This window comes from Caulobacter sp. GW822-FHT07D08, assembly GCF_058798735.1.
Genome location: NZ_JBXAKU010000002.1, coordinates 225,543 through 281,807, shown reverse-complemented (window position 1 = coordinate 281,807; position 56,265 = coordinate 225,543). Strand labels below are relative to the sequence as shown.

The following is a 56,265-nucleotide window of genomic DNA, read 5'->3' as shown; positions in this document are numbered from 1 at the left end:
GGCGCCAAGTTCGGCGACGAGCTGGCCCGCTATTTCGGCGGGGCGGACGTGTTCTGCTTCCCGTCGCTGACCGACACCTTCGGCCTGGTGATCCTGGAGGCCATGGCCGCCGGCGTGCCGGTGGCGGCGTTCTCGGCCCCGGGTCCGGTCGACATCATCCCCGGCTCCAATGCCGGCGTGCTGGCGCCTGGCCAGACCGACGGCCTCAAGGAAGCCTGCCTGGCCTGCCTGGACCTGGACCGCGCCGTGGTCCGCAAGTTCGCCGAGAAGTTCTCGTGGCGCTCGTGCGCCGAGGAATTCTTCCGCAACCTGCAGCCCTATCCGGAGCCGGAAAAGACCCGCTTCTGGCGGCGGCTGCGGCGCCTGGCCCGGCTGCGCAAGAAGACGGCCGCCTAGAGCAGCCGTCCCTGCAGCCACAGGATGGCCGGATAGGTCGCCAGCCACGTCCAGAAGAACCGGTTGAGACCGAACAGGCAGGCATTGGCCAGGTGGAAGGTCGCCGCGACCGCCAGGCCGGCGATCAGGGCCGGCTTCCACAGCAGGGTCAGCGGGAAGGCCAGCTCGAAGCCCATCACCGCCCAGGACATCACCAGCAGCAGTTGGGGCCGCTGCGCCCACCGGCGCAGGCCTTGCGAGACCGGATAGGCCGAGAACTGGAAGACGTCGCGCAACGCGCGGCCCGAGCGCCAGTCGGGATTGACGATCTTGACCCCGCCCGAGATGAAGTAGCTGAGCATCAGCTGCGCGCCGAGATAGCCGAACGACAGCTCCTTGAGGGCCGGCGTGGGCAGCAGGCGGGTGAGGACCAGGCACCACAGCGCCAGCAGGCCCATGCGGTCGTTGCCGCCGTTATAGGGCCCCTGGAAGCGGTGAAGGATCAGCAGCGACAGCCCCGCCAGCCCGACCAACGGCCAGGGCGCGGCGATCCCGCCGGCCACCAGGACGCAGAGCAGGATCCGGACCGCGAACAGCGGCCGCTCGCCGGGCAGGCCGCGCAGGTGCTCGAGGCTCTGCTGGATCAGGGCCAGCGCCAGCAGGATCTCGGTCAGGCGGACGGCGGTCTCCTGGCTCATCGGATCTCGATGTCCTTGAGCAGCCGAGGCGCGGGCTGGACCATGACCTCCTCGGTCAGCGCCTCGCCGTCGCGGCTGACGAAGACCAGCCGAAAGCACAGCCACGGCCGCGCGGGGTCCTGGGGCTCGGCGACGAGATCGGCGGCGATGCGCTTGAACAGTTCGGCCTCGCTATGGGCCGGCGTACGGTCCTCGGCGAGGCGCTCGGCGCAGCTCATCACGAACAGGGTCTGGTTCCAGCGCGGGTTCCAGACCAGGCGCTTCAGCAGGGTGGCGATGGAGACATGCTCGGGCCTGGGCCGGAATTCCCGCCATGTGCAGCTGGTGTCGCCGGGCGAGGCCAGCAGAGCGTACTCGACGCGCGGAGCCGGCGCGATCACGTCGAAGAAGTTCCACGACGGGATCAGGGCGGGAAGCAGCAGCTTGAGGGGATCAGGCAGGGTCGGGATCGTCGGGCTCCTAGCCCGCGGGGCGCGGCTGTGCCGCGCGGATCTTCTGGAGCAGGTCCTTCAACTGTTCCTCCGACAGGGCGCCCCGGATCAGATAGCCGTTTATCACCAGGCCCGGCGTGCCTTGAAGCGTCAGCAGGGCGGCCTCGCGTTCATTGCGCGCCAGGATGGCGTCGATATCGCGGCCGTGGGCCTTCAGGTCATTCGCGAGCCTGGTCCAGTCGACGCCGGCCTGCTTGGCGACGGTGTCGACCATGCCCTTGTCGCTCAGCCGGGTGGGCGAGAGCATGAAAGCCCGATGCACCGCGTCGTACCGGCCTTGATAGGTCGCCGCCAGCGCCACGCGCGCCGCGTGCTCGGACACGTCGCCGAAGATCGGCCAATCCTTGTGGACCACGGCCAGGCGCCGGTCCGCCTTCAGGGCGTTGGCCAGCACCGGCTCCATGCGCTTGCAGTAGCCGCAGTTGTAGTCGGCATACATCACGACGATGACGTCCGGATCGGCCGCCCCGGCGCGCGGCGCGCCCGGCTCGCGCAGAAGGTCCTTGAACCCGTACTCGGCGGCGCCGGCCGGCGCGGAAAAGGCGAAAGCGACGAGAGCGGCGGCCAAGGCGATGGCGTGACGGAAAAGCATGCGATCCTCCGGGAACGGCCGATCAGCCGTCCTGCCCGCCCTTCTTCGGCTTGCACGGCTTGAGGATGACCTTGTCGATCCGCGAGCCGTCCATGTCGACGATCTCCAGGTCGAAGGCGCCGAGTGCGACGTGCTCGCCCTCGACCGGCAGGCGGCCCAGGCGGTCCAGGATCAGGCCGGCCACGGTATGGTAGCCGCCCTCGGCCTCGAAGTTCTCGCCCAGGTGATCGTTCAGCTCCTGGATGTCGAGGCGGGCGTCGATCAGCCAGCTGCCGTCCTCGCGACGGACGAAGCGCTTCTCGTCGTCCTCGTGGTCCTCGGGGAAGTCGCCGGCGATCATTTCCAGCAGGTCCAGGGGCGTGATCGCGCCCTGCAGCGAGCCGAACTCGTCGACGACCAGGGCCATATGCAGGCTGGTCTGCTTGAAGACCGCCAGGGCCTTGAGCAGCGACATGGTCTCCGGGATGGCGATCGGCTGCTGGACGTGGGCCTTGAGGTCGAGGGGTTCGTTCGACAGGCAGGCGTCCAGCAGGTCCTTCTTCAGCACCACGCCGACCCCGCCGTCGAGATCGTCGTCGGTGGCCACCAGGATGCGCGAGTGGGCGCTGGCGCGGATCTCGGTCAGCACCTGCTCGGGGCTGTCGGCCAGCGACACCCAGAACAGGTCGCGGCGCGGGGTCATGGCCACGCGGACGGGGCGGTCGCCCAGGCGCAGCACCTCATTGATCATCGCCCGCTCCTCGGGCTCGATCAGGCCGGCGTCGGCGCCCTCGGCCAGGACGGCTTCCATCTCCTCGGTGGTGACGCCGTTGTTGCGCTCGTCGCGCACGCCCATCAGCTTCAGCACGGCGGCCGTCGACACGGTCAGCAGGGTCACGAACGGGCGCAGCACCATGGCCACGATGGCCAGGAACGGCGACATGCGGCGGGCGATCACGTCCGGGAACATCAGGGCCAGGCGCTTGGGCACCAGTTCGCCCAGGATCACCGACACATAGGTCAGGCCGATGACCACGATCGTGGTGGCGATGCCTTCGGAATATTTGGCGATCGGCGGGAAACCCTCAAGCCAGTGGTCCAGCGCGCTGGCGATGGTGGCCTGGCCGTAGGCGCCGGCGAAGATGCCGATCAAGGTGATGCCGACCTGGACGGCCGACAGGAACCGCGTGGGGTGCTCGGCCATCTCCAGGGCCAGCTTGGCCCCTCTGTCGCCCCGTTCGGCGAAGCCTTGCAGGCGCGCCTTGCGGGCCGAGACGACGGCCAGTTCGGACATGGAAAAGACCCCGTTCAACAGAACGAGGAGGAAGACGACGGCGAGCGCGACGAGGATCATGGCCCTGCAGGGTCAAGGACGCGGGCCCGGACGGCGACCGCGGCGCGGGCATGGGGAGGCCCGGCGCGGTCCACTATACAAAGAAAAACGCCGTGGCCCATAGAGCCGCGGCGCTGGTCACGTCTTGAAACCTCGCGGCGCCCGCTTAACAGGCCGGACTCCAGCGTTCGACTGGCGCGGCCCCGGACTTCTCGATCGGAATGAAAGACGCCGTGCTACAGCAGCCGCGTACGGATCACTTGCGACAGCAGGTCGATGATCGACACCGCCACGACGATGACCAGCACGATGCAGCCGGTCTGGTCGAACTGGAAGGCGTTGATCGAGTCGAACAGGATCTGGCCGATGCCGCCCGCGCCGATGATGCCCAGCACGGTGGCCGCGCGGGCGCTCGATTCGAAGCGGTAGAGCGCATAGCTGGTCCACAGCGGCGCCACCTGAGGGATCACGCCCCAGACGATCTCCTGCAGCTTCACCGCGCCCGTGGCGCGCACGCCCTCGACCGGGGCCTTGTCGATCGACTCGACGGCCTCGGCGAACAGCTTGGCCAGCACGCCGCCGGTGTTGAACATGATCGACATCACGCCGGCGAACGGTCCCAGGCCCACGGCGGTGATGAAGATCAGGGCCACGACCAGGTCGGGGATCGAGCGGATCAGGTCCAGCAGGCGACGAACCGGCTGCTGGATCCAGACCGGGGCGATGTTGCGCGCGCCCAGGAGGCCCAGCGGGATGGCCGCGACGATCGCCAGGGCCGTGCCCCACAGCGCCATCTGGATGGTCTGCCACATCTTGCCGATGAACAGGCCCCACTCCATCGACATGAAGAGCTTGGGATCGGTGAACGGCTTGAAGAACAACTTGGCGAAGGCGCTGGTCCGCTCGGTGTCGGTGAACAGCTGCGGGAACTTGTCGATCTCGGCCGGCCTGAAGCTGACGATCAGAAGCAGGATCACCCCGCCCCATAGCAGGGTGTCGAAGGCCAGGGCCGAGGCCGAGCGCTTGGGCGGCGCCGGGATGCCCCCATCACTTTTGACGGCGTCGCTCATCGAGGACCTCAGTTGGCCGGCGTCGCGGCGACGCCCGCCTTGCCCTCGGCCGCGACGCGTTCGGCCTTGACGCCCTCCAGCGTCTTCTGGGCCGCGGCGATCTTGGCCTGGTCGCCCGACTCGCGGGCCAGGCCCAGCTGCTCGGTGGCTTCCATTTCGCGCACCACCAGCAGGTGGGTGTCGTCAGCCGGCTTGAACCCGCCGATCGACAGCTTCTTCAGATAGCCGCGCTGCTGCTGGGCCGCCGGCGTGTCGCCCTGGGCGTAGGTCAGGAAGAACTGGCGCAGCTTTTCCTTCACGACCGGGTCGAGATCCTTGCGCCAGACGATCGGGTCTTCCGGCAGGGTCGGCGATTCCCAGATCACGCGGATCCGGTCGGTGACGCCCTCGCCGCGCGCCTTGGACAGATTGATGGCGGTCGAGTTGTTGGTCGCCGCGTCCAGCTTGCCGTTGGCCACCGCGAACAGGTTGGCCTGGTGGTTGGCGCTGAGCACGGTCTTGAAGCACTCCTCGGGCTTCTTGTTGGCCGGAATGAACACATAGGTCATCGGCGCCAGGGTGCCCGAGGTCGACTTCTTGTCGCCGATGCCGAAGTTCAGCGACTTGTCGCACTTCAGCAGGTCCTGGATCGTCTGGATCTTGCTGGCGGCCGGGACGATGATCACCGACTTGTAGCCGTCGGTGCCCGATGGATCGAACGTGCGGGCGAAGACCTCGCCGTTCGAGCGGCGCACGGCTTCCAGGCCCGACTGGTTCGAGAACCAGCCCACATCCGTCTGCTTGGCGCCCATGGCCACGATCAGCGACGAGTAGTTGGACGAGAAGAACGGCTTCACCTTGAGGCCGGTCTGCTTCTCCATGTCGGCCAGGATCGGCTTCCAGTAGCCTTCCATGTTCTGGGCGGACTCGGTCGACAGGATCGAGAAGGTGATCGTGTCCTTGGCGGCCGGAGTGTCGGACTTCTGGCCGCACGAGGCCAGGGCCAGGGCCGAGAAACCGGCGGCGATCACGAGAGCCGAGCGGCGGCTGATCATTGGGGAGCTCCTTCCCAGAATACGTCCTCGAATTCCGGGCCGTAGATATCGATGAGTTTTTCACGCTTCAGGCCGGAGGCCGGGCCGTCATAGACCTTCTGGCCGGCCTTCAGGGCCACGACCCGGTCGCAGTAGCGCAGGGCGTAGTCCACCTGGTGCAGGGTGACGACAACGGTCAGGCCGTCGCTTTGATTGAGATCACGCAGGATCTCCATGACCTTGCGCGCCGAGACGGGATCCAGCGAGGCGACCGGCTCGTCGGCGAGAATGATCTTGGCCTTCTGGACCAGCGCCCGGGCGATCGCGCCGCGCTGCTGCTGGCCGCCGGACAGGGTGTTGGCGCGCTGACCGGCGTAGTCGGCCACGCCGACGCGGGCCAGGGCCGCCATGGCCGCCTCGCGCGTCTCCTTCGGCCACTGGCCGAACAGGCCCCGAATGAACGGGATCCGGCCCAGCGAGCCCAGCGCAACGTTGCTGAACAGCGACAGGCGGCCGACCAGGTTGAACTGCTGGGCGATGAAGCCGATGCGGATGCGCGCCTTGCGCACCTCGCCCGACACGCGGCCCTTGGCCTGCACGGGACCGCCGAAAGCCTCGATCTGGCCCCCCTCTTCGCCTTCTCTAGGGGCATCGATGGTCTGAAGGCCGTCGATGGAGCGAAGGAGCGTGGATTTCCCCGAGCCCGAAGGCCCGATAAGCGCGATCATCTCGCCCCGATTGACGTCGAGGGAGACGGCGTCCAGCGCGCGGCGAGACCCGAAGGTCTTGGAGGCGGCGCGGATCGAGAGAACAGGGTCCGACGTCATGGTCGGGGCGAATCCTTAACGTGGTTTCGGTGCTTGGGAAATGCGTTCTCCGGTTTGGGGCAGGTAAGCAATGGATTTGTGACGGCCCGTGGATCAATCCGTCCCGAAACGGGGCCGCAAAAGGGACTTTACATCCCCGACCATTGCCCCTATTTCGCTCGCTCCGGCGGACCCGAAGTCCTCATAAGCGCTGCTAACGCCGGCCTGGGTTTAACTTCTGCAGGGGTCTACGTGAATTGCACACGTACCATACTCCCCTGGACCTGGTCCGTGAGCGGTCACCGGAACGTCCTGTCGCACTCGTGCGACCGAACGCGGTGTCGGTAGCGGCGCGCTGGTTCCAGTCCGAATTTAAAGGCGACGTCTTTTACGCGGTGAAGGCCAATCCTTCGCCGTGGGTGATCCGCGAGCTGGCTCAGTCCGGCGTGCGGTCGTTTGACGTCGCATCGCTGAACGAGATCGAACTCGTGGCCAACGAGGCCCCGGGCTCGCGCATGGCCTTCATGCATCCGGTCAAGAGCCGGGTGGCCATCTCGGCCGCCTATTTCGACCATGGCGTGAAGACCTTCTCGTTCGACACCCACGAAGAGCTGGCCAAGATCCTGGACGCCACCGGCCAGGCCAAGGACCTCAACCTGATCGTCCGCATGGGCGTGCAGGCCGAGGGCGCGGCCTACAGCCTGTCGGGCAAGTTCGGCGTCGAGCCGCACAACGCCCCGGGCCTGCTGCTGGCCGCGCGCCGCGCCACCCAGGACCTGATGGGCCTCAGCTTCCACGTCGGCAGCCAGTGCATGCGGCCCACCGCCTATCAGGCGTCGATGGCCCAGGCCTCGCGCGCCCTGGTCCGCGCCGGCGTGCTGGCCGATGTCGTCGATGTCGGCGGCGGCTTCCCGTCGATCTATCCAGGCATGGTCCCGCCAGATCTCTCCGAGTACCTGGCGGCCATCGACCGCGGCTTCGCCGAGATGATGGTTCACGAGAGCACCAAGCTCTGGTGCGAGCCGGGCCGCGCCCTGGTGGCCGAGGCCTCGTCGCTGCTGGTCAAGGTCGAGCTGAAGAAGGGCGACGCGCTGTATCTGAACGATGGGTCGTATGGCTCGCTGTTCGACGCCGCGCATATGAAGTGGCCCTTCCCGGTCAAGCTGTACCGCAAGAACGGCCCAAGTGGCGGCGAAGTGGTGGAAGAGGGCCTCAAGCCCTTCCGCTTCTACGGCCCGACCTGCGACAGCGTCGACTACATGCCCGGCCCGTTCTACCTGCCGGAAAGCGTCGACGAGGGCGACTATATCGAGATCGGCATGCTGGGCGCCTATGGCGTGGCCATGTCGACCCGCTTCAACGGCTTCGGCGAGACCGAGACCGCGGAGGTTCAGGACGCGCCGATGGCCTCGATGTACGGCCTGGCCAAGCGCTCGATCCCGGCGGTCCGCCAGGAGAACGAAGAGCGCAAGATCGTCCGCTTCTCGCGCCCCAAAGGCGCGGCGGGCAAGCGCAAGCGCCGTCGCTGATCTGACGTCTAAGACGGCTATCTAGTCCTTGTAATTCCCGTCTCCCCGGCGAAAGCCGGGGCCGAGGTGAAACCCAGAGCCGCTCTGGATGAATCTGGGTCCCGGCTTTCACCGGGAAAACGGGATTTGGGAGTCTGGCCATATCGGCCTAGAACCCCACCCGCCGCCGGACGTTCTTCGTCGCTGCGGCCATCCCATCGCCCCCACCGGTCGCTCCGTCCCGGTGGACGGCCAATTCCAACGACGGGCGTCCAAAGTCAGGGAAACCGAAGCGATGAACGCTCCCGTTCCGAACAATACCAAGGCCGAACTGCTGCAGAACGTCGTCGAGCACATCGACATCACGTCGTTCGACGCCCGTCCGATCATCGACTCCATGCGCAAGATGTCGTTCTCGAGCCGCGACACCGCGCGCGCCGCCGACATCTTCAACATGGCCCTGGAAGACAAGGGCTGCTCGCCCTGGCTGATCCTGGCCGGTTCGACCTCGGCCGGCGGCTGCATGCACGTCTACCGCGACATGGTGAAGAACGGCATGATCGACGCCGTGGTCGCCACCGGCGCCTCGATCGTCGACATGGACTTCTTCGAGGCCCTGGGCTTCAAGCACTATCAGGCCGCCGGCCCGGTCGACGACAACGTGCTGCGCGACAACTATATCGACCGCATCTACGACACCTATATCGACGAAGAAGAGCTGCAGAACTGCGATCACACGATCCTGGAGATCTGCAACCGCCTGGAGCCGCGCGCCTATTCCTCGCGCGAGTTCATCTGGGAGATGGGCAAGTGGCTGAGCGAAGGCAACGCCAAGAAGCCCGGCTCGCTGATCCAGACCGCCTATGAAGAAGGCGTGCCGATCTTCTGCCCGGCCTTCGTCGACAGCTCGGCGGGCTTTGGCCTGGTCAAGCACCAGAAGGAAAAGATCGCCGCCAAGCAGCCCTATCTGATGATCGACGCGGTCGCGGACTTCCGCGAACTGACCGACATCAAGATCGCGGCCGGCACCACGGGCCTGTTCATGGTCGGCGGCGGCGTGCCCAAGAACTTCGCCCAGGACACCGTCGTCTGCGCCGAGATCCTCGGCGTCGAGGCCGACATGCACAAGTACGCCATCCAGATCACGGTCGCCGACGTCCGCGACGGCGCCTGCTCGTCGTCGACGCTGAAGGAAGCCGCTTCGTGGGGCAAGGTGAACACCACCTACGAACAGATGGTCTTCGCCGAAGCCACCACGGTGGTGCCGCTGATCGCCAGCGACGCCTATCACCGCGAAGCCTGGAAGGGCCGCGAGAAGCCGCGCTGGAACAAGCTGTTCGGCAAGTAAGCTTGATCCGACTCCAGTGAAAATGCAGGGTCCCCGGAATCGCTCCGGGGGCCCTTTTTCATATGCGCGTTCTGGTCCTTGCCGCCGCCTTGCTCGTTACCGGCTGCGCCACGCTCGGCGGCGACACCGCCCCGGCGGGCCGCTACCTGGCCAAGGCCCAGTTCGACGCGCGCGACCACCTGGCCCCGCCACCCGCCAAGGGCTCGCCGGCGGCGGAAAGAGACCGCCAGATCTTCCTGGCCACCCGCAAGCTGGAAGGCACGCCGCGCTGGACGATCGCAAAGGCCGACAATGTCGAGGAACGGGTCCTGGAAGGCTATGCCTGCGCGCTGGGCTACACCCCGACCCGTGAGAGCAATCCCAAGCTGGCCGCCATGCTGCTGCGGATGAGCCACGACGTCCGCAAAGCGGTGTCGGGACCCAAGCTCAAGTATCGGCGGCCCCGTCCCTACCTGTCCGAGAACGGTCCGATCTGCGTGAAGCGCAGCCTGGGCCTGGCGATCGCCCCCGACTATCCGTCCGGCCACGCGACCTGGGGCTGGACCGTCGGCCTGCTGCTGGCCGAGGCCGCGCCCGACCGCTCGCAGGCGATCCTGGCCCGCGCCAAGGCCTTCGGCGAAAGCCGCATCGTCTGCGGCGTCCACAACGCCAGTTCGGTCGAGGCCGGGCAGGCGAACGCCGAGACCCTGTTCGCCGCGCTCTGGAGCTCGGAGGCGTTCAAGGCCGACCTCGCGGGGGTGCGGGCGGAACTGGACGCCGCCCGCGCCAAGGGCTCGCCGCCCGAACCCGCGCGCTGCACGGCCGAGGCCAACCTGCTGAGCGCGCCGCTGTACTGAGGCGCGTCACGCCGTCACGGTTGCGCGCACGCGCGCGGCCCTCTACCTGTTGGCCATGGCTCACGGCTCTCCTTGCGGACACGATCACCATAATCACGGCGTCGCCGGCGCGAGCCTCGCGGCCGAGCTCGAGGCGGCCGAGGCCCGTTGCGTGGCCGCGGAGCAGCGCCTGACCCCGCCCCGTCGCCGGGTGCTAGAACTGCTTCTGCAAGCCGGCCAGCCGGTGAAGGCCTATGACCTGATCTCGACCTTCGGGGGCGATGGCCCACCGGCCAAGCCGCCGACCGTCTACCGCGCCCTCGACTTCCTGGAGAAGCAGGGCTTCGCCCACCGGATCGAGAGCCTCAACGCCTATGTCGCCTGCCGCAAGGAGGCCGACGGCCACGCCGCCGCCTTCCTGATCTGCGACTGCTGCGGCGCGACCCGCGAGATCGAGCCCCAGGCCAGCGCCGAGATCATCGCCGCCGGGGTCACGGCCGGCTACGCCCTGACCGCCGTGACCATCGAGGCCCACGGCCTCTGCGCGGACTGCCGGAACTAGCTACGCCCAGCCCGGTTGTCTCTTGGAACCGCCAGGAGATCGTCATGGCCGACCAACCCAACACCGACGGCCGCGAGGCCAACGAAGCCGAACCGCTGGGCGACTTCACCGCGCTCGGCGGCAAGAAGGCGGTCCAGAAGACCGGCGAGGAATCGCGAAAGCGCGCCGGACCCGATGGCGGCGACGCCAAGGAAGTCGGCGACACCTTCAAGAACTCGGGCAAGCGCTGAGCTAGCCAAGCTTCGTCGAACACCGCTAGGCTCGAACGGCTGTTCAACACCGTGCGAGAGACGCCATGACGACCGTTGAGACCCTCCCCGGCGTCGAGATCTGGCGGGGAGGCGTCAACACCTGGGACTGCGACGAGATGGGGCACATGAACGTGCGCCACTACGTGGTCCGCGCCCAGGAGGGCCTGATCGGCCTGGCCGCCGAGTTGGGCATGCCCCAGGCCTTCTCGCCGCACGCCAACGCCACGCTGCTGGTCAAGGAGCACCACATCCGCTTCCTGCGCGAAGCCCACGCCGGCGCGCCGCTGACCATGCTGGGCGGGGTGATCGAGATGGGCGAGACCGAGGCCAGGCTCCTCCAGTTGCTGATCCACCCGGCCTCGGGCGAGCTGGCCGCGACCTTCCAGACCACCGTGGTCCACGCCACCCCGCGCGAAGGCCAGCCCTTCCCCTGGCCCAGGATCGCCCATCAGCGCGCCGAGGCGCTGAAGGTCACGATCCCCGAGAAGGCCCGCGCGCGCAGCATCGACCTGTCGCCGTTCGCCCCGACCGCCAGCCTGGAGCGCGCCGACGCCCTGAGCCTCACCCGGATCGGCCTGGGCGGCCTGCTGCCATCCGATTGCGACGTGTACGGAAGGATACGCGCCGAGCAGTTCATCGGCCGGGTCTCCGACGGCATCGGCGCGTTCATCCACCCGTTCCGCGACGTCGTGGTCGACCACGCCGAGCCCAAGCCCACGCGCTATGGGGGCGCGGTCCTGGAGTACCGGATCGCCTACCTGGCCTGGCCCCGGCCCGGCGACCGCGTCGAGATCCGCTCGGGCCTGATCGGCACGGACGCGCGCACCATGCGCATGGCCCACTGGATGCTGGACCCGGCGACGGGACAGCCCTGGGGCACGTCCGAAGCGGTGGCGATCACCTTCGACCTGGAGGCGCGCAAGGTGGTCCCAGTGACGGACGCGGCGCGGGCGGCGTTGAGCAAGCATGAGGTGGAGGGGTTGGCGCTGTAGGGTGGCCCGCCCTCGTCCTTCGACAAGCTCAGGATGAGGGCTAGTTCAGCGTCGCATTAGAAACCTCATCCTGAGCCTGTCGAAGGACGAGGTTTCGGCCCCTATCCCGTCGCCATGTCGAACAGCGCGTCCCGCACCACGTCCGGGCGCTCCATCGGCAGGAAGTGGCTGGTCCCCGCCACGACCTCGATCTTCACGTTCCGGCCCCGCCGCGCGAAGCCGTCGCCGGCCATGCAGGTCGAGTGCTTCTCGGCCTTGAGGATTCGCACCGGAACCTTGACCCGCCGCACCGCCCGCCACGGGTCATGGGCCTGGGCCGCGTAGTTCGAGGCTTCCCACGCCGGGGCGCAGGCCAGTTCGACCTTGCCGTCCTGGCGCTGGACGAAGCCGCCGGCGACGTAGTCGGCTAGCATGGTCTCCGGCCAGGTCTTGAAGGCCCCTCGGCCCTTGTAGCCGGCGAACACCTGCTCGCGGTCGTCGAACACCGCGCGGCGGCGCAGGGCCGACTGGACCAGCGGCATGTGCTTCCAGAGACGGCCCGAGGTCCAGGGCGCCTTGGCGTAGAGGGTGGCCAGCCACGGCATGATCACCGGGTCCAGCAGGACGAGGCCCTTGACCCGCTCCGGACGCTCGGCGGCGGCCAGCAGGCTGACCGTGCCGCCCATCGAGTGGCCGGCCAGCACCACCGGCGGGCCGTCCAGAACATCGAGCAGTCCGGTCAGGTCGTCCCGCAGGTCGCGCCAGGAGCGGCGGCCCTCGGGATTGGCGGGCAGCGTGGTGTCGCCGTGACCGCGCTGGTCGATGGCCAGGATCCGCAGGCCCGCGCCCAGCGGCGACAGCAGCACGCGATAGGTCTGGGCGTTGAAGCCGTTGGCGTGGACGAACACCACGTCGATCGGCCGGTCCTGTGGACCGAACTCCAGGGCCGCGATCTCGCCGCCGGGTACGGCCACGGAGCGCTTGCGAGGTTCGCGAAAGACGGCCGCGTCCATCGGCGTGGCTCCCTTGGAGTTACGAGCGTTAAGGTAGGCTGGCGGAGACCCCGCGTCCATGGAGCCTTGCGATATGAATAAACTCGCCACCATCGGCTACGAAACCGACACGCAGGGCGGCATGATCGCGCGGCTGAAGGCGGCCGATGTCGAGCTGGTCGTCGACGTCCGCGCCGTGGCCAGCTCGCGCAAGGCGGGCTTCTCCAAGACCCTACTGGGGAACAGCCTCAGGGACCAGGGCGTCGACTACCTTCACCTGAGGCCGCTGGGCACGCCGAAGCCCGGCCGGGAAGCGGCCCGGGCCGGACGCGTCGACGAGATGCGCCGGATCTTCAACGCCCACCTGGAGGAACCGGAGGCCGTGCTGGCCCTGGCCCAGGCGACCGAACTGGCGAAGACGAAACGGATCGCCCTGCTCTGCTACGAGGACGATCCGAACTGCTGCCACCGGCGGATCGTGGCGGAGCGCATTCGTCAGACGCTGAAATGCGAGGTCATCGACCTCTGAACTTCCCCAAAACTTGTCATCCCGGCCGCAGCGAAGCGGAGAGCCGGGACCCAGGGGGAGCCGCGACGCGCTTGGCCCCTGGGTCCCGGACAGCCTCTGCGAGGCTTCCGGGATGACAAGGATCTGGAGCGTTTCAGTCAGTGGCTACGCCTGGGTCACCTGCCACTCGCCGCGCGCGTCCTTGCAGGCGCTGTAGCGCTGGCTGGACGCGCGCTGACCGCCGCCCGACACCGAGGCGTCGATCACGCGGCAGCTGGCGACCTGCTGGCCGTACGGACGCACCAGCGATGCGGCGGCATAGCCGACGCCGTAGCCGCCGCGGCCGACCAGCACCCAGCCGCCCGTCGGGACCACGCCCAGGGCGTCGAAGCTCTCGCCCGCCGCGATCTTGCCGACCACCTTGGCCTTGGTCGACGGGCCCGCGCGCAGGTTGGCCGTGGAACTGGCGACATAGGCGCCGCCGGCGGCTTCAAAGCTGGGCAGGCTCTGGACGCCGGCCGAATAGCGCAGGTCGCGGCCGTCGATCGGCGGACCGTAGCTGGACGAGACCACCGCGATGCGGCCCGAATTGCCGGTGCGGCTGTTGGACCAGGTCTGGGCGACGCCGGTCTCCAGCGCCTTCTTGGTCGCCTGCTCGGCCAGGGCCGCGTCGGTCGACTGCATGCGGCAGCCGATATAGCCGCCCGCGGCCGCGCCGGCGGCGGCGCCGACCAGCGTGCCCAGGGTCTTGTTCTTGCCGCCGATCTTGTTGCCCAGCAGGGCGCCGGCCGCCGCGCCGATCAGGGCGCCGCCTTCCTGCTTGCCGCCCGAGCCCTCGCAGGCGAACAGGCCGCTGAGGCCGCGCGACTGGGCCAGAACCGGGACGGGGGCCGCCACCAGGCTGGACGCCGTGGCGGCGATGGCCAGGGTGGTGAACATTTTGCGGGTCGTCATGGCGAGATCCTCTTCCGTCAGGTCAGTGTTGTCGTCGTCTCCCGCCCGGTCGATAGTGTGATCAACGACACGAAACGTTTCTTCGGGAGAGAGCCAGGCATGAGTGGCCACGATCATGACGAGTATAGCTGTTTCAAGGTCGAGATCGAGGCCGGCGTCGCGCACATCCAGTTGAAGCGCCCCGAAGCCATGAACACCATGACACGGCCCTTCTGGAACGAGCTTCCCGCGATTGTAAAAGATATTGATGACAACGCGCGCGCCCGCTGCATCGTCATCTCCTCGACCGGCAAGCACTTCAGCGCCGGCATGGACCTTTCGGTGTTCACCGACGACGAGGGCGTCACCGCCGCGCGCGATGGCGACCGCTGGGTGGCCGCCGAGAGCTTCCGCCGCTTCGTGCACGTGCTGCAGGACAGTTTCAGCTGCCTGGACAGGGCCCGGATGCCGGTGATCATCGCCATCCAGGGCGGCTGCATCGGCGGGGCGGTCGATTTCGTCAGCGCCTGCGACATCCGCTACGCCAGCGCCGACGCCTTCTTCCAGATCCAGGAGATCAACATCGGCATGACCGCCGACGTCGGCACCTTCCCGCGCCTGTGCAAGCTGATCCCCGAGGGCTGGGTGCGCGAGCTGGCCTATACCGGCCGCCGCCTGCCGGCCCAGCGCGCCCGTGACATCGGCCTCGTCAACGAGGTGCTCGATACTCACGAGGAGGTCGTCGCCCACGCCCTGGCCACCGCTCGCGAGATCGCCGGCAAGTCGCCGCTCGCCGTGGCCGGCAGCAAGGTGATGATCAACTACGCCCGCGACCACTCGATCGCCGACAGCCTGGACTACATCGCCACCTGGCAGACGGGCATGTTCTCCGGCCCGCACATGGCCGAGGCCTTCACCGCCAAGGCGCAGAAGCGTGACGCGGTCTATCCGGACCTGCTGCCGCTGAAGAAGAAGATGTAGGACTACACCGTCATCCCGCGCTCTATGCGCGGGATGACGGAGCTTATCGAGCCCCTACCCCGCGTACGTAAACGTCATCGGCGTATCCGCCGCCGGCAGGCAGCTACGGTCCACCGGCCTGGTCGGGTCCTGGAAGAAGCTCCGGATCATCTTGCGCGTACAGGGGCTGGCGCGGCTGACCCCGTGGGTGGCGTTGGTGACGATGACCACCTGCGAGCCCTCGTAGCCCTTGGCGGCGGCCTTGGTCAGTTCGGGCGGGCAGCCGGGGTCGATCTCGGCGGCCAGGAACAGGGTCGGGATCGCGGTCTTGACCGGCTCCTGCTCGGCCTTGGAGATCGGGCCGACGTCGATCGCCTTGCAGACATCGTGGATGCGCTGCATCGACGCCACCATCAGGCGGGCGACCGGATCGTTCCGCGTGCCGTCAGCGACGGCGGCGCGGCTCTCGAACGGGATCTCCTCCTTGCACAGATGGGTCATGAACTGGCCCTCGCTGTAGTAGTCGCGGCTCTCGACGAAGTCGGCGACCGGCGCCACGTCGCCCTGGATGATCTTCCAAAGGTCGCGCGGCAGCACGCCGGCGGTGAAGTAGCTGGCGTCCATCAGCCAGCCGCCCAGGTCGTCGGCGGCGTAGGTCTTGCCGTTGATCGTCTGGGGGCCGGCCAGCCAGCGCTCGGCCACCACGGCCAGCCTGGCCTTCAGGTCCGGATAGCGCCTGGCGCATTCGGCCACGACCGCGCACTTGGCCATGACGATGTCGATCGAGTTGGAGACCATGGCCGGACCGCCGACGGTCCAGTCGGCCTCGGGCGGCCAGGGCGAGTCCTGGACCACCGCGCGCACGCCTTGCGGCGCATGGGCCTGGATGGCGGCCTCGATGCGCGTGCCGTACGAGCCGCCGAACAGGTCGATCTGCTTGAAGCCCAGCAGCTCGCGGAGGTCCTGGACGTCCTTGGCCACCTCGACGGCGTTGTAGCGCGCGATGTTCACGCCCTTGGCCTGGAAGGCCTTCAGGCAGGCGACAATGCCTTGCGCGTCCTGGTCGGTCGGCGGGCCGGCGTCGGTCAGGTGCGCGCCCGGGCAGTCGAGATTGGGGACGGACTGGCCGCCGCCGCGCTGGTCGATGAACACCCAGTCCTGGTCGAGCGCGACGAACTCGCGCGAGGCCTTGCTGCTCAGCAGCCGCGGCAGGCCCTTCAGGGCCGAGCCGCCCGGGCCGCCGTGCAGATAGATCACCGGCGGCAGGCCGGCCTTGGGCTCGCTGGCGTGGACGACGGCGAAGGCGACCTTGATGCGGCGGCTCCTGGCATCGCCGCGCGTCTCGTCGACGATCAGGTCGCCGCAGTCGACCTTCAGGCCGCTGGCCTTGTAGTCGCCGACGCAGGCGGTCTTCTCGACCTTGGGCGCGGCGGCGTGGGCGCTCGCGCCCAGCCAGGTCAAGGCCAGAGCGCCGGCGGCGGCGATCCAGGACAAACGCGACATGAAGGCTCCTGCGATTTTTCGTGCATCAACACCAAGGTTAATGCTCGCCGCAAGGCTTCAATGCGCGGCCGCCCGCTAGAACCTGTAGGAAACCGTCAGCACCGCCGAGGGCTGGGTCCGGTCGAAAACGATCGGGCTCTTCTTGGCGTCGCCGGTCAGCTTGGTGATCGAGCCGGTCGCGCCCAGGCTGACCCGGTCGTTCAGGCGATAGCTGGCGGTCAGCGAAGCCGAGACGTCCTTGATCCCGCCGCCGGGGCGATAGGCCGGCAGGCCCGAGGCCGTCGCCTGGCTGGCGCTGACGCCGAAATAGCTGCGCGTATAGGCGCCGTCGGCCCAGGTGGTCGAAACGCTGGGGATCACGGTCAGCCGGTCGGACGGCCGCAGCGGCATGGCCAGGGTCGCGTCGACCAGGGCGCCGTCGAGGCCGCCCGACAGCACCTTGGTCGCGCCCAGGCTGGCCATGACCCCGCCGGCCTTCACGTCGGCGGAGATCCGCGCCCCGGCGCCGCCCGACGCCCGGCCGATGCCGGCTGGAGCGTCGCGACGGCGGTAGCCTGGCACGAAGGTCACCCCGGCCCCGACATCCACCGCGTCGCCGTCGATCAGGTTGGCGCCGATCCCCCGGCGCGAACTAGCGAAGAAGCGGCCGTACTTCAGATCGATCAACGGGAACGGCAGAACGCGGTAGTCCTCGGCGCCCTGGTAAGCCGGCGCGTAGATCAACGCGCCGCCGACGATCGTCCGGTCAGGCGCGCGATCCTGGGCGCCGGCCTCGGTGGCGAGGCCGGCGGCGGTGAGCACGCAGAGCAGAGCGATGGGCGTCAGAGCGTGGGTCATACTTGCCTCCTTATTCAGAATACCATGTCCGATCGTCGACACAGGTACGACCGCAACGCGGAGACAGATGTTTAGGCGCCGCGAAAACCGGGCGGCAGCTCGGCGTCGGTCAGGTCCGCGCCGTCGAGGCGGGCGCGGGCGAAGTCGGCCTCGAGGAACCGGGCCCGAGGCGCGCTGACGCCCTTCAGATTGGCCCCGCGCAGCAGGGCGCGGGTCAGGTCGGTGCGGATGACCCGGTCCTCGGCGATCTTCAGCGGGCCGAGCTTGGCGCCGGTGAGGTCCGCGCGGGTCAGCTGGGCGTCGACCAGACGCGCGCCGCGCAGATCGGCTCCGCGCAGCTTGGCGCCCCGCAGGTCCGCCCCGGCCAGGTTCGCGCCCTGCAGATGGGCGCCGTCCAGGTCCATGCCGAAGAACACCGCCCTGGGCGCGGACAGGCCGCTCAGCCGGCGGTCCTTCAGGCGGCGCAAGGGGCGAAAGTCGACCTCGGCCAGGTTGGCCACCTTGCCTTCGCGACCGTCGGATTTGCAGAACAGCTCGTGGGCTTCCAGCACCTCGTTGAGGGGCAGGTCGTCGACATAGAAGATCGGCGGCGGGGCCCGCAGCACCTCGGTCATGTCGGCGTCGGTCAGGTCCGCGCCGCTGACGTCGACGCCCACCATGATGGCCCGGCGGAGCGAGACCTTGGACATGTCGGCATTGTGCAGGTTGGCGCCCGACAGGTCCGCGCCGTCCATGACCGCATTGGTCAGCTTGGCGCCCTGCAGGGTGACGTTCGAGAGGTCGGCGTCGGTGAAGTCGGCCTGGCGCGCGAAGGCGCCCGACATCTGCGCTCCATTGAGGTTGGCGCCCTGCAGCGTGGCGTAGTCCAGCTCGCCCGGCCGCTTGGAATGTTCCAGGATCCGCAGGCCCTTCTCGTCGTCCTGCACGGCGGTGACACCCTCGCGCAGATCGCAGCTGGACAGATTGGCCCCGCCCAGATTGGCCCCGCGCAGACAGGCCCCGCGCATGTCGCAGCGGGAAAGATCGGCGTCGCGCAGGTCGGAGTCGCGCAGGTCGGCGCCATACAGCGTGGCGCGGGTCAGCTTGGCCCGGCGCAACGAAGCCCCGCCCAGCAGCGCCCCGGTCAGGTCGGCCTCCGAGAGATCGACCCCGTCCAGCTCGTAGTTGTTCAGGTTGACGTACTGCAGCACCGCCCGGCGGCCCTTGGGCAGCCCCTTCATGTAGCGCGCATGGGCCTCCAGCACCTCGCGCACCGCGGAGGCGTGCAGGTTGCGGATCAGGCTCGGTCGTGACGACGCGGCGGCGGGCATGGGGCGAAGAGCGCTCTCTGGCGGATACGCGGGGAACTGGGAACCGGCGCCCAAACTGCCAGATCAGCTTTAAGCCATCGTTTAGAGCGCGGTAAATTGTCGCGGCGCTGCCCGGACTCTACAGCCACTTCTTCCGGCGGAACCACAGCAGCGGCGCGGCGGCGGCGAAGATCATCATGCCGATGGCCATCGGATAGCCCTCCATCCACTTCAGCTCGGGCATGTGCTCGAAGTTCATGCCGTAGATCCCGGCCACCAGGGTCGGGGGCAGGAACATCACCGAGAACACCGAGAACACCTTGAAGATCGAGTTCTGTTCGATGTTGATCAGGCCCAGGGCCGCGTCGAGCAGGAAGGTGATGTTGCTGGCCACGTAGCTGGAGTGGTCGGTGATCGACTGGACGTCGCGCTGCAGCGACTTCAGGTGATCGCGCAGCTCCTTGGAGCCTTCGAACTGGTCGGCCAGGGCCGCGAAGCTGAGCAGGCGGGCCAGGCTGACCAGGCTGTCGCGCGCCTTGGAATTGACGTTCTGGGCCCGGCCCAAACGGTTGAGGATGCTCTCGAACGCCGCGCCGCGCGGGCGGCTGAAGATGGCCCGTGACTGCACCTCGACCTCGGCGGCGGTGCGCTCGAGGATGTCGGCGGTGCGGTCGACGATGGCGTCCAGCAGGCCCAGGAAGGTCTGCAGGCCGTTGGGGCACAGGCTGGGCTGGCGCTCGGCCTGGGCGGCGAACACCGAGAAGGCCTTGGGCTCGACATAGCGGATGGTGATCAGGCGCGCGCCGGCCAGCACGAAGGTGACGGGGGCGGCGGTCGGCAGGTCGCCGTCGGCGTTGACCAGCACCGTGGCGGTCATGAACGTGCCGCCGTCCTCCTGATAGAGGCGCGAGGAGGCCTCGATCTCGGCCATCTCCTCGCGCGTGGGCAGCAAGAGGCCGATCGACTGCTCGACGGCGACTTCCTCGGCGCGGGTGGGGTCGACCAGCTCGATCCAGACGGCGTCGGCCGGCACCCGCCAGTCGGGCGACAGACCGCCGGACTCGAAGCCCGGAGCGCCGTGACGGAGGATTCTCAGCATTGTGCCGCCCTTACTGCGGGTCGGGTTTGCCCCGGCCCGCGCATAAGGTCAACGCGCTCGCGATCAGCGCGGGGCGTTCTGCTTGTTGCTCGTGTCGCTCGACGAACCACCACCAGCGGCGGCCTCGATCAGGGCGGCGATACGATCGGTCGAGTCGGCGGCCTGGCCGATGATGTCCAGCGGCGAAGAGCGAACCGAGTTGGCGACCTGGTTGGCGGCCTGCTTGGCGGCCGAGACCACGGCGTTCTGGGCCATGGCGATCTTGGCGGTGGCCATGGCGATCTTGGTCGCCTGGGCGTCCTGATAGATGAAGCCGTTGGTCGGATAGACGCTGGAGCCCAGATCGCGGATCGGGTCGTACCAGACCTTGACCTGCGACCAGTCGCCGTTGGGCGAGACGTCGACGACGGTGACGTCCTTTTCGATCTGGCCGCGATCGCCTTCGATGATCGACCAGTTGGCGTGGGTGACCTGGATGACCCGGTCGGTGAGCACCTGGCTGACGAAGGCCACGTGGCCGAGGTTCATGCGGGCGGTAGGCTTAAAGGAGAGGACCGAGCCGATCTTCGGGACCGAGCCCGTGTCGTACTTGCCGGCGGCTTGCGACCACCACGTGCGGGCGTCGCCGAAGATCTGGATACCCGACATCAGACGGGCGAACGGTACGCACTGCCAGTAGCCGTCAGCATTGGCCGCTACCGGCGCAAAGCTGATCATGGCGGCAGCGAGCAGGGAACCCAGAAGGGCCCTGGTCCGTTTCGTCATGCTGTGGGTACTCCCCCGCGTCACTGGGCTAAGGGATAACCCTGCCAGAGACTGGTGAAAAGAGTGTTTATGCCGCGCCCGCGAGCGCCAAGCGGCGCTGTTTGCGGTTCGCGGCCAGAGATTTCATCCACTCCCGGCATGGGCTTTCAATGAAATGGTAGGATATCGCCGACAGCGGGATTAGCGCCGCGACAATCAATATCCAGACCAGAAGCGGCAATTTGTCGCCATCAATATTGAAAATCTTGGTCGCCACATTGATCGCCAGGATCTTCCACGGGATGCAGATCATGTAGGTCGAGTAGCTGATCTCGCCGAGATAGACGAACACTGACTGTCCAGTAAACTCGTAACCGGTCTTGGCGACGGTCGCGAGCATGAAAATAAGCCCCCCCAGAAGCATCACGATCACCAGATCGGGTGCGGAAAACTGGATCGCCGCGAGCGTGACCATGCCCAACAAAGCGGCGCCATAGCCGCCGAGTCGGGCGGGGAATCGGTCCGAACGCCACAGCGCGTGCAGGGCGCAGCCGAAGGCAAAGCACGGCACGATGCGCAAAGCGCCCCATTCGATGGTGGCGTCGGTCAGCGGAAAGCCGGCCAGGGCCTGGAAGGCCGGATAGAGCCCGGCGATCACCGCCAGGGCGCCCAGCACGGCGACCACGGGCCGCTCGCGCAGCTTCCAGGCCGCGAAGGCGAAGGCCGGAAAGCTCAGATAGGCGAACCACTCGGCCGAGATCGACCACGAGGCGTGGTTCCAACCGGCCACCGGCGCGAAGCCCCAGGCATGGACCAGCAGCAGGTTCGCCGGCAGCGATTTCCAGGACAGGATGTTCGGATCGACGTTCAGGCCCGCCATGGTCCCGACGAACGCCATGGCCCCGACGCCGACCAGGGTGGCCAGGTGCAGCGGATAGACCCGCGCCAGCCGGTTCCAAAGGAAGTCGCCATAGCGGAACCGCCCCTCCCCGAAGCCGCGCAGATAGACGTGACACAGGATGAAGCCCGACAGGATGAAGAACGCCTCGACCCCCAGATAGCCCTTCCGCGCGATCGCCGGCGTGAAAGCGACGTCCAGCTTGGGCCAATAGTGGAACAGCACCACCCAGAAGGCGGCGAAGAACCGCAGCGCGGTCAGGGGCTTTATATTGGCGGCGTCCTGCATCGACGGCGTCCCTTAAGAGCCTGCCCTTCCGCCCCCACGGTGGAAAGATCAGCGTTACCCGCCTATCTCGCTGTGTTACATGTATGCATACGCGAAACGACGGCCTGGCCGATAACCTTAGAGAGGACCGATGAACGAACTCCTTAACCTGGTCGCCGACCCGGCCGCCTGGGCCGCGCTGGTGACCCTGGTGGTCATGGAAGTGGTTCTGGGGATCGACAACCTCGTCTTCATTTCGATCCTATCGAACAAGCTGCCGCCCGAGCACCGCACGCGGGTGCGCCGCATCGGCATCTCGCTGGCGCTGATCATGCGCCTGGTCCTGCTGTCGACCATCGCCTTCATCGTCGGCCTGACCGCGCCGGTCTTCGACCTGGGCATCAACGGCCCTGTGGGCTCGCACGGCGAGCCGGGCTTCGAGACCGCCTTCTCATGGCGCGACCTGATCCTGATCGCCGGCGGCGTCTTCCTGATCTGGAAGGCGACCAAGGAGATCCACCACAGCGTCGATCCCGGCAAGAGCGACGACGTGCTGGAGAAGGACAAGGTCACGGTCGTGATCTCCAACGTCGGCGCGGCGATCTTCCAGATCATCCTGCTGGACCTGGTGTTCTCGATCGACTCGATCCTGACCGCCGTCGGCATGACCGATCACCTGCCGATCATGATCACCGCCGTGATCATCGCCGTGGCCGCCATGCTGCTGGCTGCCGACCCGCTGGGCAACTTCATCAACGACAACCCCACCGTGGTCATGCTGGCCCTGGGCTTCCTGCTGATGATCGGCACCGTGCTGATCGCCGAAGGCTTCGGCGCCCACGTGCCGAAGGGCTACATCTATACGGCCATGGCCTTCTCGGCCGGGGTCGAGGGCCTGAACATGCTGTCGCGCAAGCGCGGGGCGAAGAAGGACCACTAGGCAGCGCCGGCCCCCTACTTCCCGCCTCGGGAGCGTGATAGGTCGGCCACCCCGGCTTATCACGCTCTCAGGGCCCGATGACCTCGCAGACCTTCGTCCCCCAGGCCTTCTCTGACGCCGAGCGCCGCCTGACCCTGACGGCGCTGATGATCGTGTTCCTGCTGAGCGCGCTGGACCAGACCATCGTCTCCACGGCCATGCCGCGGATCATCTCCGAGCTGAACGGCCTTAATCTCTATTCGTGGGTGACGACGGCCTATCTGCTAACCTCGACGGTGATGGTGCCGATCTGGGGCAAGCTGGGCGACATCTTCGGCCGCAAGCCCGTGCTGATCACCGGCATCTCGATCTTCCTGGCCGGCTCGTGGCTGTCGGGCCTGGCGGGCGAGTTCGGGACCATCCTGGGCATGCCGGGCATGGTGCAGCTGATCGTGTTCCGCGCCCTGCAGGGCATCGGCGGCGGCGCGCTGTTCACCACCGCCTTCGCCATCATCGCCGACCTCTATCCGCCGCGCGAGCGGGGCAAGTTCGCTGGCGTCTTCGGCTCGGTGTTCGGTCTGGCCAGCGTGCTGGGGCCGATCATCGGCGGCTATTTCACCGACCATGGCACGGTGCAGATCGGGACCCACACGGTCGCCGGCTGGCGCTGGGTGTTCTACGTCAACCTGCCGCTGTCCCTGCTGTCGCTGTTCATGGTCATCGTGAAGATGCCCAAGCTGGAGCATCGCCGGGCCGGCAAGATCGACTTCCTGGGCGCGGCCCTGCTGATCGCCGCCTTCGTGCCGCTGCTGCTGGCGCTCAGCCTGGGCGGCCACAGCTTCGCCTGGCGCTCGCCGCGGAGCCTCTCCCTCTTCGCCCTGGCCGCCGTGTCGCTTGCCGCCTTCGTGATCGCCGAGACCAAGGTCTCCAACCCGATCCTGCCGATGCACCTGTTCCAGAACAAGGTGTTCACCACGGCCAACCTGGCCGGCTTCCTGATCTCCATGGCCTTCATGGGCGTGGTGATGTTCCTGCCGCTGTTCCTGCAACTGGGCCGGGGCGTGCCGGCCACGGTCAGCGGCATGACCATGCTGCCGCTGATGGCCGGCCTGATCGTCAGCAGCACCATCGCGGGCCAGCTGGTCAGCAAGACCGGCCAGTACAAGCCCTACATGCTGGGCGGCGCGGTCGTCCTGCTGGTCGCGGTGTTCCTGCTGCACGACCTGTCGAAAATCCACAGCCTGCCGCTGCTCTGCGTCCTGCTGGCCTTCGTGGGGCTGGGCCTTGGTCCCGGCCAGAGCCTGTTCAACATCGCCACCCAGAACGCGGTCGACCCGCGCGACATCGGCGTGGCCACCAGTTCCAACCAGTTCTTCCGCCAGATCGGCTCGACCGTCGGCGCGGCCCTGGCCGGGACGATTCTGACCGTGCGCCTGGCCGACCTCCCCGGCGGGGGCCTCGACCTCGGCAAGCTGGAAGGCATGGCGGTGAAAGCCGCCGCCAGCGGTCAGGCCGCCCACGCCGATCCGGTGTTGCAAGGCGCGCTGATCAACGCCGTCAGCGGGGTGATGGTCGCGGCGCTGTTCGTGGTCCTGGCGGGCCTGGTGACGATCCTGTTCATCCCCGCCCTGCCCCTGCGCTCGCACCAGCCGGCGTCGGGCGCGCCGACACTGGACAAGGCTGAGCCGACGAACTGACCCCCGAAGCCCGATATAGTTGTATATTGAGAAGCCACCCCTGATAGGTTGACTTCAATCGAAGCCCCGCACACTGTCTCAAGGTGTCGACGTCCTGTGCTGTGGATGACTGGCGACATCCCCCCAGCGTAGCGTCGTCGATCCTAACTGGGGGGAGAAGGCTATGGCCGACGCTAGCGTATTCGACTGGCTTCAGATCATCTGCCTGGGGGGACTGATGGGCGCTATCGGCCAGGGAGCCCGAACGGTCATCGGCTTGAAGAAGGTCAATGACGCGGCCGCTTCCAGCGCGGTCTCAGCGAGCGATCTGTTCACCGCCAGCCGGATCCTGGTCTCATTCGCGATCGGCTTCATCGCCGGCGCCGTGGCGGCGATCACGATCATCAAGTCGATAGCGAACGTCTCGCCCGAACAGCTCTTCACGATTTCGGCGGCCGGCTACGCAGGCGCGGACTTCATCGAAGGGGCGATCAGCCGCGTCAGCGGTTCGAACTCGGCCCCCAAGGGCCAGGAAAGTGTCGGGATAGGCTCAGGCGGCGCCGGCGCCGATATCTCGGCCGCCGACGGAGCGATGGGGTAGTCCGATGGTCGACAGCATCGCCATTCCGATCGACGGTGAGACCCGCACCACGGGCCTGACCAACCTGCGCGAAGGCGCCCCCAACCGTCAGGCGCCGGTGCGCCGCAAACTGGCCAGCGGCGCGACCCTGCGGGTCGAGGCCCTCGTCGCCGGCGAGTCCGTTCAGGGCAACGCCCAGTGGTATCGCGTCGACGCCACCGGCTATGTCTGGACCGGCGCCTGCGAGCCGCTGCAGTCGGTCGTCACGCCCACGGCCCAACCCGCCGCCGGTCCGGCCGCTTCGGTCGATCCGGCCCTGGCGAAGTTCAATCTAGACCCGACCTTCGCCGCCAAGCTCTCGGCCCTGCTGCAGGCCTGCCGTGACCAGGGGCTGGATTTCCGGGTCAGCCAGGGCCTGCGTCCGCCCGCCGTCCAGGCTCAGTACTACTGCTCGTGGAAAAAGCGCTCGGCCGCCGACATCGACGCCGTGATCGCCAAGCTGGAAGCCGACGGCGCGCCGTGGACCGCCGCGCTGATGCGCCAATACCGCGACACCCCGCGCATTCCGAGCTGGCGCACCAACGCCCTGCCCGGCGCCGGCTGGCACCAGTGGGGCGAAGCCGTCGACGCCTACTGCTACCGCAACGGCGTCATGGTCTCGAACGGCGGCGACCCCGCCTACGCGGCCTATGCCAAGCTGGCCGAGCAGCTAGGCCTGACGGCGGGTCTCCATTTCAGCCAGCCCGACGCGGGCCACGTGCAGCTGCGCAAGGCGGGCGCCGCCACGGCGATCTACACCTGGGCCCATATCGACGACGCGATGCAGGCCCGCTTCGGCGACAAGCCGCTGCTGGACACCTGATCGCGGCTACAGGAACGAGTAAGGATCGATATCGATCACCACGCGCACCGAGTTCGGGACCTTGGCCCGCGCCCGCCAGGCGGCCATGAAGCCTTGCAGGTCGACATTGCGCTCGGCCCTGACCAGGAACCGCTTGCGGCGGCGGCCGCGCACCAGGGCCAGCGGCGCGTCGGCGGGGCCGAACACCTCGACCCCCTCGGCGTTGGGGATCACCGCGGCCAGGGCCTCGACATAGGCGTCCAGGGCCGCGGCGTCCGGGCCCGAGGCGATCACCGCCGCCAGGCGGCCGTAGGGCGGCAGGCCGGCGTCCTGACGCATCGCCATCTCGGCCTCGACGAAGGCGTCACGGTCCTGGGCCTTCAGGGCCTGCATCACCGCGTGCTCGGGCGAGTAGGTCTGCAGCAGCGCCCGCCCCGGCTTCTCGTGACGCCCGGCCCGGCCCGCCGCCTGGGCCAGCAGCTGGAAGGTCCGTTCCCCGGCCCGCAGGTCGCCGCCCCGTAGGGAGAGGTCGGCGTCGACCACGCCCACCAGGGTCAGGTTCGGGAAGTTGTGACCCTTGGCCGCCGCCTGGGTGGCCACGAGAATGTCGATCTCACCCGCCGCCATGGTCGCCACCAGGGTCTTGGCCGCCTCGGCGTCCATCACCGTGTCGGACGAGAACACCGCGATCCGCGCGTCGGGGAAGATGTGCCGCGCCTCCTCCTCGACCCGCTCGACGCCGGGACCGATCGACACCAGCGAGTCCTTGGCCCCGCAGTGCGGGCAGGCCTCGGGCTTCTTCATCGAGAAGCCGGTCAGGTGGCAGACCAGACGCCCGGTGTAGCGGTGCTCGACCAGCCAGCTGTCGGTGTCGGGCGACTTCATCTTCTCGCCGCAGGCCTTGCACAAGACCAGCGGCGCATAGCCCCGCCGGTTCAGGAATAGCATGGCCTGCTCGCCGCGCTGCAGCGTCACGGCCATGGCCTTGATCAGCGGCGGCGACAGCCAGCGGCCGGGCTCCGGCGGCGTCTGGCGCATGTCGATCAGGTCGATGTCCGGCAGCTGGGCCGCGCCGTGGCGCGCCGACAGTCGCAGCCAGCGGTAACGGCCGGCCTGGGCGTTGAACAGGCTCTCCAGCGACGGCGTCGCCGAGGCCAGCAGCACGCTGGCGCCCTCGATCTTGGCGCGGGCCACGGCCAGGTCGCGGGCTTGGTAGATGAAGCCCTCTTCCTGCTTGAACGAGCTGTCGTGCTCCTCGTCGACCACGATCAGGCGCAGCTTGCGGAACGGCAGGAACAGGGCCGAGCGGGCCCCGACCACGATGCGGGCGTTACCGCTGGCCACCGCCTCCCAGACCTGCCGGCGACGCGGCGGCGAGACGCCGGAGTGCCACTCGGCCGGCAGGGCGCCGAAGCGCTGCTCGAAGCGGGCCAGCACGGCCTGGGTCAGGGCGATCTCGGGCAGCAGCACCAGGATCTGGGCCTCGGGATCCTCCAGCGCCGCCGCGACGGCCTCCAGATAGACCTCGGTCTTGCCCGAGCCGGTGACCCCGTCCAGCAGCGCCGCCTGGAAGCCGCCGGCGTCCAGCATCTCCTTCATCACCGCGACGCAGGCGGCCTGGCCGGGGTTCAACGTGCGCGGCGGCAGGGAGAGGTCCGGCTGCGGCAGCCCGCGCTCGGGTTCCACATAGTCGACCGCGAGCACGCCTTCGTCCACGAGGCCCTTCACGACGCCCGCCGAGACGCCGGCGGCCGAGGCCAGCGCTGTACCGGAGAGCTTCACGCCCTCGGCGGCGGCCAGCACCTTCAGGCGCGCGGGCGTCATGCGGGCGGGCTGGGCGCCGGACAGGACCAGCACCTTGTCGGGCTTGGGCGGCGGATGGCGCAGGCCGCGCAGGGCCATGGCCAGCGGCCAGCCGGGCAGGTCGACCGAATAGCGCGCCGCCCACTCGACGAAGGCCAGCACGCCTGGCGGCAGCGGCGGATCGTCGACCCGCCCCTGAATCAGCTTCAGCGGTCGGTTGCCGCCCGTCCCGTCGCGCAGGGCGACCACCACGCCGCGAATCACGCGCGGGCCCAAGGGCACGGCCACATGGTCGCCGATGCTCAGATCGAGTCCGTCCGGCTCAGCGTAGTCGAAGGCCTCCGGCAACGGCATCGGCAGCAGAACGGAAGCGATACGGGACATGGCGTGATGCTTCTGCCGCGAAACCGTCCCCAGGTCGAGAGCGGCCGTCGAGTCGTCATCAAGCGGACATTAACCGTCTTGCCCGCTTCATCTGGACGGAGTGCTTTTTACCGGTGGGGACGACGATGAGCGACGCGACGAACGCCAGCAGGAAAACGGTCGACGCCGAGAGCGTCCGCGACTTCCTGCGCGTCCAGCCGGAATTCCTGCGCCACGACGAAGACCTGCTGGGCGAGCTGGGCCTGCGGGTCGACGCCGCCAATGTCGTCGACTTCGGTCCGCGCGCCCTGGCCCGCGCCGCCGCCGCCCACAGGCGCGAGGCCACCGTCCGCCAGGCGATCGAGGCCAACGCCCGCGCCAACTACTCGGCCCAGGCCCAGACCCACGCCGCGGTCATCGACCTGCTGGACGCCCGCAACCACTCCGATCTCGCCCGCCGCGTCGACGAGATGACCCAACTGCGCTTCGGCCTGGCCGCCGGCGTCATCGCCCTGGAAGGCCCGCATCGCGTGCCGGCCGGCTGGCGCGTCCTGGCCGAGGGTCAGGTCGACATGATCCTGGGCGAGGCCCCCATCGCCCGCATGGGCTTCTTCGCCCCGGCCCTGCCGCTGTTCGGCGACAAGGCCGAGACCATCCGCAGCATGGCCCTGGTCCGCATGGCGATCTGGGAGCCCCGCCGCGAGGCCCTGGTCGCCTTCGGCTCGACCGACCCGGAAGGCTTCACCCCCGACATGGGCACGGAGCTGGTCAACTTCCTGGCCCGCGTGGTCGAGCGCACCGCCGAACGCTGGCCCGTGTTGTGACCTCGGGCGTCGGGAGCGCTCGCCAGGCCTACGCCGCCTGGCTGGACTACCTGACGCTGGAGCGCCGGGCCTCGCCGCGCACGGTGCGCGCCTATGGCGACAACGTCCTGGCCTATCTGAACTTCCTGGAGCGCCATCGGGGTGAGGCGGTCAGCCTGTCGGCCATGGGCGAGATCTCGGCCGCCGACCTGCGCGGCTACCTGGCCTTCCGCCGCCAAGGTGAAGACGCTCTGGCTCCGCGCTCGCTTTCGCAGGCCCTGTCGTCGATCCGCGCCTTTCATCGCTATCTGGACCAGCGCCACGGCGTGGCCAACGCCGCCGTCGAGCTGGTGCGCGGCCCGCGCCTGAAGATCGGCCTGCCCCGGCCCGTCTCCGAGGACCAGGCCCGCGACCTTATCACGCAGGCCGCCGACGACACCGAGCGCGATCCCTGGGAGACCGCCCGCGACGAGGCGGTTCTGACCCTGCTGTGGGGCTGCGGCCTGCGGATCAGCGAGGCGCTTTCGCTGACTTTCGCACAGGCTCCGCTGGGGCAGGCCATCCGCATCACCGGCAAGGGCGGCAAGACCCGGATCGTGCCGGTGCTGGACGCCGTCCGCGCCGCCGTCGACGTCTATCTGGACGCGCTGCCGTTCGTGCTGACCGCCGACGAGCCGCTGTTCCGGGCCAAGCGCGGCGGGCCTCTGTCGCCGCGCCACGTCCAGGCCCTGGTCCAGACCCTGCGCGGACGTCTTGGCCTCTCCGACAGAGTGACGCCGCACGCCTTCCGCCACGCCTTCGCCACCCACCTGCTGGGCGCGGGCGCGGACCTGCGGGCCATCCAGGAGCTGCTGGGCCACGCCTCGCTGTCGACGACGCAGCGCTACACCCAGGTCGACGCCGCCGGCCTGCTGGCCGCCTACGCGGCCGCCCATCCGAAGGCCTGAGCGTCCGCGACAAGTGCGGCGGAACGTCGCGAAGAACGCGATTTAAGCTTAGCATTAACCGCGATTTTACGGGACGTACGGTCTTCTGGAGGTGAAACGCGCGCTCCCCCGGGCGAGAGCCGTGCCGCCATGAGGCTCCGATGAAGTTCGACGATCTGAAGATCTCCACCAAGGTGGCCCTGCCCGCCGTCATCCTGACCCTGATCGCCCTGGTGATCGTGGGCCTTGGCGCCATCCAGGCCCGCAAGGTCGAGGCCAGCACCAAGATCCTGGTGGAACAGCGCGCGCCCGCCGAACTGAGCATCGCGCGGTTCAGCCGTCGCGTCGCCACGATGGGCTACTCGGCCTACCGCACGATCGCCTATGAAGGCGGCTCGACCGAGGGCAAGAGCGCCAGCGCGGATCTGGACACGGCCTACAAGGAAGCCACGGCGCTGCTGGCCGGCGTGAAGCAGGCCGAGCCCGACACGGCCAAGACCGTTGACGGCTACAAGGCGCGCCTCGACAAGATCTACGCCAGCGCCCGCAGCGGCGCGGACCTTGGCCAGCAGGAGATGAACGACGCGGCCAAGATGGTGATGGTCGAGATCGATCCGCAGATCACCAAGCTGACCGCTGACGTCAACACCTACACCAACGCCCACACCGCCGAGACCAAGAAGATGGTCGAGAAGGCTTCCAAGGAAGCCGCCGCCGGCACCGTGTTCTCGATCCTGTTCGGCCTGATCGCCGCCGGCGCCGCTCTTGCGCTGGCGCTGTGGATCGGCGCCAAGAAGATCGCCGCCCCGCTGGCCGCCACCGCCAAGACCATGGAAGTGCTGGCCCAGGGCAGCGTCGACGTCGACGTCAAGGGCGCCGAGCGCAAGGACGAGGTCGGCGCCATGGCCCGCTCGGTCCAGGTGTTCAAGGACAACGCCGTGGCCCTGCGCACCGCCGAGGCCGCCCAGCATCGCGCCAACGCGGAGACGGAAGCCGAGCGCCGCCGCAACCTGGAGATCGCCGAGGCCTCCGCCAAGGAGCAGGCCTTCGTCATGGAAGCCATCGCTGGCGGCCTGGCCCGCCTGTCGGACGGCGACCTGACCTACCGCCTCGATCAGCAGTTCCCCGAAGCCTACAAGCGCCTGCAGAACGACTTCAACGGCGCCATCGCCCAGCTGGAAGAGGCCATGGGCACCATCGTCCACGCCGCCAACGGCATCGGCGCGGGCTCGGACGAGATCGCCTCGGCCGCCGATGACCTGTCGCGCCGCAGCGAGCAGCAGGCCGCCAGCCTGGAAGAAACCGCCGCCGCCCTCGACGAGATCACCGCCACGGTGAAGCGCTCGTCGGCCGGCGCCCAGGAAGCCTCCAAGGTGGTCGGCTCGACCCGCGGCGACGCCGAGCGCTCCAGCATCGTGGTCCGCAACGCCGTCGAGGCCATGAACCAGATCGAGAAGTCCTCGCAGTCGATCAGCCAGATCATCGGCGTGATCGACGAGATCGCCTTCCAGACCAACCTGCTGGCCCTGAACGCCGGCGTCGAAGCCGCCCGCGCGGGTGAAGCCGGCCGCGGCTTCGCGGTCGTCGCCCAGGAAGTTCGCGCCCTGGCCCAGCGCTCGGCCGACGCCGCCAAGGAGATCAAGACCCTGATCTCGACCTCATCGCAGCAGGTCAACCAAGGCGTCTCGATGGTCGGCCAGACCGGTGAGGCCCTGCAGGCCATCGTCGGCAAGGTCGGCGAGATCGACGCCCTGGTCAGCGAGATCGCGGCCTCGGGCCAGGAACAGGCCACCGGCCTCAACGAGGTCAACGCCGCCGTCAACCAGATGGACCAGACCGTCCAGCAGAACGCCGCCATGGTCGAGCAGTCGACCGCCGCCTCGCACGCCCTGAAGGGGGAGGCCGGTAACCTGATGCAGATGATCAGCCGCTTCCGCGTCAATGGCGCGGTGGCGAACACCGCCAGCAGCTCGGCCCGCCCGACGCAACGCCCGGCCGCCCCGGCGCCGCGCGCGGCGGCTCCGGCCCCGAGCCGGGGTCCGGCCCTGGCCGGCGCGACCAGCCGTCCGGGCGTCAACCCGGTCGCCTCCGTCCAGGCCAAGCTGGCCAAGGCCGTCGGCGCCAGCGAGGACTGGGAAGAGTTCTGATCCCGCGCCCGCGCGGCACACCAGGTTCAGTAAGCGTAAGCGCCCGCCCCTCGGGCGTTCCTCCCCTCGAAAACGCGTACAACCCCGCCGGTCCGCCGGCGGGGTTTTTCTTGAGGGCGCCGTCGAATCTAACGCGCGGGCGTCCGCTGGGCGATCAGGACGGGCACGGGGCAGCCGTCGACCAAGCGAACCACGGCGCGCTCGGCATGGGCCTTGGGCATCTTCGACAGCGGCTGGACCTCCGGGGTGTCGGGATGGCCGGCGTTGGTCAGTCGGTCGCGATCACAGCTCGCCATCTGTGGGTTGCGCACGAAGTCCGGCCGGGACCGTCGCGGCGGCTTCATCTTGGATGACGGCGATGCGAAGCGTCTGGCGCCCGCCTCATCGGCGGCTTTCGGGCCAGCGGCCTTGGGGAGCCGCATCCTCAACTGATCCACGCGCTGGTCCGTATCGGACGGCTTTGGCCGAAATAGATAACCCGTATGGCCGGCCACAGGGGCGGCCTCCGGTATAACCACGGCAATGGCCGCAGCTGGCGCGGCCTGCAGCAGGGCGGCGAGGATTATCGCGGACAAAAGCATGGCGGGGCTCCGTTGCCGAAACCCCGCCACTCTACGTCCGATTGACGGACGCGGTCATCAACTATCGCAAAGGGCTGTTACGCCTGCCCGGTCAGGCCTGCATCGTCCAGCCTTCGACGCCCATGGCGGCCTGGCGGATCGCCTCCGAACGGGTCGGGTGCGGGTGGCAGGTGCGGGCGATGTCTTCCGAGGCGCCGCCGAACTCCATGGCCACGCAGACCTCGGCGATCATATCGCCGACGTTCGGGCCGACGGCGTGGGCGCCCAGGATGCGGTCGGTCTTGGCGTCGGCCAGGATCTTCACGAAGCCGTCGGTCTCGTGGTTGATCTTGGCGCGGCTGTTGGCCAGGAACGGGAACTTGCCGACCTTGTAGGCGATCCCGGCGGCCTTCAGGTCTTCCTCGGTCTTGCCGACCGTGGCGACTTCGGGGCTGGTGTAGATGACGCCCGGGATGATGTCGTAGTTGACGTGGCCGGCCTTGCCCGCGATCAGCTCGATGCAGGCCACGCCCTCGTCCTCGGCCTTGTGGGCCAGCATCGGACCCGAGGTCACGTCGCCGACCACCCAGATCCCGGCGACGCCGGTCTTGAAGTGGTCGTTGGCGATCATGCCGCGCTTGTCCGGCGTGATGCCGACCGTCTCCAGGCCCAGGCCTTGGGTGAACGGACGGCGGCCGATGGCGACCAGCACGTAGTCGGCCTCGATCGTCGCGGCCGCGCCGCCGGCGACCGGCTCGTGGGTCAGCTTGACGCCCTTGGCCGAGGCGACGGCGCCCGTGACCTTGGCGCCCAGCGAGAACTTGAAGCCTTGCTTGGTCAGGATCTTCTGGAAGGCGTTGGCCACCTCGGTGTCCGTGCCCGGCAGGATGCGGTCCAGGTACTCGACGACGGTGACTTCGGCGCCCAGGCGCTTCCACACCGAGCCCAGCTCCAGGCCGATGACGCCGGCGCCGACGACGATCAGCGACTTGGGCACTTCCGGCAACGACAGGGCGCCAGTCGAGTCGACGATACGCTTGTTATCGATCGTCACGCCCGGCAGCGGGGTCGGCTCCGAGCCGGTGGCGATGACGATGTTCTTGGTCTCGAGCACGGTTTCCGAGCCGTCCTCGGCCTTCACGACCACCTTGCCAGCGCCGTCGATGCGGCCCCAGCCCTTCACGTACTCGACCTTGTTCTTCTTCATCAGGAACTCGACGCCCTTGGTCAGGGCTTCGACGCTCTCGGCCTTCTGGGCCATCATCTGCGGCAGGTTCAGCTTCGGCTTGACCTCGATGCCCAGCTTGGCGAACTCGGGGCCCGTCGCGGCGGCGTACATTTCCGAGGCGTGCAGCAGCGCCTTCGAGGGCATGCAGCCGACGTTCAGGCAGGTGCCGCCCAGCTTGCCGCGCGACTCGACGATCGCGGTCTTCAAGCCGAGCTGACCCGCGCGGATCGCGGCGTTGTAGCCGCCGGGACCGCCACCGATGATGACGACGTCGTATTGAGCCATGGGTCTATCGCCTCGAGGACGCGCCGGAGAACGGCGCCGGACAAATATGGGGCCTCGCCGGCCAATTGTCAGACCTCTGGAGGCGCGTGTTCCTTAGAGGCATGCGGCCCAAAACGGAACCCGCTTTCGACGCCCGCGGCCTTGAAAACCAAGGAGAATGGCAGACTTGTCCAAACCCGGCGCGACGCCCCGCCGCGGGGACCGCCACAAGCTTGACATCAGCTCGCCTGGAGAGCGCCACGGCTCGGTGGCGTCATACCAGCATGACCCTTCGCGCCCGCCTCATCGCCGCCCTCGCCACCGTCGCGCTCAGCGCCGCGGCGCCCCTCGCCGCCTCGGCGTCTGGCGTGGACCAGATCCCGGTCGCCAGCGGCAAGGCCGGCGACACGCTGGCGGTGTTCTATTCGGGCGACGGCGGCTGGGCGGCCCTGGATCAGGGCGTGACCCAATATCTGGCCGACAACGGCGTGCCGACGCTAGGCGTCAATTCGCTGAGCTATTTCACCACCAAGCGCTCGCCCGCCGGCGCCGCCGCCGACCTGACCCAGGCCCTGCGATCGTACGAGCGCCTGTGGGGCCGCTCGAAGGTGACGCTGATCGGCTATTCGTTCGGGGCCGACGCCCTGCCGGCGATCATCCCGCGACTGCCCGCCGACGTCCGCGGCCACATCGGCCATCTGGTGCTGATCGGCGCCGGCCCGCACGGCGACCTGCAGTTCCACCCCGCCAGTTGGCTCAACATCGCCACGCCGGACTCGTTTCCGGTCGGCCCGGCCATCGCCGCGCTGAACGGCCTGAAGATCACCTGCGTCTACGGCGACCAGGAAAAGGCCGATATCTGCGCCAGCCTGCCCGACGCCGAGGTCACCAAGATCCGCCTGCGCGGCGACCACCACTTCAACCGCGACTACGCCACGCTCGGCGCGGCGGTGCTGAAGGCCAGCCGCTAGAGCGGCGCGGGCAGTCCATACTTCGCCGCCAGCCACCGCGTGATCGGGCGGGCGTCGCTGAGGAAACTCAGGCCGTTGGCCGACTGGATCTCGCCGTGCGGGCCGGCGTCGGGGGAGGCCTCGCCGAGGATCAGGGTGGGGGCGTTCTGGTGCTCTTCGCCCAGGCGCTCGATCAGGGCCGGGCGCGGGCGGGCGTAGTCGACGCGGACGATGTCGAGGACGTCGCGCAGTCGCGGATAGGCGGCCAGGTAACCTTCCATCATCGCGCAGTCGGGGCAGAAGCGTTGCTGGCCCTCTTTGTCGAAGCCCATCGGCAGCAGATAGAGTGTGTCCTTGGCCATGACGGTCTCCCGGAAAGCAAAACGGCCCCGACGCATAGCGCGCGGGGCCTCTTTGAGTAGCGCGCACCAGGCGGCGAAACCGCATACACTTTCGCCTGGCGCGCTTGAAGCGAAGAAGCCCGCCGGTAAGGGCGGGCTTCTCAAAGTCTCTTAGAGGTCCAGCAGCAGGCGCTGCGGGTCTTCCAGGGCTTCCTTGACCTTGACCAGGAAGGTCACGGCGCCGGCGCCGTCGACGACCCGGTGGTCGTAGGACAGGGCCAGGTACATCATCGGACGGATCTCGATCTTGCCGTTGACGACCATGGCGCGTTCCTTGATCGCGTGCATGCCGAGGATGCCCGACTGCGGCGCGTTCAGGATCGGCGTCGACATCAGCGAGCCGTAGATGCCGCCGTTGGTGATCGTGAAGGTGCCGCCCTGCATGTCCTCGATGGACAGCTGGCCGTCGCGGGCCTTCTTGCCCAGGACGCCGATGGCCTTTTCGATCTCGGCCAGGTTCAGCGCGTCGGCGTCACGGACGACCGGAACCACCAGACCCTTGTCGGTGCCGACAGCGACGCCGATGTCGTAATGGTTCTTGTAGACGATGTCCGTGCCGTCGATCTCGGCGTTGACGTCCGGGATCGCCTTCAGCGCGGCCACCACGGCCTTGGTGAAGAAGGACATGAAGCCCAGCTTCACGCCGTGGCGCTTTTCGAAGATGTCCTTGTACTGGGCGCGCAGGGCCATGACCGCGCTCATGTCGACCTCGTTGAAGGTCGTCAGCATGGCGGCGGTGTTCTGGGCTTCCTTCAGGCGACGGGCGATCGTCTGACGCAGGCGCGTCATCTTCACGCGTTCCTCGCGCTCGTGCAGGGCGCGCGGCGCGGCCGGAGCCGCGGCCGGGGCCGGCGCCGCGGCGCGGGCTTCCAGGGCGGCGAGGGCGTCGCCCTTGGTCACGCGGCCGTCCTTGCCGGTGCCCGCGACCTTCGACAGGTCAAGGCCCGCCTCGGCGGCGATCCGGGCCGGCGCCGGGCTGACCGGGGCGGCGGTCGGGGCGGCGGCGGCGACCGGAGCGGGCGCCGGAGCCGGGGTCGGCGCGGGGGCCGGAGCCGGGGCGGCGGCCGGAGCGGCCGACGCGGTCGCGCCTTCGGTCACCACGCCCAGGACCGTGCCCGGAACGACGGTCGCGCCTTCTTCGGCGCCGATGGCCGACAGCACGCCGTCGGCGGGCGAGGCCACTTCGAGGCTGACCTTGTCGGTTTCCAGCTCGACGAGGATCTCGTCCTTCTTCACGGCCTCCCCGGCCTTCTTGGTCCAGCGGGCGACCGTCGCTTCCGTGACGGATTCGCCGAGGGCGGGGGTCATGATGTCGGCCATGGGGCTTTCCAGGTCTCTCTTGTTTGGTCCGGCGAAATTAAAGACGAAGTCCGACGCTTAAGCGAAGGCCTCGTTGAGGAACGTCTCGAGTTCTTTCAGGTGGCGGCTCATCAGGCCCGCGGCGGTGGACGCCGAGGCCGGACGACCCACATAGCGGGCGCGCTTGGCCTTGATGTCCAGCTTGTCGAGCGTCAGCTCCAGCCACGGATCGACGAAGGTCCAGCCGCCCATGTTCTTGGGCTCTTCCTGGCACCAGACCAGGTCGGCGTTCTTGAAGCGGCTCAGCACGTTCATCAGCGACCTCATCGGCCACGGATAGAACTGCTCCAGACGCAGCAGATAGACGTCGTCGCGGCCGGTCTTGGCGCGATGGTCCACGAGGTCGAAATAGACCTTGCCCGAGCAGATGACGACACGCTTGATCTGGTCGTCGCTCTTCAGCGTGACGCCGCCGACGTCGCAGCCGGCTTCCGCGCCGTCCACCATCACGCGGTGGAAGGCCGAACCTTCGGCGAAGTCGTCCAGGTTCGAGACGGCGCGCTTGTGGCGCAGCAGGCTCTTGGGGGCCATCACGATCAGCGGCTTGCGGAACTCGCGGTTCATCTGGCGGCGCAGGGCGTGGAAGTAGTTGGCCGGCGTCGTGCAGTTGACGACCTGCATGTTGTCTTCCGCGCACGACTGCAGGAAGCGCTCCAGGCGGGCCGAGCTGTGCTCGGGGCCTTGGCCTTCATAGCCGTGCGGCAGCAGCATGACGAGGCCGCTCATCCGCAGCCACTTGCGCTCGCCCGAGCTGATGAACTGGTCGATGACGACCTGGGCGCCGTTCACGAAGTCGCCGAACTGACCTTCCCACAGGGTCAGGGTGTTCGGGTCGGCCAGCGAGAAGCCGTATTCGAAGCCCAGCACCGCCTCTTCCGAGAGGGCCGAGTCGATCACTTCATAGTGGGCCTGGCCGGCGCGGATGTTGTTCAGCGGCGTGTAGTGCTCCTCGGTCGTCTGGTCGATGACGTCCGAGTGGCGCTGGGTGAAGGTGCCGCGCACCGAGTCCTGGCCCGACAGGCGGACCGGGAAGCCCTCGTCGAGCAGGGTGGCGAAGGCCAGGTGCTCGGCGGTGCCCCAGTCGATGCCCTCGCCCTTCTCGATCGCTTCATGGCGATTGTCGATGGCGCGCTTGACGGTCTTGTGGGCGTTGATGCGGTCCGGGATCGTGGTGATCTGGCGGCCGATTTCCAGCAGGCGGGTCTTGGGGAAGGCGGTCTTGCCGCGACGCTCTTCGTCGCCCGGCAGGGCCAGGCCCTTCCACTTGCCGTCCAGCCAGTCGGCCTTGTTGGCCTTGTAGCTCTTGCCGGCGTCGAACTCGGCGTCGAGGAACTTCTCGAACTCGCTGACCCAGCTGTCCGACTCGGCCTGGCTGATCACGCCTTCGCCGATCAGACGGTTGGCGTAGAGCTCGCGGGTCGGCGGGTGGCCCTTGATCTTGGCGTACATGATCGGCGACGTCATGGTCGGATCGTCGCCTTCGTTGTGACCGAAGCGACGGTAGCAGACCATGTCGATGACCACGTCCTTGCCAAACTTCTGGCGGTACTCGGTCGAGACCTTGGCGGCGAAGACGACGGCTTCCGGATCATCGCCGTTCACGTGGAAGATCGGGGCTTCGACCATCAGCGCCATGTCGCTGGGATAAGGCGAGCTGCGCGAGTAGCGCGGGCTGGTCGTGAAGCCGATCTGGTTGTTGACGATGAAGTGGATGGTGCCGCCCGTGCGGTAGCCCTTCAGGCCCGACAGGGTGAAGCACTCGGCCACCACGCCCTGGCCGGCGAAGGCCGCGTCGCCGTGCAGCAGCAGCGGCAGCACGTGGCCGCGACCGGCGTCCGGGGTCTCGCGCAGCAGGAAGGCCTGCTTGGCGCGGGCCTTGCCGATCACGACCGGGTTGACGATTTCCAGGTGCGACGGGTTGGCGGTCAGCGACAAGTGGACCTTGTTGTCGTCGAACTCACGGTCCGACGAGGCGCCCATGTGATACTTCACGTCGCCCGAACCCTCGACGTCCGAGGGAACCGACGAGCCGCCTTGGAACTCGTGGAAGATGACGTGGTAGGGCTTGCCCATCACGGCGGCCAGCACGTTCAGGCGACCGCGGTGCGGCATGCCCAGGACGATGTCCTTCACGCCCAGGGCGCCGCCGCGCTTGATGATCTGCTCCATGGCCGGGACCATGGATTCGCCGCCGTCCAGGCCGAAGCGCTTGGTGCCGGGGAAGCGCTTGTGCAGGAACTTCTCGAAACCCTCGGTCTCGATCAGCTTCTTCAGGATGGCGACCTTGCCCTCCTTGGAGAACACGATTTCCTTGTCGCGGCCCTCGATGCGCTCCTGCAGCCAGGCCTTCTCGTTCGGATCCGAGATGTGCATGTACTGCACGCCGACATTGCCGCAGTAGGTGCGGCGCAGGATCTCGAGCATCTCGCGGATCGTCGAGGTTTCCATGCCCATGACGAAGTCGAGGAAGATCGGCCGGTCGTAGTCGGCGTCCGAGAAGCCGTAGGTGGCCGGATCCAGTTCCGGGGCGGGCTTCGGCGGCTCCAGGCCCAGCGGGTCGAGGTTGGCGGCCAGGTGACCGCGCATCCGATAGGCCCGGATCATCATGATGGCGCGCAGGCTGTCCAGCGTGGCGGCGCGGACGGCCTCGGCGGAGGCGCCGGGGGCCTTGCCCTCGATCGCCTTGGAGACCTTGGCTTCGACGGCGGGGGCGACGCTGGCCCACTGGCCGTCCAGGGCCGACAGCCAGTCGGGACGGACGGACGGCACCTTCTTGGGCGTCCAGGCCGGGTCCTGCGCGGCGCGCTTAACCTGATCGGCCTGCTCGGCGAGGCTGGCGAAGAAGGCGTTCCACGAAGGTTCGACCGATCCAGGGTTCTCCGCCCACTGGGCGTAGAGATCCTCCACGAACGCCGCGTTGGCGCCGTAGAGGAAGCTGGTCTCGGTCAAGACCTGGTTGATGATGCCTGCGTCGTCCGCCATCGTTCTTCGCCTTAGATCCGGATGCTCTACGGGAGCGCTACCGCATAGCCCGTAAATATAGTCTCTCAATCGCCCGGGCGCCCGTCGAACGGCGGGGCCCAGGTGATTTTTTCGGATCGTCGACTGGCGGTCGCAAAAAACCTGGGCCCCGCGCGAGGCGGGGTTTCGGTGTCTAGTTAGCCCTTCAGGACTTCCAGCAGGGTCTCGCCCAGCTTGGCCGGCGAAGGCGAGACGCGGATGCCCGCCTCTTCCATCGCCGCGATCTTGTCCTCGGCGCCGCCCTTGCCGCCCGAAACGATGGCGCCGGCGTGACCCATGTGACGGCCGGGAGGGGCCGTGCGACCGGCGATGAAGCCGACCATGGGCTTGCTGCGGCCGCGCTTGGCTTCGTCCTTCAGGAACTGGGCCGCTTCTTCTTCGGCCGCGCCGCCGATTTCACCGATCATGACGATCGACTTGGTGGCTTCGTCGGCCAGGAACAGTTCCAGCACGTCGATGAACTCGGTGCCCTTGACCGGGTCGCCGCCGATGCCGACGGCCGTGGTCTGGCCCAGGCCCGCATTGGTGGTCTGGAACACGGCTTCATAGGTCAGGGTGCCCGAACGCGACACGACGCCGACCGAGCCCGCCGAGAAGATGCCGCCCGGCATGATGCCGATCTTGCACTGGTTCGGCGTCAGGACGCCCGGGCAGTTCGGGCCGATCAGGCGCGAACGCGAGCCTTGCAGCGCCTTCTTGACCTTGACCATGTCCAGCACCGGGATGCCTTCGGTGATGCAGATGATCAGCGGGATCTCGGCTTCGATGGCTTCCAGGATCGAGTCGGCCGCGAAGGGCGGCGGGACGTAGATCACCGAGGCGTCGGCGCCGGTGGCTTCCTTGGCTTCGCCGACCGTGTCGAACACCGGCAGGCCGATGTGGGTCTGGCCGCCCTTGCCCGGCGTGACGCCGCCGACCATCTTGGTGCCGTAGGCGATGGCCTGTTCGGAGTGGAACGTGCCCTGGGCGCCGGTGATGCCCTGGCAGATGACCTTGGTTTCAGAACCGATGAGGATCGACATTTAGCGAGCACCCTTCACGGCCGCGACGATCTTTTCGGCGCCGTCAGACAGGTCGTTGGCGGCGATGACGTTCAGGCCGCTTTCCGAGATGATTTTCTTACCGAGTTCGACGTTGGTGCCTTCCAGGCGGACAACGAGCGGAACCTGCAGGCCGACTTCCTTCACGGCGGCGATGACGCCTTCCGCGATGATGTCGCAGCGCATGATGCCGCCGAAGATGTTGACCAGGATGCCCTTCACGGCCGGATCGGCGGTGATGATCTTGAAGGCCGCGGTGACCTTCTCCTTGCTGGCGCCGCCGCCGACATCCAGGAAGTTGGCCGGCTCGGCGCCGTACAGCTTGATGATGTCCATGGTGGCCATGGCCAGGCCCGCGCCGTTGACCATGCAGCCGATTTCGCCGTCCAGGGCGATATAGGCCAGGTCGTACTTGCTGGCTTCGATTTCCTTGGGGTCTTCTTCGCTCTCGTCGCGCAGCGCCTTGATGTCCGGGTGACGGAACAGGCTGTTGCCGTCGAACGACAGCTTGGCGTCCAGGACGCGCAGGTGATCATCCGCGGTCACGATCAGCGGGTTGATCTCCAGCATGGCCATGTCCTTGGCCATGAACGCCGTATAGAGCTGGGTCAGCAGCGAAGCCGCTTCCTTGGCCAGACCGCCGGTCAGGCCCAGGGCCTTGGCCAGGGCGCGCTGGTGGGTCGGCCACACGCCCGTCGCCGGGTCGATGGTGAAGGTGTGGATCTTCTCGGGGGTCGAGTGAGCGACGTCCTCGATGTCCATGCCGCCTTCGGTCGAGGCGACCACCGAGACCTTGCTCGAGGCGCGGTCGACGAGAAGCGACAGGTAGAATTCCTTGGCGATCGCCGCGCCTTCTTCGATGTAGAGGCGGTTGACCTGCTTGCCCTTGGGGCCGGTCTGGTGGGTCACCAGCACGCGGCCGAGCATTTCCTGGGCGTTCGCGCGGACCTCTTCGACCGACTTGACGACACGGACGCCGCCCTTGGCGTCGGGGCCCAGGCCCTCGAACTTGCCCTTGCCGCGGCCACCGGCGTGGATCTGGCTCTTCACGACGAAGACCGGCGTGCCGAGCTTTTCGGCGGCGGCGGCGGCTTCATCCGGGGTGAAGGCGGCGAAGCCGCGCGGCACGGGAGCGCCGAACTCGGCGAGTACGGCTTTGGCTTGATGTTCGTGGATGTTCATGAGGGCCCGGTCTCGACGACGGCTTTCTGAAATGTGGCCGGGTTATAGGAGCGCTATTTCGCAGGCGCAACCGCACGAAGACGATAAGGTGAGGGCTTGCGTGCTTATCTTGTCCAACGAGACACCCGCGCCGGGCATCTGGGCGCTCTGAGCACGGGAAGCCCTTGACCCCGCGCATCTGTTACCGGTCACAAAATCTCGCGCCGGAACAGTTGTCCCCCGGTGTCATGGATCGCGTCAGCCGTTGGCGCCCAGATCAAGGCGAGATCATCGCGAGATCACCGCTGGCGGCCGGGGTCCTTGAAGAAGATCAGGATCAGCGACAGCACCGCGACCGCGTCACGATCCTTCGAGCCCTTGGGCGGCAGGTAGGCGGTCGGCTGCATGGCGGCCAGGTCCACCCCGCCGATGTCGATCCCGTCGCGGCTGAACACGTAGCCGATCGTCGCGCCGCCGCCGAGCGGCAGGCCGCCGACCTGTTCCGTGCGCGCCCGGATGTTCAGGCCGCCGAAGCGCAGCTCGGCGGCGCGCTGCGGCTGCTGGAGGTTCTTGAGAAGGCCGCCGCCCTTGGCGCTGGCCAGGGCGAAGGTCGCGTCGGCGCCCGCGCCGGGGCCCGAGAGCGTGCAGAAGAACTGCAGCTTGTCGCGGTCGAAGGTGATCCAGCCCAGGCCCAGCCGGCTCTGGCCGCCGCCGCAGGCCACCTCGACCGGGCCCAGGCCCGGGCCGTTGACCGTCATCTCGACGCTGGCCTTGCCGCCCTCGAAGACGCCGGTGACCGAGCTCCTGCTGCTCTTGACCGTGGCGTCGCCGTCGTACTCGCCCAGCTGGAAGCCGGGCCGGAACAGGCTGGGCCCCTTCTTGCCCGACAGCTTGACCTTCTCGGTCCCGGCCGGCGGCGCGGCCTGGGCCGGCGCGGTCGCCGCGAGCGCGACAGCGAGTGAAAGGGCGATAGCGAAAGACTTCATGGCAAGCTCCCCGAGCGTCGGCTAGGCGACACGGCGGAGCTTGCCACAGATCGGCGTTATCTCAACCTCTGGGCGCGGCGGGAATCGGCGCGGGCGGCTTCGCGCCCGACCGGGCCACGGCGTACATCTCCCAGGCGATCTGCTTTATCAGGGCCTGGCGGTCGTCGCCGACCTGGTAGAGGTCGCCGTGCGTCTTGTCCTTCAGGTAGCGGAAGTCGGTCTTGGCCCCGAGCCCCTTCATCACCGCTTCCAGCCTGCGGGCCGAACCGTCCAGATAGAAGGTGTCGGCCGTGCCGACGATCAGGCGGACCTTGCCGTCCAGATCGGGCTTCAGCGCCGGCCAGCTTCGCTTCAGCCGCGCGGCGATGTCGTAGTGCTGGCTCCAGTAGGCGACGACGGCGGGATCGACCGCGCCGGTCGCCCGGTCGAACATCGGCACGGGCCGGCCGGCCGGACCGCGCGGCGAGAACACCCAGTCGAACGAGCCGAACTGACCGCCGTATTCGCCCAGAACCTCCTCCAGCGCGACCATGTCCTTCAGCGTCGCCAGCACCTTGTCGTGGTCGCGGGCGATCGGACGCAAGGAGCCGTCCGGCTTGTAGTAGACGTTGGCGTTCGGGGCGTAGAGGTCCACGCCCGTGAAGTCGTGGAAATCGCTGGGGTCCGGCGAGGTCGACCAGGTTCCGCCGAATACCTTCGGATAGCGGGTCTGCAGCCACAGGGTCGCCCAGCCGCCCGAGGAGTGGCCGTTGAGGAAACGACTCGTAGGCTTGGCGTCCATGCGCCAGTGCTTTTCCAGGTCCGGGATCAGCTCCTCGGTCAGGGCCTTGCCCCAGGGACCGTTGTTGAGGCTGTCGGCGAACTCGTGCGTGCCGGTGGCGCTGCTCTCGTCCAGATAGACCCAGATCATCGGCGGGGCCTCGCCCTTGGCCATCAGGTCGTACATGCGGGTCGCCTGGCTGACCAGATGCTCGTTCGAGCCGCCGAAGCCGTGGGTGTAGTAGGCCGTCGGATAGCGGTCCTTGCCGGTCTCGTAGCCCGGTGGGGTCAGGACCCAGCCCTTCATGGTGATCGGCCGGCCGAAGAAGGCGCTGAGCGCGGGGCTGACGAAGTTCACCGGCGCGATGTGCGGCTTGGCCGCCGCCAGCCGGGCGACAGCTTCCTTGGGCGCACTGGCCGGCAGGTTGAAGGGATCGTAGACCGGCTCGACCTTGTCCAGCACCAGCTTGGTCCCGGCGGCCAGCGGCAGCGTCACGGTCGTGACCGGGCTGACCAGGTCGCCGCCGCCCCGGCCGCTGTAGTTGTAGCTGTGGTTCTGATCGAGCACGGCCTGTACCGCGTACTCGCCCGGCGGCAGCTTGGAGAACATCTGAGGGGCGGCGACGCCGTCCAGGTCGATCTCGACCGTGGCGCCGGCCCCGACCGTGCCGACCTCGCGCGCGGCGACCTGGCCCTGGCCCTCGAACGGATTGGCCTCGACGCTTTCGATCACGCCGTCCCTGGCGCCGGCCTTGGCCGCGGCCAGGGGCTGGGCGAAGACCAGCAGGCGGCCCGAGACCGGTCCCTGGATCTGGGACCCCACCTGGACCCGCAGGATCGGATGGCCGTCGGCCGCCCAGGCCTGAGCGCCACTCACCGCCAGCAGCATCGCCGCCGTTACGATCCCACCCCTGATCATCGCCCGCATGGTCGCTCCCCCCAAAACTTGGCCCCAAAAAACTGGGCGAGAGATTGGCCATGCCGGCGCAAGGCTGGCAAGCCTAGCCGTTCGCGCCCACGGACGCCGACCCGCGCCGCTCCAGCTTGCCCCAGCCGACCCGGCCGCCGCGAATGGCCATGACCACCGACTTGACCACGACATAGTACATCAGCTGGCGATAGCCGAACCGCTGCACCGGCAGGAACGGCAGGTCGGCCCAGGGCGCGCGCTTCTCCAGGGCCATGCCCAGGGCGCCGGCCGAAAGGTCGACGGCGATGAAGATCGCCCAGTAGGTCAGGCCCAGCAGCATGTCGTCCGGGCGCCATTCCACGGGGTGGGCGATCGCGCCGTAGAGACCGCTGATCAGGCTCCAGATGACGGCGAAGTCGACCAGGGGCGCGGCCACGGCCAGGATGATCTGGAACAGCCAGATCTGCGGCAGGGCCACGAAGCCCAGCACCGGAGTCTTGGTGCTGAACATCGCCTTGCGGTGCTTCCACACGCACTGCAGCGTGCCGAACGACCAGCGGAAGCGCTGCTTCAGCAGGCCGCCGACGGTGTCGGGCGCCTCGGTATAGGCGCGGGCCTCGGGATCGAAGGCGACCTTCCAGCCGGCGCGCTGGCAGGCGATGGTCAGGTCCTGGTCCTCGGCCAGGGTGTCGGACGGATAGCCGCCCAGGGCGTCGAGCACGCTCTTGCGCCACGCCCCGACGGCGCCGGGCACCACGGTCACCGCGCCCAGGGCCGACAGCGCCCGGCGCTCCAGGTTCTGGGCGGTGACATATTCCAGCGCCTGCCAGCGGGTGACGATGTTGACCCGGTTGCCGACGATGGCGTTACCGGCCACCGCGCCGATGTCCGGATCCTGGAACCAGCGGGCCAGGCGGCCGATGGTCTCGGGCGGGAACAGGGTGTCGGCGTCCAGGGCCACGACGAACTCGCCCTTGGCCACGGCCAGGCCGCGATTGACCGCCCGCGCCTTGCCGCCGTTCTCGAACGACAGCAGCGTCACGCGCGGATCATCGGCGAAATGGTCGCGCACCTCCTGAGCCGTGCGGTCCTTGGAGCCGTCGTCGAGAACCAGCACCTCGAGGTTCTTCCAGTCGCTCTCCAGGATCCGCGCCACCGAGGCGGCGATCACCTTCTCCTCGTTGAAGCAGGGGATCAGCACCGAGACCAGCGGGCCGTTCTCGCTATCGAGATCGGCGGGCTCCTCATGCGTCCAGAAGCGGTGGACCAGAGCCAGGCTGGCCAGGAACACCAGCCGCGCGACGCCCAGGAAGATCGCCGTGACGAACAGCCAGGTCATCGTGGCCTGGGCCCAGCGGAAGAAGTCGAAGCCAAGACGATCCAGGAACAGGTCGGCGGCCGTGCGCGAGGTTGGCGGCATCACCTGTTGCGCGGTCATGCCGGCCAGTTCGCCGACGGTCACCAGGCGGTAGCCGCGGGCCCGGATCTGGTCGATCAGCCCCGGCAGGGCCGCCACGGTCCGGCTGCGGTCGCCGCCGGCGTCGTGCAGCAGCACCACCTGCCCCGGGCGATCGCCCGGATTGTCCAGGCGATCCAGAACGCGGTCGATGATCTGTTGCGGCGTCGGCTTCTGCCAGTCGTCCGGGTCGATGCGCAGGCCCACGGTCATGTAGCCCAGGGTCTGGGCGATCACGAGCGGGGCCACTTCGTGCGGGGTCGAGGGCTCGGCGTCGCCGAAGAACGGCGGCCGGAACAGGCGCATCGAGCGGCCGGTCAGCACCTCGAACAGGCGCTGGGTGGCGTTCAGCTCGACCTGCACCTGCGGCAGCGGCGTCTCGGCGATGTTGGGATGGGTCCAGCTGTGTCCGCCGACGTCGTGGCCCTCGGCCACCTCGCGCTCCACCAGGTCGGGACGGCGCTGCATGTTCTGGCCGATCACGAAGAAGGTCGCGGGCGCGTTCTTTCGCTTGAGAATGTCGAGGATCTTCGGCGTCCAGCGACCGTCGGGGCCGTCGTCGAAGGTCAGGGCCACCAGGCCCTTCTTCTGGCCGTAGCGCTCGATCACGTAGCTGCTGGGAATGACGTCGTAGCGCTCGCCCGAAACCAGGCCGGTGTCGGGATCGAACTCCAGGCTGCGTTTGCCGGGCGTGGGCAGCTGGGCCACGCGCAGCACCTCGCCGCCGCCGTCGAAGTCGACGCCCTGACCGTTGGCGAGGGTGGTCAGGCCGCCGGCCGAGGCCTTGCCATAGGGTTTGCCCAGCAGCGACCAGACGCCCGGATCCTCCATACCCATCCGCCACAGGCCATAGCCGCGCGGCTTCCAGGCGTCGGAGACCTTGATCTGGTTGAACAGGGTGACGGCGTCCAGGAACCAGACGACGTGCTCGTCGCCGTTGTCGTCGGTGTACTGATAGGTGGGGTTGAGGGCGTTGTCGTCCATGCGAATCGTCGCCCCGGCGTCCTGGGCGTTGCGCATGGCCTCGTGGAACGTGGACGGCGCGCCGGACGACCGCGAGCCGTCCTTGTTCAGCGTCCAGTCATAGCCGTAGGCGCCCAGGGCCAGCACCACGCGGTTCGGGTCGAGACGGGCGAAGCGCTTTTCCAGCTCGGTCTCGTACCAGTCCTGGCCGGCGTTGGGGCCGGGATCGCCGAGCGCGTAGTGCTCGTCATAGGCCATCAGCACCAGGGTGTCGGAGGCCTGCTCCAGACGCTTCAGAGGCCAGCCTTCCCCGTCGAACGGGGCGGTGACCCAGACCTCGCGGCCGGTCGCCGCCAGGGCGGCGCGGGCCTCGTTCAGGAACAGCGGATAGGCGTTGAGGCCCTTGGCGGAGAGCGCCTCGAAGTCGAAGACGTAACCGCCGTAGCCATGCTGGTCGGCCAGGACCCTCAGATTGTTGATCAGCTTGGCGCGGGCGGCCGGGTCGGTCAGCAGCGCATCGGCCAGCGGACCGTCGAAGGCGGCGTTGGCCGAGTTGTGGACCAGCGGCAGGACGGCCGGTTTGTTCGGCGCATTGGCGATCCGCGCCACGCCCTCGGCGTCGTCGACCAGGCTGATGTCGCCCTTGGCGCCGTTGATCGCCACCCACTGCGGCGAGACCACGTCCAGCTTGTCGATGTTGCGGCGCAGGGACTCGCGGCTGTCCTCGTCCCAGGCGACGTAGAAGCCGACCGACAGCGGGTGCGCGGCGTCGCTGGGCCCGGCCTCGCCTTTCGCGGCGGGAGGCCGGGGCACGCGGCGCCACGACTTGACGATCCTGGTCTTGCGCGGGGTTTCCTGGTGCAGCGACGTCAGGACGTGCGGGTCCTTCAGCGGCGCGTCGGGCAGCCGCGGGGCGAAGGCCAGGGTGGCGACGAAGCCGGCCACGATCGCGGCGACCAGCGAGATGACGACGCCGAGCACCAGCTTGGCCCGGCGCTCCCGCTTGCCGGAGGGGTCGTGAAAGATATGGCGGTCTTCGGGAGTCATGCTGGCGCTCTGGTTTCGCGCCCTTTGATACCCGAAATTGACCGAACCGTGGCGCTATGCCGTGATGCGGCCCGTCATCGCGCCTACTCCACCCAATCCCGGTCCAGACGCCGCGAGGCCAGGAAGAACAGCAGGGCGGCCAGCAGGTAGAAGCCCATGCCGGTATAGATCGCCCAGCGCAGGGATTCGGCCCCGAAGGTCGGCTTCAGGAAGTCGGCCATGGCGCCGAAATAATAGACCCCGACGGCGATCCCCAAGAGGTTGTTGATCAGCAGGAACAGGGCCGAGGCCGTGGTCCGCATGGGCGCGGGCGCCAGGTGCTGCACGGCCGCCGTGACGGGACCCAGCCAGGCCAGGTTCAGGCCCGTGGGGACCAGGAAGATCACGAAGGCCAGGGCCAGCGAAGCATTGCCACCCAGACCACCGACCAGCGATCCGCTGTTCATGGCCAGCAGGAAGCAGGGCACCGAGATCAGGAAGGCCACGGCCGGGGTCAGCGGGTAGCCGGCCTTGGACTTGGCGCCCAGGCGGTCGGCCATCACGCCGCCCATCCAGATGCCGACCACCCCGCCCAGGAAGGCGATGCCCGAATAATACCAGGCGGTCTGGGACAGGGTCAGGCCCAGGCTGCGCATGAAGAACGACGGCAGCCAGGCCGCGACGCCATAGCCGCAGACCGACGACGCCGCCGCGCCCAGGGCCAGCAGCCAGAAGCTGGGCTTGGCCGCCAGCAGGCTCGCCACCTCGCGCAGCGGGGCGGCCGGAGCGGGCGCGACGGGCGGCGCATTGGGCGCGCGATCGGCGCCGCCGCGCGGCGGGTCGCGGACGACGAGGCGGAAGATCGGGGCCAGCATCACCCCCATCGCGCCGACGACGATGAAGGCCGTGCGCCAGCCGTAGTGCACGGCCAGCAGGCCGCCGACCAGGGTGCCGGCCGCCGTGCCCAGCGGGATGCCGAACGCGTAGGCCGCCAGGGCCCGGGCGCGCTGGTGCTTGGGGAAATAGTCCGAGATCAGCGAATAGGCCGGAGCCACGCCGCCGGCCTCGCCGATGCCCACGCCCATGCGGGCCAGGAACAGATGCGAGAAGCTGCCGACCACGCCGCACAGGGCGGTGAAGCCGCTCCACAGGGTCAGGGCGGCGGTCATGATCCAGACGCGGCTGAAACGGTCCGCCAGCCAGGCGATCGGGATGGCCAGGGTCGTGTAGAGCAGGGCGAAGGCCAGACCGCCCATCAGGCCGAACTGGGCGTCGGTCAGGCCGAACTCGTCCTTGATCGGCTTGGCCAGGATGCCGAGGATCTGCCGGTCCAGGAAGTTGAAGGTGTAGGCGAGGATCAGCATCGCCAGGACCACGTAGCGATAGCCCGAGCCCTGCTGCGTCTTCGCTTCCGTCTGCTGCTGCTCGCTCATCGCCGCCCCCTACGCCACTGCCTGTGTCTACACAAAGAAAGGGCGGGACTTGTTGCAGCAAGTCCCGCCGCGGAGCCTGCCCGGTTCAGATGCAATCTGAACCGGACAAGCAGGCTCCAGCCTTAAGTTGGGGCGTGATAGCCGCCGAAACCGGCATCCACTTTCGGCTATCACGCCCGCTGATCGCCTAGATAATTAGAACGCCACCTCGATCGAGCCGGCGACGGTGCGCGGCGGGCCGTAGAAGCCGATCACCGAGTTGTTGTAGGTCGGCGCCCCGAAGTTGTAGCCGCCGGTGCGGTACTTCTCGTTGGTCAGGTTCTTGCCGGTCAGGGCCAGCTTGTACTTGCCGCCCGGAGCGGTCCAGATCGCCGTCAGGTCGACCAGGGTGAAGGCCTTCTGGTCGAGGGCCGGCAGCGGCTGTTCGAACTGCTGGTACTTGTCGCGGTAGCTGACCATCGGGGTGATGGCGATGTCGCCGCCGGCCAGGTCCGCGCGCCAGGTCAGGCTGACATTGCCGGTGAATTCCGGCGTGTTCTGGAAGCCGTAGAGGTCGGCGACGTTGATCACCTGGCCGGTGGCCAGGACCGTCGACGGGTTCAGCGGGTTCGGCGCGCCGGCCGGCACGAAGCGGCTGAAGGTGTCGTACTTGGCGTGGATGTAGCCGAGCGCGACATTGCCGGTCAGGTGCTGGTTGAACTTGGCGCTGGCTTCGAACTCGGCGCCGTACAGGGTCGAGGCGCCGGCGTTGTCGACCGAGCTGGCGATGCCCGAGGGCACCACGACCTGGGTCGTGACCTGCTGGTTGGTATATTTCGACAGGAAGATCGCTGACGAGAACGACACGCGGCGATCCAGGGCGTAGCCCTTCAGGCCGGCCTCGTAGGTCTTCACGACTTCGGGCAGATAGCCCTGGGTCGTCTGCGGGGTGATGAACGCGTCGCCGCGCATGTCCCAGCCGCCCGACTTGTAGCCCTTCGAGAACGAGGCGTAGGTGTTCAGGTCGTCGCTGAGCTCGTACGAGACCGAGATGCGCGGCGTGAACTGCTCGAACGTGCGGGCGGCGTCATAGTTGGTGCGCACCTGCAGGATCGGACGGTTGGCGCCGCCCTGGTACGGCGACGGCGTGGCGCCCAGATAGAAGAAGCGGAACACGTTGGCGCGCTTGTGGTCGCGGGTGGCGCGGGCGCCGAGCGAGACCTTCAGGCGGTCGGTCAGGTTGGCGCTGAAGTCGAAGAAGGCCGCGAAGCTCTGGGTGTTGACCTTGCCGCCGTCGGCGATCGAGACGCCCAGATTGCCGGCGATGGTGTCGAACTCGCCCGAGGCCTGGCTGTTCATGTAGTACAGGCCAAAGACGCCCTGAACGTTTTCGTCCGCATAGACGGCCTGCAGCTCCTGCGAGAACGAGCGGTCGTCATAGGTGGCCGGCACGTCCAGCGTCGGCAGCGGGGTGCCGTCGAAGTCGATCAGGGTCTGGGTATGACCCTTGCGGTTGGCGGTGATCGACTTGAACGTCAGGTTCTGGGTGGCGTCCCACTGGCCGGTCAGCGACAGGCCTTCGGTCTTGACGCGGTTCTTGTCGCCCAGGCCGGCTTGCGTGTCGTAGATGTCGAGGATCGGATAGGCGCCGACGGTCGGCAGGGTCTCGCGGTGACCATGACGCGGGTTCGACTTGTCCACGACCTTGTCATAGGCCAGGCGGAAGAACAGATCCTCGGTCGGCTTGTACTCGGCGCTCAGGCGATAGGCCTGGACGTCCTTGTCGTACTGGTCGGCGCCCGTGGTCAGGTTCTTGCCGTAGCCGTCGCGCTTGTAGACGGCGTAGGCGCCGCCCACCGACAGGCCGCCGCCGACCGGCGTCTGGCCGGTGACCATCAGGTCGGTCTGGTTATAGCTGCCATAGGTCGCGCGAACCTTGGCGCCGGCCTCGTCGCCCAGGCGCTTGGTCACGTACTTGATGGCGCCGCCGATGGTGTTGCGGCCGTACAGCGTGCCCTGCGGGCCGCGCAGCACTTCGATGCGCTCGATGTCGAAGATGTCCAGCACCGCGCCCTGCGGACGGTAGATGTAGACGTCGTCGACATAGAGGCCGACGCCGGGCTCGTAGCCCCACAGCGGATCCTGCTGGCCGACGCCGCGGATGTAGCTGATCAGGGTCGAGTTCGAGCCACGGGCGGTCTGCACCGTGATGTTCGGGGTCGTCTGCGAGAGCACGGTGATGTCCGTGCCGCCCGAGCGTTCCAGCTTCTCGGCCGAGAAGGCCGACACGGCCACCGGCACGTCCTTGAGGTTTTCCTCGCGACGACGGGCGGTGACGACCACCTCGTCGACCGAGACGTTGCCGCTTGCCGCCGGAGCCTCTTGCGCCGACGCGACGCCCGCGATCGTGCTCCACGCCGCGCCAGCCAACAGCGCGGCCTTCCACATCGAAGTCATGGGGTTCCCTCCCTTGCGTTCCGCCCGTCCGAGCCGGATCCGTCTTATGCGGACGCGTGCTCGGGGTTCGCCATTTCATCGAACAGCGAATTGCAGGCACCATCACCCGAACCGGCGCCAAGCGCCAGCACTTTTTCATCAAGTGATGAAAAAGAATGTGAGCGGATAATCCTCGGATGGAAAGCCGGCGTTCCGCCGCGCTAAGCCTTGGCGATGACGGCTTCGAAGCCAGCCGCGCAGTACGAGAACAGGCGCCGGCGGACCGCCTCCAGGTCGCTGGAGCGGCACTCGCCTTCCGACAGCGAGTCGATCCGCCCGGTCTCGGACAGCGACAGCATCATCGATCCGGTCAGGAACTGGTAGCACCAGTAAAGGTCGCGATAGGCCGCCTCCGGCCGGACGATCTTCAGGGTCTCGACCAGCTGGTGAACCACCGGATCGAAGAACCGGGCCATGGTCTCGCCGCCCCAGGCCGGGGTGTTGTTCACCTGGGCGACCAGGACGAAGTAGCTCTTCCAGCCGGCCCCGCCCTCTCGCGAGATGCGCAGCAGCGGATCGATGAAGGCCTCGATCACCCCCTCGACCGTCATGGACCCCGCGTCGTGCGCCGCCACATAGGCGTTCATCGACGCCTCGCGGGCCTGGTTCAGGATCTCGGCGCGGCGCAGGAACACCGCGTCGAACAGCTCGCGCTTGGCCCCGAAATAATAGTGGATCAGCGCCGTATCGACGCCGGCCTCCGCCGCCACCTGGCGTGTCGTCACCCCATGGAAGCCGTGACGGGCGAACAGCCCCTCGGCGGCGTCGAGGATGGTTTCCTTGAGATCCAGTCCCTTGGCCTTGGACGGACGGCCCCGCCCGCTGGCGCGGGTCTTGGTTGCGGTCATGAAAGTCGAGGTCCGCCGTGGTTGCGCTCCGTCCTCGGATAGGCGCATCCCGGCGGACCTGGCAAGGGACCCCTGTTATCCAAGCTCGTTCTCTAGGCCTGGACGAACACGCCGTGGAAGGTCACCGGCAGGGCCACGGGCGCCCGCCAGAGGGTCAGCCCAGGAACACGGTCCAGAGCAGGCGGCCGGGGATGAAGGCGAAGAGGCCGGCCAGCAGCAGGCCGCCGGTGAACATGCCGGTCATGGCCCGGCGGTGGGCGGCGACCCTGCCGCGCTTGACGGCGTAGACGGCGCCCGGCAGGCCGACGATGGTCCAGCCCGACAGCAGGTGGATGAAGCTGAAGGCGCCGTGGTTGAGCTCGCGGATGAACAGCGAACTGACCGCCGTGGTCCCCATGGCCAGCACCCAGGTCCAGCCCAGCAGCTTGTGCAGGCCCGTGCCCTTCACCCGCATCATCAACGCGACGCCGATGACCAGGGCGGTCAGGGCCGAGAGCAGGTGCAGCCTGATGACGGCGGGCGCTTCGGCGATCCGCGACAGGTCGGGCGCGTGGGGATGGAACGGAATGCGCGCGGCATGGCCCGCGAGGTCGGCGAACATGCCAGTAGCCGCGACGCCGACCACGCCAACCGCCAGCACGACGCCCACGGCGGCCTTTCTCAGGGTGTCGTTGCGAAGCGCCGCCAGAGCGATTGACTTGCCGTTCTCATCCATCTTCCTTCACTCCCGGTTCGGTCCGGCGGGTTCGTCTCGCCGTCGAAAGCCTTGTTGGAGTGGGCGTTCTCTTGTCTCAATCGCCGTTGCGCCAATCGCCACCGTCCTTTCGCGAGCGGCTGGGGGACGCCGTTCACGCTTCGCGAATGGCGCTGACCTCGCGCGAGGCGGTGCGCGGCTATCTGGTGTCGGGCGGGGCCGGCGTGTTCCTGGCGCTGATCGGCGCCCTGGGCTCGGGCCAGGCGCCGCTGCTCACGCGGCTGGCCTACTGGGTCGGACTGTGCGTCGCCGGCGCGGTCGTGGGCACGGGCGTCACCCAGGTGATCGGCCGCGACGGCCGCGCCGACGGCCGCCCCTGGCTGTACGGCGCCCTGACGGTCATCGCCATCACCCTGCCGTTCACGGCCTTCGTCTGGTTCGTCAGCGAGAGCGTGTTCCAGCGCGGGATCCGGATGGAGACCCTGCCCCGCTACCTGGCGCCGGTGTTCATCGTCACCGCGGCGATGACGGCCCTGAACTTCCTGGTCCAGCGCGAACCCGCCCAGACCCACGCGGCGCCAACGGGCGCCCCCGCCCCGCGCTTTCTGGATCGCCTGCCGGCCAAGCTGCGCGGCGCCGAGCTCTACGCCGTCGAGGCGCAGGACCACTATCTGCGCCTGCATACCTCGCGCGGTCAGGACCTGATCCTGATGCGCCTGTCGGACGCCGTGGCCGAACTGGAGGGCATCGAGGGCGCCCAGACCCACCGCTCGTGGTGGGTGGCCAAGGCGGCGGTCGACGGCGCCCGGCGCGGCGACGGCCGGGCGACCCTGCGGCTGAAGGGCGACGTCGAGGCGCCCGTCAGCCGCGCCTACGCCAAGGCCCTGCGAGAAGCCGGCTGGTTCTGATCAGCCCGCCTTCGCCTAGCCGAAGTGGATGTCGACGCTGCCCGCACCGGTCCCGACGGTCAGGCCGGTGACGCCCACCAGACGGATCAGGCCGTCGCCGGTATTGACCCCGACCGTGGCGTCCTGGTGGTAGATGTAGGTGTCGCCGTTCCACTCGAAGACACCCGTGCCGTTGGCCGACACCTGGCTGGAAGCGTTGATCAGCGCCTGTTCCAGGGTGGTGGCGGAGCCGGCGCTGATGCCGGTGGTCACCGCCGGGATCACCGTCCCCAGATCGACGTGGTCCACGCCCTTCTCGAAGTCGGTGAGGGTGGCGAAGGTCGTCACCTTGTTGTTCGCGACGCTAAGGTTCGAGAAGCGCGGCGCGGAGACGCCGTTCTCGTACAGCTTGAAGACGTCCGAGCCCGCGCCCAGGGTGAAGGTCGACACGGACGCCCCAAGCAAGTCGGCGGCCACGCTGTCATTGTAGGCCGACAGCACGACGGTGTTCGGGACGCCGCCCGAGCCGCCGATCCCGAGGACGTCGATCCCCGCCGAGCTGGAGGCGTCCAGGTTGTGGGTCGTGAGGTTGTAGCCGCCCTCGCTGCCGATGAAGTTGGCGGTCAGGTGGCCGGTCCCGACAACGACGACCTTGCCGTTGGAGTAAGGCCCGTCGACGGTCTGCGAGTTGATGAGGGCCAGCGTGCTGTCGCTCTGGACGTGCACGACCAGCGCCCCGTCATTGCCGGTGACCACCAGCTGGGTCGGCGTGGCGTTGCTGCTGGTGACGTTGTTCAGATAGGCGTTCACGACGGGGGCCCCGACCTGCGCCGAGGACATGCCGGTGATCACCAGGTCGACGTGGTAGTTGACCTTCAGCGTACCGCCGGCGACCCCGTCCATCTTCAGCGCCACGTTCTGGGCGAGGTTGTCGATCCGCGTCGAGATCGACGACTTCAGGGTGACGTCCTGCAGGCCGGTGTAGTTCGTGGCCACCAGCGGCATGACCGTGGTCGTGCCCAGGGTCGGCGAGGTGAATGATAGCTTGAAGTTCTCGAGCACCAGGTGCTCGACATTGGTGATCTGGGTCTTGTCGAACAGGTCGGTGTCGGCGCCCATCACCAGGGTGTCGTCGCCAGCGCCGCCGTCGACGATGGCGCCGTTGATCATCTTGCCGACCGTGATCAGGTCGTTGCCGGCTCCGCCGCTGATCTTGCCGTTCGGCGCGCCGCCCAGAACGTCGACCGCGGCGTTCAGCTGACCGACGCTGATCGTGTCGTTGCCGTCGCCGCCGTCGATATAGCCGCCGACCGCGCCCGAGAAGGTGACGATGTCGTGGCCGCCGCTGACGAGGATCGCGCCGCTGTTGGTCGTTCCCGTGACCGTGTCGTTGTTGGTCGTCGAGCGCAGGGCCGCATTGGTCGCGTCGGGCGAGACGCTCTGGGTGTCGGTCACCGCGATGGTCGCGCCGGCCGCGTAGGTCGACTGCTCGCCATAGGCCCCCACCAGGCTGGTGTTGAAGCTCGCCTGGCCATCATTGGCGAGGTCGGCCAGGAAGGCGTCGTTGGCCTTGGCGTAGACGCCGATATGCTCTTTGGCGGCCACGGCCAGCAGGAAGCCGACCAGAGCGCCCTTGGTCCCCAGGCCGTTCGCGCCGTCGCCGCCGTAGTAGGCGAAGTACTCCGCGCGGGTGAAGGTCCCGCCCAGGCCGTTGGGCACCTGGGCGGTCAGGATGGTGTCGATCAGGCCCGCCGCCGGGGCGAAGCCAAAGATCTCGCCATAGGCTTTGGTCGCCGCGGCGGCCAGGTCCAGCGCGCCATAGGCGGCGGTGAAGGCGTCCTTGCCCGCGCCGTTCTTGCCCAGATTGACCGCGAAGTTGATGAAGCGGTTCTCGGCCGAGAACGACTGGTAGTAGGCCGAGTTGAGGTTGTTGGGGTTCCCGCC

49 protein-coding genes (2 of these 49 running past the window's edge) are annotated in these 56,265 nt (G+C 68.2%); 18 read left to right on the top strand and 31 right to left on the bottom strand.

Annotated features, from left to right (window positions below; genetic code table 11):
* A protein-coding gene (locus AC1RJ9_RS05130; protein WP_492836587.1) for a glycosyltransferase family 4 protein crosses the window boundary here: on the top strand, positions 1-396 show its final stretch. It extends 696 nt beyond the left edge of the window; 396 of the gene's 1,092 nt are visible here — the last part of the coding sequence; the start codon falls outside the window, past its left edge; its stop codon occupies positions 394-396.
* Here AC1RJ9_RS05130 and AC1RJ9_RS05125 read toward each other — a convergent pair.
* The 7 genes from AC1RJ9_RS05125 to phnC all read right to left on the bottom strand — a co-directional run bounded on the left by AC1RJ9_RS05125 (position 393) and on the right by phnC (position 6,378).
* Positions 393-1,073 carry an HTTM domain-containing protein gene (locus tag AC1RJ9_RS05125; protein ID WP_492836585.1) on the bottom strand — a complete coding sequence of 227 codons (681 nt, stop codon included), beginning with the start codon at positions 1,071-1,073 and terminating at the stop codon, positions 393-395. The two genes, AC1RJ9_RS05130 and AC1RJ9_RS05125, sit on opposite strands and share 4 nt — an antisense overlap.
* The gene (locus AC1RJ9_RS05120) at positions 1,070-1,522 is read right to left on the bottom strand and encodes a hypothetical protein (RefSeq protein ID WP_492836921.1); all 453 of its coding nucleotides are present in this window, start codon (positions 1,520-1,522) and stop codon (positions 1,070-1,072) included. Before AC1RJ9_RS05120 ends, AC1RJ9_RS05125 begins: the two co-directional genes overlap by 4 nt.
* 10 nt (positions 1,523-1,532) lie before the next feature.
* A complete protein-coding gene (locus AC1RJ9_RS05115; RefSeq protein WP_492836583.1) occupies positions 1,533-2,156 on the bottom strand; it encodes a DsbA family protein in 624 nt (207 codons plus the stop codon).
* A gap of 22 nt (positions 2,157-2,178) precedes the next feature.
* The gene (locus tag AC1RJ9_RS05110; protein WP_492836581.1) at positions 2,179-3,489 is read right to left on the bottom strand and encodes a hemolysin family protein; all 1,311 of its coding nucleotides are present in this window, start codon (positions 3,487-3,489) and stop codon (positions 2,179-2,181) included.
* Positions 3,490-3,704: 215 nt separating this feature from the next.
* Entirely contained in the window at positions 3,705-4,538 is an 834-nt protein-coding gene (phnE, locus tag AC1RJ9_RS05105; RefSeq protein ID WP_492836579.1) for a phosphonate ABC transporter, permease protein PhnE, read from the bottom strand.
* An 8-nt stretch (positions 4,539-4,546) separates the two neighbouring features.
* Positions 4,547-5,572 (bottom strand): phosphate/phosphite/phosphonate ABC transporter substrate-binding protein, encoded by a 1,026-nt coding sequence (gene phnD / locus AC1RJ9_RS05100; RefSeq protein ID WP_492836577.1) that lies wholly within the window; start codon positions 5,570-5,572, stop codon positions 4,547-4,549.
* Complete coding sequence (gene phnC / locus AC1RJ9_RS05095) at positions 5,569-6,378, bottom strand: phosphonate ABC transporter ATP-binding protein (RefSeq protein ID WP_492836575.1); 810 nt, start codon at positions 6,376-6,378, stop codon at positions 5,569-5,571. The genes phnD and phnC overlap by 4 nt, the downstream gene beginning before the upstream one ends.
* 236 nt (positions 6,379-6,614) lie before the next feature.
* On the opposite strand from phnC, the gene AC1RJ9_RS05090 reads away from it, so the two are divergent.
* From AC1RJ9_RS05090 to AC1RJ9_RS05065, 6 genes are all read left to right on the top strand, one after another.
* Entirely contained in the window at positions 6,615-7,886 is a 1,272-nt protein-coding gene (locus AC1RJ9_RS05090) for a type III PLP-dependent enzyme (protein ID WP_492836573.1), read from the top strand.
* Positions 7,887-8,160: 274 nt separating this feature from the next.
* Positions 8,161-9,213 (top strand): 1,9-bis(guanidino)-5-aza-nonane synthase, encoded by a 1,053-nt coding sequence (locus AC1RJ9_RS05085; protein WP_492836571.1) that lies wholly within the window; start codon positions 8,161-8,163, stop codon positions 9,211-9,213.
* Positions 9,214-9,275: 62 nt separating this feature from the next.
* On the top strand, positions 9,276-10,049 hold the full coding sequence (locus tag AC1RJ9_RS05080) for an acid phosphatase (RefSeq protein WP_492836569.1): 774 nt from the start codon (positions 9,276-9,278) through the stop codon (positions 10,047-10,049).
* A 55-nt stretch (positions 10,050-10,104) separates the two neighbouring features.
* Positions 10,105-10,590, top strand: a complete 486-nt coding sequence (locus AC1RJ9_RS05075; protein ID WP_492836567.1) for a transcriptional repressor — start codon at positions 10,105-10,107, stop codon at positions 10,588-10,590.
* Positions 10,591-10,634: 44 nt separating this feature from the next.
* Positions 10,635-10,820, top strand: coding sequence for a hypothetical protein (locus tag AC1RJ9_RS05070; protein WP_492836566.1), 186 nt, complete (start codon positions 10,635-10,637; stop codon positions 10,818-10,820).
* A 65-nt stretch (positions 10,821-10,885) separates the two neighbouring features.
* Positions 10,886-11,833 carry a thioesterase family protein gene (locus AC1RJ9_RS05065; protein WP_492836564.1) on the top strand — a complete coding sequence of 316 codons (948 nt, stop codon included), beginning with the start codon at positions 10,886-10,888 and terminating at the stop codon, positions 11,831-11,833.
* A 101-nt stretch (positions 11,834-11,934) separates the two neighbouring features.
* On the opposite strand, the gene AC1RJ9_RS05060 is transcribed toward AC1RJ9_RS05065, so the two are convergent.
* Positions 11,935-12,825: an alpha/beta fold hydrolase gene (locus AC1RJ9_RS05060; protein WP_492836562.1), complete on the bottom strand. Its 891-nt coding sequence runs from the start codon at positions 12,823-12,825 to the stop codon at positions 11,935-11,937.
* Between the two features lie 73 nt (positions 12,826-12,898).
* Here AC1RJ9_RS05060 and AC1RJ9_RS05055 point away from each other — a divergent pair, with 73 nt between their 5' ends.
* Entirely contained in the window at positions 12,899-13,333 is a 435-nt protein-coding gene (locus tag AC1RJ9_RS05055; RefSeq protein WP_492836560.1) for a DUF488 domain-containing protein, read from the top strand.
* 144 nt (positions 13,334-13,477) lie between these two features.
* Here the strand turns inward: AC1RJ9_RS05055 and AC1RJ9_RS05050 are convergent, their stop codons facing one another.
* On the bottom strand, positions 13,478-14,266 hold the full coding sequence (locus AC1RJ9_RS05050; protein ID WP_492836558.1) for an SH3 domain-containing protein: 789 nt from the start codon (positions 14,264-14,266) through the stop codon (positions 13,478-13,480).
* A 99-nt stretch (positions 14,267-14,365) separates the two neighbouring features.
* On the opposite strand from AC1RJ9_RS05050, the gene AC1RJ9_RS05045 reads away from it, so the two are divergent.
* Positions 14,366-15,226 (top strand): crotonase/enoyl-CoA hydratase family protein, encoded by an 861-nt coding sequence (locus AC1RJ9_RS05045; RefSeq protein WP_492836556.1) that lies wholly within the window; start codon positions 14,366-14,368, stop codon positions 15,224-15,226.
* 54 nt (positions 15,227-15,280) lie between these two features.
* Here the strand turns inward: AC1RJ9_RS05045 and AC1RJ9_RS05040 are convergent, their stop codons facing one another.
* The 6 genes from AC1RJ9_RS05040 to AC1RJ9_RS05015 form a co-directional block, all read right to left on the bottom strand.
* A complete protein-coding gene (locus tag AC1RJ9_RS05040) occupies positions 15,281-16,708 on the bottom strand; it encodes an alpha/beta hydrolase (RefSeq protein WP_492836554.1) in 1,428 nt (475 codons plus the stop codon).
* Between the two features lie 75 nt (positions 16,709-16,783).
* Complete coding sequence (locus AC1RJ9_RS05035) at positions 16,784-17,545, bottom strand: MipA/OmpV family protein (RefSeq protein ID WP_492836552.1); 762 nt, start codon at positions 17,543-17,545, stop codon at positions 16,784-16,786.
* Positions 17,546-17,616: 71 nt separating this feature from the next.
* On the bottom strand, positions 17,617-18,855 hold the full coding sequence (locus tag AC1RJ9_RS05030) for a pentapeptide repeat-containing protein (protein WP_492836550.1): 1,239 nt from the start codon (positions 18,853-18,855) through the stop codon (positions 17,617-17,619).
* A 118-nt stretch (positions 18,856-18,973) separates the two neighbouring features.
* Complete coding sequence (locus AC1RJ9_RS05025) at positions 18,974-19,933, bottom strand: magnesium transporter CorA family protein (protein WP_492836548.1); 960 nt, start codon at positions 19,931-19,933, stop codon at positions 18,974-18,976.
* A gap of 63 nt (positions 19,934-19,996) precedes the next feature.
* A complete protein-coding gene (locus AC1RJ9_RS05020) occupies positions 19,997-20,698 on the bottom strand; it encodes a CHAP domain-containing protein (protein ID WP_492836546.1) in 702 nt (233 codons plus the stop codon).
* 67 nt (positions 20,699-20,765) lie between these two features.
* Positions 20,766-21,863 carry an acyltransferase family protein gene (locus AC1RJ9_RS05015; protein WP_492836544.1) on the bottom strand — a complete coding sequence of 366 codons (1,098 nt, stop codon included), beginning with the start codon at positions 21,861-21,863 and terminating at the stop codon, positions 20,766-20,768.
* A 130-nt stretch (positions 21,864-21,993) separates the two neighbouring features.
* Here AC1RJ9_RS05015 and AC1RJ9_RS05010 point away from each other — a divergent pair, with 130 nt between their 5' ends.
* The 4 genes from AC1RJ9_RS05010 (at position 21,994) to AC1RJ9_RS04995 (ending at position 25,879) form a co-directional block, all read left to right on the top strand.
* On the top strand, positions 21,994-22,782 hold the full coding sequence (locus AC1RJ9_RS05010; RefSeq protein WP_492836542.1) for a TerC family protein: 789 nt from the start codon (positions 21,994-21,996) through the stop codon (positions 22,780-22,782).
* Between the two features lie 77 nt (positions 22,783-22,859).
* A complete protein-coding gene (locus AC1RJ9_RS05005) occupies positions 22,860-24,458 on the top strand; it encodes an MDR family MFS transporter (protein ID WP_492836540.1) in 1,599 nt (532 codons plus the stop codon).
* A gap of 163 nt (positions 24,459-24,621) precedes the next feature.
* The gene (locus AC1RJ9_RS05000) at positions 24,622-25,038 is read left to right on the top strand and encodes a hypothetical protein (protein ID WP_492836538.1); all 417 of its coding nucleotides are present in this window, start codon (positions 24,622-24,624) and stop codon (positions 25,036-25,038) included.
* Positions 25,039-25,042: 4 nt separating this feature from the next.
* Positions 25,043-25,879: a M15 family metallopeptidase gene (locus AC1RJ9_RS04995; RefSeq protein ID WP_492836536.1), complete on the top strand. Its 837-nt coding sequence runs from the start codon at positions 25,043-25,045 to the stop codon at positions 25,877-25,879.
* Positions 25,880-25,885: 6 nt separating this feature from the next.
* Here AC1RJ9_RS04995 and AC1RJ9_RS04990 read toward each other — a convergent pair whose 3' ends face one another.
* The gene (locus AC1RJ9_RS04990; protein ID WP_492836920.1) at positions 25,886-28,078 is read right to left on the bottom strand and encodes a primosomal protein N'; all 2,193 of its coding nucleotides are present in this window, start codon (positions 28,076-28,078) and stop codon (positions 25,886-25,888) included.
* 92 nt (positions 28,079-28,170) lie between these two features.
* On the opposite strand from AC1RJ9_RS04990, the gene AC1RJ9_RS04985 reads away from it, so the two are divergent.
* The 3 genes from AC1RJ9_RS04985 (at position 28,171) to AC1RJ9_RS04975 (ending at position 31,900) form a co-directional block, all read left to right on the top strand.
* A complete protein-coding gene (locus AC1RJ9_RS04985) occupies positions 28,171-28,848 on the top strand; it encodes a DUF484 family protein (RefSeq protein ID WP_492836534.1) in 678 nt (225 codons plus the stop codon).
* Positions 28,845-29,774, top strand: coding sequence for a tyrosine recombinase XerC (locus tag AC1RJ9_RS04980; RefSeq protein WP_492836532.1), 930 nt, complete (start codon positions 28,845-28,847; stop codon positions 29,772-29,774). The genes AC1RJ9_RS04985 and AC1RJ9_RS04980 overlap by 4 nt, the downstream gene beginning before the upstream one ends.
* Before the next feature lie 140 nt (positions 29,775-29,914).
* Positions 29,915-31,900 carry a methyl-accepting chemotaxis protein gene (locus AC1RJ9_RS04975; protein ID WP_492836530.1) on the top strand — a complete coding sequence of 662 codons (1,986 nt, stop codon included), beginning with the start codon at positions 29,915-29,917 and terminating at the stop codon, positions 31,898-31,900.
* Positions 31,901-32,028: 128 nt separating this feature from the next.
* Here the strand turns inward: AC1RJ9_RS04975 and AC1RJ9_RS04970 are convergent, their stop codons facing one another.
* On the bottom strand, positions 32,029-32,481 hold the full coding sequence (locus tag AC1RJ9_RS04970; RefSeq protein ID WP_492836528.1) for a hypothetical protein: 453 nt from the start codon (positions 32,479-32,481) through the stop codon (positions 32,029-32,031).
* Positions 32,482-32,572: 91 nt separating this feature from the next.
* Positions 32,573-33,973, bottom strand: a complete 1,401-nt coding sequence (gene lpdA, locus AC1RJ9_RS04965) for a dihydrolipoyl dehydrogenase (protein WP_492836526.1) — start codon at positions 33,971-33,973, stop codon at positions 32,573-32,575.
* Between the two features lie 263 nt (positions 33,974-34,236).
* On the opposite strand from lpdA, the gene AC1RJ9_RS04960 reads away from it, so the two are divergent.
* The gene (locus AC1RJ9_RS04960; protein ID WP_492836524.1) at positions 34,237-34,923 is read left to right on the top strand and encodes an AcvB/VirJ family lysyl-phosphatidylglycerol hydrolase; all 687 of its coding nucleotides are present in this window, start codon (positions 34,237-34,239) and stop codon (positions 34,921-34,923) included.
* Here AC1RJ9_RS04960 and AC1RJ9_RS04955 read toward each other — a convergent pair.
* The 12 genes from AC1RJ9_RS04955 to AC1RJ9_RS04900 form a co-directional block, all read right to left on the bottom strand.
* Entirely contained in the window at positions 34,920-35,264 is a 345-nt protein-coding gene (locus AC1RJ9_RS04955) for a DUF3088 family protein (protein ID WP_492836522.1), read from the bottom strand. The genes AC1RJ9_RS04960 and AC1RJ9_RS04955 overlap by 4 nt on opposite strands.
* 150 nt (positions 35,265-35,414) lie before the next feature.
* On the bottom strand, positions 35,415-36,623 hold the full coding sequence (odhB, locus tag AC1RJ9_RS04950) for a 2-oxoglutarate dehydrogenase complex dihydrolipoyllysine-residue succinyltransferase (RefSeq protein ID WP_492836520.1): 1,209 nt from the start codon (positions 36,621-36,623) through the stop codon (positions 35,415-35,417).
* Between the two features lie 57 nt (positions 36,624-36,680).
* On the bottom strand, positions 36,681-39,644 hold the full coding sequence (locus AC1RJ9_RS04945) for a 2-oxoglutarate dehydrogenase E1 component (RefSeq protein WP_492836518.1): 2,964 nt from the start codon (positions 39,642-39,644) through the stop codon (positions 36,681-36,683).
* A 176-nt stretch (positions 39,645-39,820) separates the two neighbouring features.
* Positions 39,821-40,705, bottom strand: a complete 885-nt coding sequence (gene sucD, locus AC1RJ9_RS04940) for a succinate--CoA ligase subunit alpha (RefSeq protein ID WP_492836516.1) — start codon at positions 40,703-40,705, stop codon at positions 39,821-39,823.
* A complete protein-coding gene (gene sucC / locus AC1RJ9_RS04935) occupies positions 40,706-41,905 on the bottom strand; it encodes an ADP-forming succinate--CoA ligase subunit beta (protein WP_492836514.1) in 1,200 nt (399 codons plus the stop codon).
* Positions 41,906-42,183: 278 nt separating this feature from the next.
* Entirely contained in the window at positions 42,184-42,870 is a 687-nt protein-coding gene (locus AC1RJ9_RS04930; RefSeq protein WP_492836512.1) for a hypothetical protein, read from the bottom strand.
* A gap of 61 nt (positions 42,871-42,931) precedes the next feature.
* Positions 42,932-44,557, bottom strand: a complete 1,626-nt coding sequence (locus AC1RJ9_RS04925) for an alpha/beta hydrolase (protein ID WP_492836510.1) — start codon at positions 44,555-44,557, stop codon at positions 42,932-42,934.
* A 73-nt stretch (positions 44,558-44,630) separates the two neighbouring features.
* Complete coding sequence (locus AC1RJ9_RS04920; RefSeq protein WP_492836508.1) at positions 44,631-48,005, bottom strand: glycosyltransferase; 3,375 nt, start codon at positions 48,003-48,005, stop codon at positions 44,631-44,633.
* A gap of 83 nt (positions 48,006-48,088) precedes the next feature.
* Complete coding sequence (locus tag AC1RJ9_RS04915; RefSeq protein ID WP_492836506.1) at positions 48,089-49,417, bottom strand: spinster family MFS transporter; 1,329 nt, start codon at positions 49,415-49,417, stop codon at positions 48,089-48,091.
* Positions 49,418-49,612: 195 nt separating this feature from the next.
* Positions 49,613-51,853, bottom strand: a complete 2,241-nt coding sequence (locus tag AC1RJ9_RS04910) for a TonB-dependent receptor (protein WP_492836504.1) — start codon at positions 51,851-51,853, stop codon at positions 49,613-49,615.
* A gap of 200 nt (positions 51,854-52,053) precedes the next feature.
* On the bottom strand, positions 52,054-52,740 hold the full coding sequence (locus tag AC1RJ9_RS04905; protein ID WP_492836502.1) for a TetR/AcrR family transcriptional regulator: 687 nt from the start codon (positions 52,738-52,740) through the stop codon (positions 52,054-52,056).
* A 154-nt stretch (positions 52,741-52,894) separates the two neighbouring features.
* Positions 52,895-53,455, bottom strand: coding sequence for a DUF2306 domain-containing protein (locus tag AC1RJ9_RS04900; protein WP_492836500.1), 561 nt, complete (start codon positions 53,453-53,455; stop codon positions 52,895-52,897).
* A 146-nt stretch (positions 53,456-53,601) separates the two neighbouring features.
* On the opposite strand from AC1RJ9_RS04900, the gene AC1RJ9_RS04895 reads away from it, so the two are divergent.
* Positions 53,602-54,342, top strand: a complete 741-nt coding sequence (locus AC1RJ9_RS04895) for a LytTR family DNA-binding domain-containing protein (protein WP_492836498.1) — start codon at positions 53,602-53,604, stop codon at positions 54,340-54,342.
* A gap of 15 nt (positions 54,343-54,357) precedes the next feature.
* On the opposite strand, the gene AC1RJ9_RS04890 is transcribed toward AC1RJ9_RS04895, so the two are convergent.
* Positions 54,358-56,265, bottom strand: partial view of a hypothetical protein gene (locus AC1RJ9_RS04890; RefSeq protein WP_492836496.1) — the 3' portion only. Its footprint extends 258 nt past the window's final position; 1,908 of the gene's 2,166 nt are visible here — the last part of the coding sequence; its start codon lies off the right edge, out of view — the gene reads right to left on this strand; its stop codon occupies positions 54,358-54,360.

What these genes read in the sequence shown, in the direction of transcription:
- AC1RJ9_RS04905 (WP_492836502.1), bottom strand. Translation starts at nt 52,740, where the DNA reads ATGACCGCAACCAAGACCCGCGCCAGCGGGCGGGGCCGTCCGTCCAAG.
- AC1RJ9_RS05125 (WP_492836585.1), bottom strand. Translation starts at nt 1,073, where the DNA reads ATGAGCCAGGAGACCGCCGTCCGCCTGACCGAGATCCTGCTGGCGCTG.
- AC1RJ9_RS04920 (WP_492836508.1), bottom strand. Translation starts at nt 48,005, where the DNA reads ATGACTCCCGAAGACCGCCATATCTTTCACGACCCCTCCGGCAAGCGG.
- AC1RJ9_RS05045 (WP_492836556.1), top strand. Translation starts at nt 14,366, where the DNA reads ATGAGTGGCCACGATCATGACGAGTATAGCTGTTTCAAGGTCGAGATC.
- AC1RJ9_RS04995 (WP_492836536.1), top strand. Translation starts at nt 25,043, where the DNA reads ATGGTCGACAGCATCGCCATTCCGATCGACGGTGAGACCCGCACCACG.
- AC1RJ9_RS05060 (WP_492836562.1), bottom strand. Translation starts at nt 12,825, where the DNA reads ATGGACGCGGCCGTCTTTCGCGAACCTCGCAAGCGCTCCGTGGCCGTA.
- sucD (WP_492836516.1), bottom strand. Translation starts at nt 40,705, where the DNA reads ATGTCGATCCTCATCGGTTCTGAAACCAAGGTCATCTGCCAGGGCATC.
- AC1RJ9_RS04910 (WP_492836504.1), bottom strand. Translation starts at nt 51,853, where the DNA reads ATGACTTCGATGTGGAAGGCCGCGCTGTTGGCTGGCGCGGCGTGGAGC.
- AC1RJ9_RS04975 (WP_492836530.1), top strand. Translation starts at nt 29,915, where the DNA reads ATGAAGTTCGACGATCTGAAGATCTCCACCAAGGTGGCCCTGCCCGCC.
- AC1RJ9_RS05085 (WP_492836571.1), top strand. Translation starts at nt 8,161, where the DNA reads ATGAACGCTCCCGTTCCGAACAATACCAAGGCCGAACTGCTGCAGAAC.
- AC1RJ9_RS04925 (WP_492836510.1), bottom strand. Translation starts at nt 44,557, where the DNA reads ATGCGGGCGATGATCAGGGGTGGGATCGTAACGGCGGCGATGCTGCTG.
- AC1RJ9_RS05000 (WP_492836538.1), top strand. Translation starts at nt 24,622, where the DNA reads ATGGCCGACGCTAGCGTATTCGACTGGCTTCAGATCATCTGCCTGGGG.
- AC1RJ9_RS04930 (WP_492836512.1), bottom strand. Translation starts at nt 42,870, where the DNA reads ATGAAGTCTTTCGCTATCGCCCTTTCACTCGCTGTCGCGCTCGCGGCG.
- phnC (WP_492836575.1), bottom strand. Translation starts at nt 6,378, where the DNA reads ATGACGTCGGACCCTGTTCTCTCGATCCGCGCCGCCTCCAAGACCTTC.
- AC1RJ9_RS05005 (WP_492836540.1), top strand. Translation starts at nt 22,860, where the DNA reads ATGACCTCGCAGACCTTCGTCCCCCAGGCCTTCTCTGACGCCGAGCGC.
- AC1RJ9_RS05075 (WP_492836567.1), top strand. Translation starts at nt 10,105, where the DNA reads ATGGCTCACGGCTCTCCTTGCGGACACGATCACCATAATCACGGCGTC.
- AC1RJ9_RS05065 (WP_492836564.1), top strand. Translation starts at nt 10,886, where the DNA reads ATGACGACCGTTGAGACCCTCCCCGGCGTCGAGATCTGGCGGGGAGGC.
- AC1RJ9_RS05080 (WP_492836569.1), top strand. Translation starts at nt 9,276, where the DNA reads ATGCGCGTTCTGGTCCTTGCCGCCGCCTTGCTCGTTACCGGCTGCGCC.
- AC1RJ9_RS04915 (WP_492836506.1), bottom strand. Translation starts at nt 49,417, where the DNA reads ATGAGCGAGCAGCAGCAGACGGAAGCGAAGACGCAGCAGGGCTCGGGC.
- phnD (WP_492836577.1), bottom strand. Translation starts at nt 5,572, where the DNA reads ATGATCAGCCGCCGCTCGGCTCTCGTGATCGCCGCCGGTTTCTCGGCC.
- phnE (WP_492836579.1), bottom strand. Translation starts at nt 4,538, where the DNA reads ATGAGCGACGCCGTCAAAAGTGATGGGGGCATCCCGGCGCCGCCCAAG.
- AC1RJ9_RS04985 (WP_492836534.1), top strand. Translation starts at nt 28,171, where the DNA reads ATGAGCGACGCGACGAACGCCAGCAGGAAAACGGTCGACGCCGAGAGC.
- AC1RJ9_RS05115 (WP_492836583.1), bottom strand. Translation starts at nt 2,156, where the DNA reads ATGCTTTTCCGTCACGCCATCGCCTTGGCCGCCGCTCTCGTCGCTTTC.
- lpdA (WP_492836526.1), bottom strand. Translation starts at nt 33,973, where the DNA reads ATGGCTCAATACGACGTCGTCATCATCGGTGGCGGTCCCGGCGGCTAC.
- AC1RJ9_RS05050 (WP_492836558.1), bottom strand. Translation starts at nt 14,266, where the DNA reads ATGACGACCCGCAAAATGTTCACCACCCTGGCCATCGCCGCCACGGCG.
- AC1RJ9_RS05020 (WP_492836546.1), bottom strand. Translation starts at nt 20,698, where the DNA reads ATGACGAAACGGACCAGGGCCCTTCTGGGTTCCCTGCTCGCTGCCGCC.
- odhB (WP_492836520.1), bottom strand. Translation starts at nt 36,623, where the DNA reads ATGGCCGACATCATGACCCCCGCCCTCGGCGAATCCGTCACGGAAGCG.
- AC1RJ9_RS05055 (WP_492836560.1), top strand. Translation starts at nt 12,899, where the DNA reads ATGAATAAACTCGCCACCATCGGCTACGAAACCGACACGCAGGGCGGC.
- sucC (WP_492836514.1), bottom strand. Translation starts at nt 41,905, where the DNA reads ATGAACATCCACGAACATCAAGCCAAAGCCGTACTCGCCGAGTTCGGC.
- AC1RJ9_RS05040 (WP_492836554.1), bottom strand. Translation starts at nt 16,708, where the DNA reads ATGTCGCGTTTGTCCTGGATCGCCGCCGCCGGCGCTCTGGCCTTGACC.
- AC1RJ9_RS05010 (WP_492836542.1), top strand. Translation starts at nt 21,994, where the DNA reads ATGAACGAACTCCTTAACCTGGTCGCCGACCCGGCCGCCTGGGCCGCG.
- AC1RJ9_RS05070 (WP_492836566.1), top strand. Translation starts at nt 10,635, where the DNA reads ATGGCCGACCAACCCAACACCGACGGCCGCGAGGCCAACGAAGCCGAA.
- AC1RJ9_RS05035 (WP_492836552.1), bottom strand. Translation starts at nt 17,545, where the DNA reads ATGACCCACGCTCTGACGCCCATCGCTCTGCTCTGCGTGCTCACCGCC.
- AC1RJ9_RS04960 (WP_492836524.1), top strand. Translation starts at nt 34,237, where the DNA reads ATGACCCTTCGCGCCCGCCTCATCGCCGCCCTCGCCACCGTCGCGCTC.
- AC1RJ9_RS04970 (WP_492836528.1), bottom strand. Translation starts at nt 32,481, where the DNA reads ATGCTTTTGTCCGCGATAATCCTCGCCGCCCTGCTGCAGGCCGCGCCA.
- AC1RJ9_RS05025 (WP_492836548.1), bottom strand. Translation starts at nt 19,933, where the DNA reads ATGCTGAGAATCCTCCGTCACGGCGCTCCGGGCTTCGAGTCCGGCGGT.
- AC1RJ9_RS05110 (WP_492836581.1), bottom strand. Translation starts at nt 3,489, where the DNA reads ATGATCCTCGTCGCGCTCGCCGTCGTCTTCCTCCTCGTTCTGTTGAAC.
- AC1RJ9_RS04945 (WP_492836518.1), bottom strand. Translation starts at nt 39,644, where the DNA reads ATGGCGGACGACGCAGGCATCATCAACCAGGTCTTGACCGAGACCAGC.
- AC1RJ9_RS05030 (WP_492836550.1), bottom strand. Translation starts at nt 18,855, where the DNA reads ATGCCCGCCGCCGCGTCGTCACGACCGAGCCTGATCCGCAACCTGCAC.
- AC1RJ9_RS05015 (WP_492836544.1), bottom strand. Translation starts at nt 21,863, where the DNA reads ATGCAGGACGCCGCCAATATAAAGCCCCTGACCGCGCTGCGGTTCTTC.
- AC1RJ9_RS04900 (WP_492836500.1), bottom strand. Translation starts at nt 53,455, where the DNA reads ATGGATGAGAACGGCAAGTCAATCGCTCTGGCGGCGCTTCGCAACGAC.
- AC1RJ9_RS04895 (WP_492836498.1), top strand. Translation starts at nt 53,602, where the DNA reads ATGGCGCTGACCTCGCGCGAGGCGGTGCGCGGCTATCTGGTGTCGGGC.
- AC1RJ9_RS04955 (WP_492836522.1), bottom strand. Translation starts at nt 35,264, where the DNA reads ATGGCCAAGGACACACTCTATCTGCTGCCGATGGGCTTCGACAAAGAG.